Annotated in this window: 66 protein-coding genes (1 of these 66 only partly in view); 29 read left to right on the forward strand and 37 right to left on the reverse strand. The window is 38.4% G+C overall.

The genetic code is table 11. From position 1 onward, the window contains the following. Window positions 1–445: 445 nt before the first annotated feature. Window positions 446–1243, forward strand: coding sequence for a COP23 domain-containing protein (locus VB715_RS19880; RefSeq protein WP_323302939.1), 798 nt, complete (start codon window positions 446–448; stop codon window positions 1241–1243). Between the two features lie 96 nt (window positions 1244–1339). Here VB715_RS19880 and VB715_RS19885 read toward each other — a convergent pair whose 3' ends face one another. The 3 genes from VB715_RS19885 to VB715_RS19895 form a co-directional block, all read right to left on the reverse strand. Continuing rightward, window positions 1340–2032 carry a PHP domain-containing protein gene (locus tag VB715_RS19885; RefSeq protein WP_323302940.1) on the reverse strand — a complete coding sequence of 231 codons (693 nt, stop codon included), beginning with the start codon at window positions 2030–2032 and terminating at the stop codon, window positions 1340–1342. 286 nt (window positions 2033–2318) lie between these two features. Next, window positions 2319–3476 carry a ferrochelatase gene (locus VB715_RS19890; protein ID WP_323302999.1) on the reverse strand — a complete coding sequence of 386 codons (1158 nt, stop codon included), beginning with the start codon at window positions 3474–3476 and terminating at the stop codon, window positions 2319–2321. A gap of 149 nt (window positions 3477–3625) precedes the next feature. Beyond that, window positions 3626–4903 (reverse strand): NAD(P)/FAD-dependent oxidoreductase, encoded by a 1278-nt coding sequence (locus tag VB715_RS19895; RefSeq protein WP_323302941.1) that lies wholly within the window; start codon window positions 4901–4903, stop codon window positions 3626–3628. Window positions 4904–5130: 227 nt separating this feature from the next. On the opposite strand from VB715_RS19895, the gene VB715_RS19900 reads away from it, so the two are divergent. Both VB715_RS19900 and VB715_RS19905 read left to right on the forward strand, forming a co-directional pair. Then, window positions 5131–5886, forward strand: a complete 756-nt coding sequence (locus VB715_RS19900; RefSeq protein ID WP_323302942.1) for a DUF364 domain-containing protein — start codon at window positions 5131–5133, stop codon at window positions 5884–5886. A 343-nt stretch (window positions 5887–6229) separates the two neighbouring features. Then, entirely contained in the window at window positions 6230–7006 is a 777-nt protein-coding gene (locus VB715_RS19905; RefSeq protein WP_323302943.1) for an RNA polymerase sigma factor SigF, read from the forward strand. A gap of 123 nt (window positions 7007–7129) precedes the next feature. On the opposite strand, the gene aroA is transcribed toward VB715_RS19905, so the two are convergent. The 4 genes from aroA to VB715_RS19925 form a co-directional block, all read right to left on the reverse strand. Beyond that, on the reverse strand, window positions 7130–8482 hold the full coding sequence (gene aroA, locus VB715_RS19910) for a 3-phosphoshikimate 1-carboxyvinyltransferase (protein WP_323302944.1): 1353 nt from the start codon (window positions 8480–8482) through the stop codon (window positions 7130–7132). A gap of 136 nt (window positions 8483–8618) precedes the next feature. Continuing rightward, on the reverse strand, window positions 8619–8867 hold the full coding sequence (locus VB715_RS19915; RefSeq protein ID WP_323289434.1) for a hypothetical protein: 249 nt from the start codon (window positions 8865–8867) through the stop codon (window positions 8619–8621). A gap of 28 nt (window positions 8868–8895) precedes the next feature. Beyond that, window positions 8896–9153 (reverse strand): hypothetical protein, encoded by a 258-nt coding sequence (locus tag VB715_RS19920; RefSeq protein WP_323302945.1) that lies wholly within the window; start codon window positions 9151–9153, stop codon window positions 8896–8898. A gap of 28 nt (window positions 9154–9181) precedes the next feature. After that, window positions 9182–9460: a hypothetical protein gene (locus VB715_RS19925; RefSeq protein ID WP_323302946.1), complete on the reverse strand. Its 279-nt coding sequence runs from the start codon at window positions 9458–9460 to the stop codon at window positions 9182–9184. A gap of 174 nt (window positions 9461–9634) precedes the next feature. Here VB715_RS19925 and VB715_RS21995 point away from each other — a divergent pair, with 174 nt between their 5' ends. Beyond that, window positions 9635–9700, forward strand: coding sequence for an LPXTG cell wall anchor domain-containing protein (locus VB715_RS21995; protein WP_416336963.1), 66 nt, complete (start codon window positions 9635–9637; stop codon window positions 9698–9700). 94 nt (window positions 9701–9794) lie between these two features. On the opposite strand, the gene recQ is transcribed toward VB715_RS21995, so the two are convergent. Beyond that, window positions 9795–11924 carry a DNA helicase RecQ gene (gene recQ, locus VB715_RS19930; protein WP_323302947.1) on the reverse strand — a complete coding sequence of 710 codons (2130 nt, stop codon included), beginning with the start codon at window positions 11922–11924 and terminating at the stop codon, window positions 9795–9797. Window positions 11925–12151: 227 nt separating this feature from the next. On the opposite strand from recQ, the gene gpmI reads away from it, so the two are divergent. Continuing rightward, window positions 12152–13750: a 2,3-bisphosphoglycerate-independent phosphoglycerate mutase gene (gpmI, locus tag VB715_RS19935; protein WP_323302948.1), complete on the forward strand. Its 1599-nt coding sequence runs from the start codon at window positions 12152–12154 to the stop codon at window positions 13748–13750. A gap of 25 nt (window positions 13751–13775) precedes the next feature. Next, complete coding sequence (gene secG, locus VB715_RS19940; RefSeq protein ID WP_323302949.1) at window positions 13776–14015, forward strand: preprotein translocase subunit SecG; 240 nt, start codon at window positions 13776–13778, stop codon at window positions 14013–14015. 98 nt (window positions 14016–14113) lie between these two features. Here secG and minE read toward each other — a convergent pair whose 3' ends face one another. The 3 genes from minE to minC are packed head-to-tail and all read right to left on the reverse strand — an operon-like array spanning window position 14114 to window position 16097. Next, a complete protein-coding gene (minE, locus tag VB715_RS19945; RefSeq protein WP_323302950.1) occupies window positions 14114–14416 on the reverse strand; it encodes a cell division topological specificity factor MinE in 303 nt (100 codons plus the stop codon). 26 nt (window positions 14417–14442) lie between these two features. Beyond that, complete coding sequence (minD, locus tag VB715_RS19950; protein WP_323302951.1) at window positions 14443–15243, reverse strand: septum site-determining protein MinD; 801 nt, start codon at window positions 15241–15243, stop codon at window positions 14443–14445. A gap of 35 nt (window positions 15244–15278) precedes the next feature. Beyond that, window positions 15279–16097: a septum site-determining protein MinC gene (gene minC, locus VB715_RS19955; protein ID WP_323302952.1), complete on the reverse strand. Its 819-nt coding sequence runs from the start codon at window positions 16095–16097 to the stop codon at window positions 15279–15281. Window positions 16098–16201: 104 nt separating this feature from the next. Here minC and VB715_RS19960 point away from each other — a divergent pair, with 104 nt between their 5' ends. After that, window positions 16202–16882, forward strand: coding sequence for an SAM-dependent methyltransferase (locus VB715_RS19960; protein ID WP_323302953.1), 681 nt, complete (start codon window positions 16202–16204; stop codon window positions 16880–16882). A gap of 25 nt (window positions 16883–16907) precedes the next feature. Here the strand turns inward: VB715_RS19960 and VB715_RS19965 are convergent, their stop codons facing one another. The 3 genes from VB715_RS19965 to VB715_RS19975 all read right to left on the reverse strand — a co-directional run bounded on the left by VB715_RS19965 (window position 16908) and on the right by VB715_RS19975 (window position 18582). Further along, complete coding sequence (locus tag VB715_RS19965; RefSeq protein WP_323302954.1) at window positions 16908–17129, reverse strand: hypothetical protein; 222 nt, start codon at window positions 17127–17129, stop codon at window positions 16908–16910. After that, window positions 17116–17409: a BrnT family toxin gene (locus tag VB715_RS19970; protein WP_323302955.1), complete on the reverse strand. Its 294-nt coding sequence runs from the start codon at window positions 17407–17409 to the stop codon at window positions 17116–17118. The genes VB715_RS19965 and VB715_RS19970 overlap by 14 nt, the downstream gene beginning before the upstream one ends. 66 nt (window positions 17410–17475) lie before the next feature. Beyond that, complete coding sequence (locus VB715_RS19975) at window positions 17476–18582, reverse strand: SpoIID/LytB domain-containing protein (protein WP_323302956.1); 1107 nt, start codon at window positions 18580–18582, stop codon at window positions 17476–17478. A 180-nt stretch (window positions 18583–18762) separates the two neighbouring features. Between VB715_RS19975 and VB715_RS19980 the strand changes: the two genes are divergently transcribed. Then, window positions 18763–19740 carry a DNA sulfur modification protein DndB gene (locus VB715_RS19980; protein WP_323302957.1) on the forward strand — a complete coding sequence of 326 codons (978 nt, stop codon included), beginning with the start codon at window positions 18763–18765 and terminating at the stop codon, window positions 19738–19740. A gap of 98 nt (window positions 19741–19838) precedes the next feature. On the opposite strand, the gene VB715_RS19985 is transcribed toward VB715_RS19980, so the two are convergent. Continuing rightward, window positions 19839–21041, reverse strand: coding sequence for a DNA sulfur modification protein DndB (locus VB715_RS19985; RefSeq protein ID WP_323302958.1), 1203 nt, complete (start codon window positions 21039–21041; stop codon window positions 19839–19841). Window positions 21042–21150: 109 nt separating this feature from the next. On the opposite strand from VB715_RS19985, the gene dndC reads away from it, so the two are divergent. The 5 genes from dndC to VB715_RS20010 all read left to right on the forward strand — a co-directional run bounded on the left by dndC (window position 21151) and on the right by VB715_RS20010 (window position 26672). Continuing rightward, a complete protein-coding gene (gene dndC / locus VB715_RS19990; RefSeq protein ID WP_323302959.1) occupies window positions 21151–22740 on the forward strand; it encodes a DNA phosphorothioation system sulfurtransferase DndC in 1590 nt (529 codons plus the stop codon). Between the two features lie 13 nt (window positions 22741–22753). Next, window positions 22754–23341, forward strand: a complete 588-nt coding sequence (locus VB715_RS19995) for a Uma2 family endonuclease (protein ID WP_323302960.1) — start codon at window positions 22754–22756, stop codon at window positions 23339–23341. Further along, window positions 23341–25326 (forward strand): DNA sulfur modification protein DndD, encoded by a 1986-nt coding sequence (gene dndD, locus VB715_RS20000; protein WP_323302961.1) that lies wholly within the window; start codon window positions 23341–23343, stop codon window positions 25324–25326. The genes VB715_RS19995 and dndD overlap by 1 nt, the downstream gene beginning before the upstream one ends. Window positions 25327–25441: 115 nt before the next feature. After that, window positions 25442–25828 (forward strand): VOC family protein, encoded by a 387-nt coding sequence (locus VB715_RS20005; RefSeq protein ID WP_323302962.1) that lies wholly within the window; start codon window positions 25442–25444, stop codon window positions 25826–25828. A 25-nt stretch (window positions 25829–25853) separates the two neighbouring features. Beyond that, entirely contained in the window at window positions 25854–26672 is an 819-nt protein-coding gene (locus VB715_RS20010) for a tetratricopeptide repeat protein (protein WP_323303000.1), read from the forward strand. Between the two features lie 37 nt (window positions 26673–26709). Here VB715_RS20010 and VB715_RS20015 read toward each other — a convergent pair whose 3' ends face one another. From VB715_RS20015 to VB715_RS20040, 6 genes are all read right to left on the reverse strand, one after another. Further along, window positions 26710–27594, reverse strand: coding sequence for a 4-hydroxybenzoate solanesyltransferase (locus VB715_RS20015; protein WP_323302963.1), 885 nt, complete (start codon window positions 27592–27594; stop codon window positions 26710–26712). 56 nt (window positions 27595–27650) lie between these two features. After that, window positions 27651–28823 (reverse strand): ABC transporter permease subunit, encoded by a 1173-nt coding sequence (locus tag VB715_RS20020; RefSeq protein ID WP_323303001.1) that lies wholly within the window; start codon window positions 28821–28823, stop codon window positions 27651–27653. Between the two features lie 97 nt (window positions 28824–28920). Further along, entirely contained in the window at window positions 28921–30006 is a 1086-nt protein-coding gene (locus tag VB715_RS20025; RefSeq protein WP_323302964.1) for an amino acid ABC transporter substrate-binding protein, read from the reverse strand. A gap of 135 nt (window positions 30007–30141) precedes the next feature. Further along, window positions 30142–31650 carry a site-2 protease family protein gene (locus VB715_RS20030; protein ID WP_323302965.1) on the reverse strand — a complete coding sequence of 503 codons (1509 nt, stop codon included), beginning with the start codon at window positions 31648–31650 and terminating at the stop codon, window positions 30142–30144. 24 nt (window positions 31651–31674) lie between these two features. Further along, the gene (gene murQ, locus VB715_RS20035; protein ID WP_323302966.1) at window positions 31675–32598 is read right to left on the reverse strand and encodes an N-acetylmuramic acid 6-phosphate etherase; all 924 of its coding nucleotides are present in this window, start codon (window positions 32596–32598) and stop codon (window positions 31675–31677) included. Between the two features lie 6 nt (window positions 32599–32604). Next, complete coding sequence (locus VB715_RS20040) at window positions 32605–32994, reverse strand: DUF3110 domain-containing protein (protein ID WP_323302967.1); 390 nt, start codon at window positions 32992–32994, stop codon at window positions 32605–32607. A 321-nt stretch (window positions 32995–33315) separates the two neighbouring features. Here VB715_RS20040 and VB715_RS20045 point away from each other — a divergent pair, with 321 nt between their 5' ends. Continuing rightward, window positions 33316–34482 (forward strand): FtsW/RodA/SpoVE family cell cycle protein, encoded by a 1167-nt coding sequence (locus tag VB715_RS20045; protein WP_323302968.1) that lies wholly within the window; start codon window positions 33316–33318, stop codon window positions 34480–34482. 13 nt (window positions 34483–34495) lie between these two features. Here the strand turns inward: VB715_RS20045 and VB715_RS20050 are convergent, their stop codons facing one another. The 3 genes from VB715_RS20050 to VB715_RS20060 form a co-directional block, all read right to left on the reverse strand. After that, window positions 34496–34777 (reverse strand): nucleotidyltransferase domain-containing protein, encoded by a 282-nt coding sequence (locus tag VB715_RS20050; protein ID WP_323302969.1) that lies wholly within the window; start codon window positions 34775–34777, stop codon window positions 34496–34498. Window positions 34778–35098: 321 nt separating this feature from the next. Beyond that, window positions 35099–36634, reverse strand: a complete 1536-nt coding sequence (malQ, locus tag VB715_RS20055) for a 4-alpha-glucanotransferase (protein ID WP_323302970.1) — start codon at window positions 36632–36634, stop codon at window positions 35099–35101. A 142-nt stretch (window positions 36635–36776) separates the two neighbouring features. Next, on the reverse strand, window positions 36777–36944 hold the full coding sequence (locus VB715_RS20060; RefSeq protein WP_323302971.1) for a hypothetical protein: 168 nt from the start codon (window positions 36942–36944) through the stop codon (window positions 36777–36779). Window positions 36945–36958: 14 nt separating this feature from the next. Between VB715_RS20060 and VB715_RS20065 the strand changes: the two genes are divergently transcribed. The 3 genes from VB715_RS20065 (at window position 36959) to VB715_RS20075 (ending at window position 39492) form a co-directional block, all read left to right on the forward strand. After that, window positions 36959–37522, forward strand: coding sequence for a DUF721 domain-containing protein (locus VB715_RS20065; protein ID WP_323302972.1), 564 nt, complete (start codon window positions 36959–36961; stop codon window positions 37520–37522). Window positions 37523–37896: 374 nt separating this feature from the next. Beyond that, entirely contained in the window at window positions 37897–38142 is a 246-nt protein-coding gene (locus VB715_RS20070; RefSeq protein ID WP_323302973.1) for a hypothetical protein, read from the forward strand. 396 nt (window positions 38143–38538) lie between these two features. Continuing rightward, window positions 38539–39492: a PRC-barrel domain-containing protein gene (locus tag VB715_RS20075; protein ID WP_323302974.1), complete on the forward strand. Its 954-nt coding sequence runs from the start codon at window positions 38539–38541 to the stop codon at window positions 39490–39492. Between the two features lie 38 nt (window positions 39493–39530). On the opposite strand, the gene VB715_RS20080 is transcribed toward VB715_RS20075, so the two are convergent. Further along, on the reverse strand, window positions 39531–40157 hold the full coding sequence (locus VB715_RS20080; protein WP_323302975.1) for a phosphoribosylanthranilate isomerase: 627 nt from the start codon (window positions 40155–40157) through the stop codon (window positions 39531–39533). A gap of 111 nt (window positions 40158–40268) precedes the next feature. Here VB715_RS20080 and psaK point away from each other — a divergent pair, with 111 nt between their 5' ends. Both psaK and VB715_RS20090 read left to right on the forward strand, forming a co-directional pair. Next, on the forward strand, window positions 40269–40544 hold the full coding sequence (gene psaK, locus VB715_RS20085) for a photosystem I reaction center subunit PsaK (RefSeq protein WP_323302976.1): 276 nt from the start codon (window positions 40269–40271) through the stop codon (window positions 40542–40544). A gap of 226 nt (window positions 40545–40770) precedes the next feature. Next, window positions 40771–41193 carry an FHA domain-containing protein gene (locus tag VB715_RS20090; RefSeq protein WP_323302977.1) on the forward strand — a complete coding sequence of 141 codons (423 nt, stop codon included), beginning with the start codon at window positions 40771–40773 and terminating at the stop codon, window positions 41191–41193. A 66-nt stretch (window positions 41194–41259) separates the two neighbouring features. On the opposite strand, the gene VB715_RS20095 is transcribed toward VB715_RS20090, so the two are convergent. Continuing rightward, window positions 41260–42579 carry a hypothetical protein gene (locus VB715_RS20095; RefSeq protein ID WP_323302978.1) on the reverse strand — a complete coding sequence of 440 codons (1320 nt, stop codon included), beginning with the start codon at window positions 42577–42579 and terminating at the stop codon, window positions 41260–41262. A gap of 387 nt (window positions 42580–42966) precedes the next feature. Here VB715_RS20095 and VB715_RS20100 point away from each other — a divergent pair, with 387 nt between their 5' ends. Both VB715_RS20100 and VB715_RS20105 read left to right on the forward strand, forming a co-directional pair. After that, window positions 42967–45336, forward strand: a complete 2370-nt coding sequence (locus VB715_RS20100) for an ATP-dependent Clp protease ATP-binding subunit (RefSeq protein WP_323302979.1) — start codon at window positions 42967–42969, stop codon at window positions 45334–45336. Between the two features lie 122 nt (window positions 45337–45458). After that, on the forward strand, window positions 45459–45797 hold the full coding sequence (locus VB715_RS20105; RefSeq protein WP_323302980.1) for a cupin domain-containing protein: 339 nt from the start codon (window positions 45459–45461) through the stop codon (window positions 45795–45797). A gap of 48 nt (window positions 45798–45845) precedes the next feature. Here VB715_RS20105 and VB715_RS20110 read toward each other — a convergent pair whose 3' ends face one another. From VB715_RS20110 to VB715_RS20120, 3 genes are read right to left on the reverse strand one after another with little or no spacing between them, the layout of a single operon-like run. Further along, window positions 45846–46226, reverse strand: a complete 381-nt coding sequence (locus VB715_RS20110) for a hypothetical protein (RefSeq protein ID WP_323302981.1) — start codon at window positions 46224–46226, stop codon at window positions 45846–45848. A gap of 9 nt (window positions 46227–46235) precedes the next feature. After that, complete coding sequence (locus tag VB715_RS20115) at window positions 46236–46646, reverse strand: DsrE family protein (RefSeq protein WP_323302982.1); 411 nt, start codon at window positions 46644–46646, stop codon at window positions 46236–46238. Window positions 46647–46665: 19 nt separating this feature from the next. After that, window positions 46666–46986, reverse strand: a complete 321-nt coding sequence (locus VB715_RS20120; RefSeq protein ID WP_323302983.1) for a DsrE family protein — start codon at window positions 46984–46986, stop codon at window positions 46666–46668. Window positions 46987–47134: 148 nt separating this feature from the next. Here VB715_RS20120 and VB715_RS22000 point away from each other — a divergent pair, with 148 nt between their 5' ends. Continuing rightward, window positions 47135–47275: a DUF6888 family protein gene (locus VB715_RS22000; RefSeq protein WP_416336964.1), complete on the forward strand. Its 141-nt coding sequence runs from the start codon at window positions 47135–47137 to the stop codon at window positions 47273–47275. Beyond that, the gene (locus VB715_RS20125; RefSeq protein WP_323302984.1) at window positions 47275–47490 is read left to right on the forward strand and encodes a DUF6887 family protein; all 216 of its coding nucleotides are present in this window, start codon (window positions 47275–47277) and stop codon (window positions 47488–47490) included. Before VB715_RS22000 ends, VB715_RS20125 begins: the two co-directional genes overlap by 1 nt. Before the next feature lie 134 nt (window positions 47491–47624). Here the strand turns inward: VB715_RS20125 and vapC are convergent, their stop codons facing one another. The 5 genes from vapC to VB715_RS20150 form a co-directional block, all read right to left on the reverse strand. Continuing rightward, window positions 47625–48014 (reverse strand): type II toxin-antitoxin system tRNA(fMet)-specific endonuclease VapC, encoded by a 390-nt coding sequence (vapC, locus tag VB715_RS20130; RefSeq protein WP_323302985.1) that lies wholly within the window; start codon window positions 48012–48014, stop codon window positions 47625–47627. A gap of 6 nt (window positions 48015–48020) precedes the next feature. Then, on the reverse strand, window positions 48021–48257 hold the full coding sequence (vapB, locus tag VB715_RS20135) for a type II toxin-antitoxin system antitoxin VapB (RefSeq protein WP_323292076.1): 237 nt from the start codon (window positions 48255–48257) through the stop codon (window positions 48021–48023). 171 nt (window positions 48258–48428) lie between these two features. Then, entirely contained in the window at window positions 48429–48725 is a 297-nt protein-coding gene (locus VB715_RS20140; protein ID WP_323302986.1) for a type II toxin-antitoxin system RelE/ParE family toxin, read from the reverse strand. Next, a complete protein-coding gene (locus VB715_RS20145; RefSeq protein WP_124970559.1) occupies window positions 48710–48895 on the reverse strand; it encodes a hypothetical protein in 186 nt (61 codons plus the stop codon). The genes VB715_RS20140 and VB715_RS20145 overlap by 16 nt, the downstream gene beginning before the upstream one ends. 6 nt (window positions 48896–48901) lie before the next feature. Then, window positions 48902–49054 carry a hypothetical protein gene (locus VB715_RS20150; RefSeq protein WP_323302987.1) on the reverse strand — a complete coding sequence of 51 codons (153 nt, stop codon included), beginning with the start codon at window positions 49052–49054 and terminating at the stop codon, window positions 48902–48904. A 207-nt stretch (window positions 49055–49261) separates the two neighbouring features. Here VB715_RS20150 and VB715_RS22005 point away from each other — a divergent pair, with 207 nt between their 5' ends. The 4 genes from VB715_RS22005 (at window position 49262) to VB715_RS20165 (ending at window position 51416) form a co-directional block, all read left to right on the forward strand. Next, window positions 49262–49426, forward strand: a complete 165-nt coding sequence (locus VB715_RS22005) for a DUF6888 family protein (RefSeq protein ID WP_416336965.1) — start codon at window positions 49262–49264, stop codon at window positions 49424–49426. Further along, a complete protein-coding gene (locus tag VB715_RS20155) occupies window positions 49392–49631 on the forward strand; it encodes a DUF6887 family protein (RefSeq protein ID WP_416336962.1) in 240 nt (79 codons plus the stop codon). The genes VB715_RS22005 and VB715_RS20155 overlap by 35 nt, the downstream gene beginning before the upstream one ends. A gap of 100 nt (window positions 49632–49731) precedes the next feature. Continuing rightward, window positions 49732–50520 carry a phage Gp37/Gp68 family protein gene (locus tag VB715_RS20160; protein WP_323302988.1) on the forward strand — a complete coding sequence of 263 codons (789 nt, stop codon included), beginning with the start codon at window positions 49732–49734 and terminating at the stop codon, window positions 50518–50520. 17 nt (window positions 50521–50537) lie between these two features. Then, a complete protein-coding gene (locus VB715_RS20165; protein WP_323302989.1) occupies window positions 50538–51416 on the forward strand; it encodes a three-Cys-motif partner protein TcmP in 879 nt (292 codons plus the stop codon). Window positions 51417–51558: 142 nt separating this feature from the next. On the opposite strand, the gene VB715_RS20170 is transcribed toward VB715_RS20165, so the two are convergent. Beyond that, window positions 51559–52830 (reverse strand): site-specific DNA-methyltransferase, encoded by a 1272-nt coding sequence (locus tag VB715_RS20170; RefSeq protein WP_323302990.1) that lies wholly within the window; start codon window positions 52828–52830, stop codon window positions 51559–51561. 99 nt (window positions 52831–52929) lie between these two features. Here VB715_RS20170 and VB715_RS20175 point away from each other — a divergent pair, with 99 nt between their 5' ends. Both VB715_RS20175 and VB715_RS20180 read left to right on the forward strand, forming a co-directional pair. Beyond that, window positions 52930–53166: a helix-turn-helix transcriptional regulator gene (locus VB715_RS20175; protein WP_323302991.1), complete on the forward strand. Its 237-nt coding sequence runs from the start codon at window positions 52930–52932 to the stop codon at window positions 53164–53166. Then, a complete protein-coding gene (locus VB715_RS20180) occupies window positions 53147–53743 on the forward strand; it encodes a restriction endonuclease (protein WP_323302992.1) in 597 nt (198 codons plus the stop codon). Before VB715_RS20175 ends, VB715_RS20180 begins: the two co-directional genes overlap by 20 nt. Window positions 53744–53809: 66 nt before the next feature. On the opposite strand, the gene VB715_RS20185 is transcribed toward VB715_RS20180, so the two are convergent. Together VB715_RS20185 and nifJ are read right to left on the reverse strand one after the other, a co-directional pair. Further along, complete coding sequence (locus VB715_RS20185) at window positions 53810–54370, reverse strand: hypothetical protein (protein WP_323302993.1); 561 nt, start codon at window positions 54368–54370, stop codon at window positions 53810–53812. 154 nt (window positions 54371–54524) lie between these two features. After that, window positions 54525–56547 carry the 3' portion of a pyruvate:ferredoxin (flavodoxin) oxidoreductase gene (gene nifJ, locus VB715_RS20190; protein WP_323302994.1) on the reverse strand. 1616 nt of this gene lie beyond the right edge of the window, so the window shows 2023 of its 3639 coding nt (coding positions 1617–3639); the start codon falls outside the window, past its right edge — the gene reads right to left on this strand; it ends in the stop codon at window positions 54525–54527.

A 56547-nucleotide genomic window follows, 5' to 3' on the forward strand; every position in this document is an offset into this window, starting at 1 on the left:
TCTAGAAGTTTTCTTGTTTCTGTATTTAATTCTCTAATAAATCGCATAAACTTTCTGATTTTAAACTACAGTTTATAGTTTATATTATTTTGTTTGATCTGTGTAATTAATTTTGTGTGTCTACTTATGGTATCTTTCTGAAAATAAATGTGATGATAGACGAGCTTAACCAGTATTATCAAGCTCTAGGACTTCGATAATTCTATTCGAGTTTTTCGGATGAATAATTAGATTAATAATCTCAGACCCTTGCTCAGCAAAGGGAACTATAATCATCATATATAAGTCTACATAAGTAGAAAAAAGTAGAAATTTAGATAAATAAATTGTTCACTGAAGAAACTGTCACTTTTGAGCATCAACCTATTCAAAATAACCGTTAAAGTGATGAGAGTTGATAGCTAAGGCTTTGATAGCAAACATTGATTTTGGGGAAAGAAACACCATGAAAACCACAACAACAGCAATTAAATCTTTAATAAAAGCAACAGGGTTGACTTTAGGTTTAGGGATGCTTACATACCAGTCAGGGGCAAATGCTAACCCTCTTTACCAACTATTTCAAAATTATAATGTCGCTCAACAATCCCCTAATGATATTATTATCGATACCAACTCTCAAAGTTCACCCCCCCCACCCGTCAATACCAGTTCAGCAGACACTCGTTTTGAATGTCAAATGAACGGGGGAAGATATAAAGTGATGTACCGTCCCCAAAGTCAAGAAAGTCAACCCTATCCTTGGGCAATTCCGAGTAATCTAGGAGATGGTTGGACAGCAGAAAGGCGTTGTTATGAAATTAGTCGCCGTTTGGAGATGTATCGCCCAGACGGTTTATTAGAATTGAGGACAGGACGAGAAAATAATTACGATACCATCTGCGTTACTACCCAAACAGATCCCCGTTGTCGTATTGTTTTAACTGTTCCCCCTGGAAAGAATCCAGAAATTACTCGTGACCAAATTTTCCAAACCTTAGTCTCTGCTGAAGATGGACAATATAGTCAAGGAGTGAATGCTTTTACCGGAGGTAGTTCTATCAACAACCCTTTAGGTCAATTATTCAATGGTAAAATCCCTCAAATTGGCAAACCTTCCCAACCTAGAGCTAATGGTATCAATTTACGTCCTTTCTTAGATGCGGCAGATGGGGGAACTGGGGCAAAATTAGAGAAAACCCCTACTAATTCTAACTCTCGTCCGTCTAATTCTCGGACATTAAACCCTAATTTATTTCGTTAATTGTCGGGTGGGCAATACCCACCTTACCGAAAATTTGGGTTTAAAGCCCCGTCCTTTAATTTTGTTTAGGTACTTAAACTTTAGTTGATTAAGCAATTAGATACGCTGTAATAAACTAACCCCGTGACTATCAGTTCCGCAGGTTCGATAGAGTCCATAAAGGTTACTTAAACTTGAAACAGTTTCCGTTTGTTTTGGACTGGTTTTCCAGGGTTTAGAGTTGCCATAAGCATAAAATGTTTCCACTCCATCAATTCCTAGAGTTGCTGCTAGGGGAATCAGTTCTTTAGCAGAACGAGAATAACGTTCAGGATGGGCCAATACTGCCATTCCTCCAGCTTTTTGAATAGCATTAATGACAACACTCCCTAATGCTAGGGTTCCTGTGGGAGAGTCTCCTTGTTGATAGGGTTCCATCAGGGGATGTTCAGGGGTAAACCCATACCCTAAGATGTGAACTTCTACATCGAGCAAACGGGATGTAATTTCAATTCCTGTCCAGAGATGAGGAAAGAGTTGATGAGGTTGTTGTTGTGACGTTTCCTTAATCCAATTTTGCGCGATTTGATAACCTTTCGTAGAATGGTGATCGGTAATGGCCATCCCCTTTAGTCCAATATCTGTTGCCTGTTTTATCAGTTCTTCTGGGGTAAGTTTTCCATCAGAATAAATAGTGTGCATATGAAAATTGTACTCATAAGGACAACTCTCAGCATGGAGGGTTGACCAAACCGTTTTTAGGGTTTGAGTATCTTGAGAGGATGGCTTAGTTGATATTGAGACAACCATGGGCAGTGCCGTAATAGGACGAAGATTGCAATATATTACATTCTTATAACATTTCTTATTATAAGAGTTTTGGGAAACAATGGGTGTAATTTATATTTCAAAAATAGCAATTTTTGGGGGCTATGTATCAAAGAATACTTATTTGGAGTAATATCTTAAGATTTATTAGATTTTTCTGATGTTAATGATTAAAAATGTTGAATGGTGAGAAATACTTAGGGATTAAAATAATCTACACTCATAATTAGTAATCAGGTGAGCATTGCCCACCTGATTATTTTAGGGTTTAATGAGGGTGATGATGTCCATGATCGTGATCATGATGATGATGATTAACATCTAAATTCCCCACTGCTAAAGCAGGATTTACTGTTAAAGCTTCTGCCGATAATAATTCAGCAATGTGGGAATCTGCCCATTCTGCTACCATTTGACAAAATTCAGGATTATCGTTAACGCAGGGCATTTGCACATAGGTAACATCGGAATACTTATAATGCAAATTATGGGCAATGTGTTCGACATCTAGGAGAGTTTCATGGTTTTCTGTGGCAAACCCAATGGGCATAAAAATAATGGCTTTTGCCCCTAATTCTATGAGGTTTCTAGCGGCTAATTCTGCATTGGGTTGTGTCCACTTAATTAAGGGGGTTTGATGGTTTAACCAACCCACAGAAATTAAGGGATAACGATTAATTAATCGTTCTCTGACTAATTCATATAGAATCTGACTTTCGTCAATTCCAGAGGTGAAACCCTTTGCCTCATGGGGACAACCATGATTTAATAAAACAATACCAATTTGAGAAGGAAGGTATTTTTCCCCTAAATCTTGAGCGATTTTTGCTTCTACTAATTTGCCGATTAAATCGAGGTAAGCCGGTTCATTATAAAAGGAAGGAATATAACGTAATCCTTTTAACCAATGTTCTGAACCTTCGCTTAATGATTCTAAAGCTTTATTTACTTGTTCAACAGCAATACCACTGGTAAAAATTGAATCAACAACCAACAACGGATAGATTAATAATTTATCAAATCCTTGGGCCTTAATTTCCGTTAAAACTTGATCGGGTAAGAAGGGTTTACAAAAGTTAAATGCTTTAAAAACTTGAATGCGATCACCCCATTTCTCTTTTAATTTTTCTTCAACAGAGGCTCTTTGATGTTCAAAAATATGGTTATGAGGAGAGATAAAATGATCGTGTTGATGTTGCCATTCATGAAGGTCAAAAACCGCCAATAATTTAGCCAATGGGGGATAAACCCAGGTGGGGACGGGGGCAAATTTTGCCGTTAATAAATTTAATGCTTGTTCATTATAATTAGCAAAATCTTCATAACTTTCTACCTCGCCATATCCCATTAATAATACCGCAACGCGATCGCTGGCATTCTTTCCTTCTAGGGGGTGTTGGTGTTGTTTTTCGGGAGTCGCAACCACTATTTTAACCTCAACAATATCTTGATCTGATTGGTGATCGTGTTCTGTCCCTGGGCGGGTATCTGGAAAAAACACTCTCACTCTTAGTATAAGATACCTTCCCCTAGGGGGGGATAATCTAAAGATTTTCTGTCTTTCTCGATTTCACACTATTGAAACTGTTTCACTTTCTTAATCCATCCCTGATGACGCTGTAAAATGTCAGCATAAGATAAGTTTGTTTCTGCGACTAATTCAAAGATGGGAGGAGAAAACTTATCAGGGAACCATTGACGTAAGAGACGAGAAAGTCTTAAACGTAAAAAATATTCAAATAATAGAGATTTTTTACTAGGAAAGGTAAAGTTAGAAAGTTCTTGTAAAGCATCAGCATCAGGCACTCTTTGTATAGTAAATTCTGCCATAACTTTGCCCCAATTATCTTGATATTTATCTAATAATTGATCGATAATCATGGCATCTTCTAAAGCTGAATTACATCCCTGTCCCAAGGAAGGAGAAACCGCATGGGCTGCATCTCCTAATATTAGAATACTATCCCCTTGATGAAATTGATTACATTGAATTGTTACAACTTGAGAAATAGGACGTTTCATTAAAGATTCTACTTCTTCTATATCTATTAATTGACCGATTATCCCAGCATTTTCCTGCAAAAACTTGAGGATATCTGACGGTTTTTTTGAGTTTTTAAAAGGATTAGATTCTTGCTTAAAAATAACCACACCATTGAGATTATTCTCTCCTTGAGGTACTAGCAACATCCGCATATTTTCCGTTAAACGAATACTATGAAATTTATCCTTATCTAAAAATAATGATTTTTCTGGAAGATTTAAAGGTAGATAGATTGATTTATAAACATCAGAAACATAATTTTTTTGACAGTTAAAAGATGAGTTTTCCAGAAAACAGTCTCTAACTAGGGAATTTGCTCCATCTGCTCCAATAAGAATATTATAATTTACCTTGATTTCTTCATGATTATTTGTTTGAAAAAAAAGGGTTTTTTCTTGAGATTTGATTTGTGTACATCGATGATCAAAATGAATCTTTAATCTTGTTTGATTATCAGCTTTAACTAAGTTTTCTAATAAGACCAGAGAAAGTACAGAGCGATCAATCGTTAAAATAGAATTGCTACGGGGTATCAAGCGACTTTTACCCTTCTTCTGATGGACCAATGTCCCCTGACAAAAAGTGCCTTTTTGACAGATTTTTTCTTCTAAATTATCAATTTTTGATAAAGCTTTTCTGCCCCGTGCCTGGATTGCTAAGGGGAAAGTTCTTTGATCATCATGAGTCGATAAACGGGGATCTGGCCGACTTTCATAAATCTCAATTTGATAATGACCCCGACGTAAAAGATAATGGGCCAGTAATAATCCCGCCGGGCCTGCTCCAATGATTGTAATGGGAGTGTTCATAAAAATTAGAATAAATTGCACTCATCAATTGGTATTTGTTTACACCAATATTAATTAATATAACAGTTTTTGGGTTGAGACTATCCATCAATCGTCAATGTTAATGATGTAATATAGTTATCAGTAAGCCTAGGTCTTCCTCTTGGTGGGTTAAGGTGGTTAATCAATTAACACCTTGGTTGCCTAAGATATCATGACTAAACCCACCCTACACAAGAAATTAAACAATGATCAACCCCAAAGAAATTTACGACTTATTAATCGACTATGGCCAAACAAATACCCCTATTGAAGAAATTATCATCGGGTTAACCTGGACACTTTGTAAAGCGCAAGGCATGGGTTTATGTATGAGTCCCGCTATTCCTACCCGTACCCTATCTTGGTCAGGAACCTTAGTCAATAAACCTGTTCAAGAATTAGCATTATGGTTGCGATCATGGGATAGTTATCAAGCAACTATCGCTATGGCCGCGATCAATTCCATAATTAATACTAACTCTCCCTTACCTCCACAAGCGATCGCCCTTCCTCCGGCAACATCAGCTAATTTATCGGTTTTTGAGTATTTTCTCCCCCAACTTCAAGGAAAACGAGTCTCAGTCATTGGCCGCTATCCAGGGTTAACTAAGTACGAACAAGCCATGACTATTCATGTTATTGAACTCAACCCCGCCCCTGGAGACTTTCCGTCCCCTGCTTCCGAATATTTACTACCAGACTCTGACTGGGTATTTTTAACCGCCACATCCATTCCTAACAAAACTTTTCCCCGCTTGGTAGAATTATCTAGAAATGCTACCTTAGTCTTGATGGGGCCGACGGTTCCCTGGTTAGAGGAATTAGCTGATTTTGGCATTAATTATTTAGCCGGTGTCACCATTACTGATCCCACCGCTTTACGGCAAACTGTCGCGGAAGGGGGTGGCGTGAGAATCTTTGACACAGGGGTTCAATATCACCTGCTCGAATTAGATCCCTAAGTCATTGAAAAATAACTTTACAATTGAACCATCAAGATAAGTTGAGGGTTGGGAACCCCTCAAACCCCATCCCCTTCACAAATTGACTTATTACTTAAGATCTGTTTAAGTATTTACCCCTTTCTCTCCGTACAACTCAGTAGACTCCAGTGAAAGGAATCCTTAAATTATCGTAAATATTCCGTTGTTGACAACCCATGCTTCATCTTACTCTAAGGATAGTCAAGCGTAGTTTTCTACTATTGTTAATTGGTCTTTAAACCTACCCCGATGATTTTAGAAATGCGCTTTGTACTTCCCCAAAGATTCGTTGCAGACAACAGTAATACGGTGCATATTTGCTATGTATACCCCAGCCAAAGAAAACGTAAAACTTGAAACCCTCGGTTTATTTCGTGAGTATCAAAAAACTGGAAAAACCAACCTACGTAATCAAATTTTAGAACTCAATTTTGGACTGGTTCGCAAAGAAGCACATCACTGGGTTAACCAATGTCCAGAAAGTTATGAAGATTTGCTTCAAGTCGGGTGTTTAGGGCTAATTCGTGCTATTGAAAGGTTTAGTATTGAAAAAGGTCATGCCTTTAGTTCCTTTGCTATTCCTTATATTCGCGGCGAAATTCAACACTATTTAAGAGACAAAAAATATACAGTTCGTATTCCCAGACGTTGGTTAGAATTGGGAAGACAATCAATGAATGTTCGGCAGGAATTTCGGGAACGTTTTAATCGTCAACCCACAGATTCAGAAATTGCTCAAGTATTAGAAATATCTTTAAAAGAATGGCAAGAAATTAAACTGGCCTTTCAAAATAGGGAACCCGTTAGTTTAGATGTCAAAGTCGGTAATGAAGGAGAAGGACAAACCAGTTTAGGAGATATGGTTCCTGATACAAATTATCGTAGTTTTCAACTGTCTCAAGAAGATCAATTACGTCTGCAACAAGCATTAGAACAATTAGAAGAAAAAACCAGAAATATTCTTGAATTTGTTTTCCTAAAAGATCTTACCCAGAGAGAAACAGCAGAACAATTAGGAATTAGTGTAGTAACGGTATCTCGTCGGGTCAAAAAAGGATTAGAAACTCTTAAAAAAACTATGGCAAAAGAAATTTGTTGATCAATATTTTTCAATTATATATCTTTGGTAAGTCAGCCTCAATTCAGTGAAATCTTGCTCATGAGAAAGTCTAGGGGATCAGTTAAAAAAGGACTGATCCCTTTTTTTATTAGTAAGTAATTCTTACAAAGAACCACGAAATTGCTGCAAAGTTTCGACAAATTCAGGGTAAGAAATAGCAGCCGCTTCTGCCCGATGAATGGTGGTTTTTCCTTGGGCATTTAAGCTGGCGATCGCTAAACTCATCGCAATACGATGATCGGTATAGCTATCAACTTCAGCCCCTTTTAAACCCGTTCCTCCGGTAATTTCTAAGCCATCAGGTAACTCGGTAATTTTGGCTCCCATTTTGTTTAATTCTGAGGCAATAACTGCCAGGCGATCGCTTTCTTTTACCCGCAATTCTGCTGCATCTTTAATGATAGTTGTTCCTTCGGCAAAAATCGCCGCAACCGCTAAAATAGGAACCTCATCAATGAGACGGGGAATAATATCTCCTTCAAGGGTACAACCTTTTAATTGACAAGATTTGACCCGTAAATCAGCCACAGGTTCCCCTGTAACTAGCCGTTTATTTTCTAAGGCAATATCTGCCCCCATCATTTCTAAGGCTTCTAAAACCCCGATTCTTGTTGGGTTGATGCCGACATTTTCTATTAATAATTCCGACCCAGGAACAATAGAAGCCGCCACTAACCAGAAAGCAGCCGAACTAATATCCCCAGGAACAATTACGGTTTGGCCTGTTAGGGTTGAGCCACCAATAATTGTTACACTATTGGTTTTAGAATCAATTTCTAAGGTAGCCCCAAATGCCTGTAACATCCGTTCGCTGTGGTCACGGGATAAGGCAGGTTCGGTAACAGTGGTTTTGCCTTCTGTCATCAGTCCTGCTAATAAGATACAGGATTTTACCTGGGCCGAGGCAATGGGAGACTGATAATGAATGGGTTTAAGGGGTTGTCCTTGGATAGCTAAAGGGGCTAAACTGTTGTTATTGCGCCCCCATATTTGCGCCCCCATTTGTTGTAATGGTTTGATGACACGGGACATGGGACGCGATCGCAAAGACGCATCACCCGTGACAGAGAAAAAGCGATCTCGGTGGGATGCTAACAAGCCTAACATTAGCCTGATGGTGGTGCCAGAATTGCCCGCATTTAGCACGTCTAGGGGTTCTTGTAGCTTACCTAAGCCAATTCCTTGTACGGTGACTTTTTGGCTGTTTAAGGGGGATATTTCTGCCCCCATAGCGCGAAAACATTCGGCGGTACTGCGGGGATCTTCCCCTAATAATAATCCTTCGATGGTGGTTTGTCCCTGTGCGATCGCCCCTAACATTAAAGCACGATGAGAGATTGACTTATCCCCAGGTATTTTTAGGGTTCCTTGTAAGGATAGTCCTGTTTTTGGGGGTTTAATAGTTAAGATTTGCTGGTTTTCGGCGGTTTGGAGATTAATAATAGAATTAGACATAAGTTAGGGGGAAGTTACCGAGTCATCTTTTAATGATAATTACAGTCAAGGATATTTGTCTAGGCATTTTTGAGCTTATTCTTTCATGGGTTAAACTCCTAATTAGGGACAGAAAAAGTTTATCATGGCTATTTTATTAAGGATTTCCTATAAATCCCAACATTTTAGCTAATCCTCCTAATAAAGCCACGATTAAGCCAATCAAAACACCACGATTAATAAACTCTTGATTATCTAATCGTTTCCCTAAACCATCGACTTTTTCCTCTAATCTAGCTTGTCCTATTTTTAAATCCGTTACGTCTTCTTGGAGGGTGTCTAGCTTACCCTCAATGCGCTTTAGAACTTCCTCTAAGGAGTAGGTGACTGTAACAGGGTCGTTCATGGGTTAAACTCCTAATTAGTTATAATAGTTAATGGGGTAGGTTAGGGAAGTTGGGGAAAAATAACTTAATCACACCACTGGTTAAAGCAACAATAACCCCGATAGCAATGGAACGATTAATAAACTCTTGAGAATCTAACCGTTTATTAATTCCTTTTAGTTCTGTCTTAACTTCTGTTACTTCTATCTCAATCTTATTCAAACTTCCATCCATCTTGTCTAGTTTGTCCTCTATACGCTTAAGGACTTCTTCTAGTGAGTAGGTGACTGTTACAGGGTCGCTCATGGATTAAGCTCCTAATTAGTTATAATAGTTAATGGGGTAGGTTAAGGAAGTTGGGGAAAAATAACTTAATTACCCCACTGGTTAAAGCGATAATAACCCCAATAGCAACGGAACGATTGATAAACTCTTGAGAATCTAACCGTTTATTCATTCCTTTTAGTTCTGTCTTAACTTCCGTTACTTCTATCTCAATCTTATTCAAGCGTTCATCTATCTTATCAAAACGTTCATTCATTTTATCTAGTTTGTCGTCCATACGCTTAAGGACTTCTTCTAGTGAGTAGGTGACTGTTACAGGGTCGCTCATGGGTTAAACTCCTAATTAGTTATATTTTTCGAGATGTCCCTTTTAGTTGCAGTCAGGGGACTGTTTTTATGTTATCTTTCAAACCTGAGCGCGGTTAGTAATCAACCCAATAAGCGAGATCGCTTTTCCCAAAGTAAAATTTCTCTATAACGAACGTTCAGTACAATTTTGTGGATGACTGTCTTAGGGTTATTAGCAGTAGGTTCATTAGGTGTATTAACCCGTAAGCGCAAGGGATAAATGAAACATTAATTATCAAGTTAATGTTCGGTGTGAGGAAGGTTTAAACCCTTCCTTTCTTATTTTCCTGTATCAATCATATAATTAGATTATTTTATTTATTTTGTCGTCGATACCAACCTCTCACTAACTTAATTTCATTATAACTATAATCATCTCCTAAATGATTTTTTATTGGAGTTAATGCACCATCTCCAATAGTTTCTATACATTTAATAATCATAGCTTTTTTCGCTTCTGAAATAAACTGATCAATATCAATAGGTTGCTGCATTTCTATTAATTCAGAAATATGGGTATAGATGGTTGATTCTTTTAAGTTTCTACTTTTAGCAATTTCTGGAATAGTTAACCCTTGTTGATACAATTGTAAGGTAATCATATTACTCTGATTTGGTAAGGGTGTGGGTAAACTTTGTTGTTGACAAAATTCCCTAATTTCCGAGACAAAACTATCCCCATATTGTTGTGCTTTATATGCAGTTACTCCAGAAATCTTTTTAAATGATTCTAATGTTTGGGGTTTAATTTGTGTCATTAAACGTAAACTAGAATCAGCGAAAATAACATAAGGAGGAATTTTATGCACATCTGCTAAATGTTTTCTCAACTGTCTTAATTTATCCAACAATAAATCACTTTCAGCTTGTCTAGGATTATATTCATCAAGGGTTTTAGTGGTTAATGATTCTGTGACAGCTATGTTAACTTTTCGTTCATTTCTAAAGATTTCCCAACTATACTTATTTAATTTTAAAACAGGAAAGCCATCTGTAGTTTCAGTGACTAAACCTTGATGAATTAAAGAACGTCCTAACATCTTCCATTCTGCCACACTTCTGTCTTTTCCAATGCCATAAGTTGATAATAAATGATGGCCATATTGTTCAATTTTTTTCTTTTTAGATCCCATTAAAACATCAATAATATGAGTCATCCCAAATCTTTCTTGACAACGGGCCACACAAGAGAGAAATTTTTGCGCTTCAATTGTCCAATCTTCTACAGGTTTAGGGTTTTTACAATTATCACAATTATCACAATTTCCACTAAATTTCTGACCAAAATATCTTAAAACAATGCTTCTTCTACACTCAGTGCCTTCTGCATAATCTACGACTTGACGTAACTGTTGACGAGCAACTTTTTGTTCTTGTGGTTCTGATTTTTGATCAATTATAAATTCAATCTTTTTGAGATCGCCAAAACTCAAAAATAAAACACAATTTGCCGGTTCTCCATCCCTTCCTGCTCGACCAGATTCTTGATAATAACCTTCTAAATTACGGGGTAAATCATAATGAACCACAAAGCGAACATCGGGTTTATTAATACCCATTCCAAAGGCAATAGTTGCTACAATAATTCTGACATCATCCCGAATAAATCTGGTTTGATTAATTGACCTTTCATCATCATACATTCCTGCATGATAAGGTAAGGCATCAATACCATCTTGTTGTAAGCGTGAGGCAATCATATCAACATTTTTACGGCTTAAACAATAAATAATTCCAGAGCCTTTTTGAGTGCGAATATAACTCAATAATTGTTGATAACTTCTTTTGGATTTTGGTTGAACTTCATAATATAAATTAGGACGATCAAAACTAGCCAGATGTACCGTCGGATTTTTGAGTTCTAACTGTTTAATAATATCCTCTCTTACCCGTTTAGTTGCCGTAGCAGTTAAGGCCAACATGGGAACTTGAGGATAACGGTTTCTTAGCTGCTTTAATTGTCGATATTCAGGACGAAAATCATGACCCCATTCTGATACACAGTGGGCCTCGTCAATAGCAAAAGCAGAAATCCCAATTTTAGTAGCCAAAAAATCTAGAAAGGGGATAAATTTTTCATTTAATAATCGTTCTGGTGCCACATAAAGTAACTTAATTTTTCCACTGACAATGGCTTTTTCTCTTGATTGTAATTCTTCCCAATTTAAGGTACTATTCAAGAAAGTGGCACCGATACCATTATCTAATAAAGCATCAACTTGATCTTGCATCAAGGCAATTAACGGGGAAACCACCACAGTTAACCCAGGTTTCAATAAAGCGGGAAGCTGAAAACATAAAGACTTGCCCCCTCCCGTGGGCATAATTACTAATAAATCTCGATTTTCAATGGCTTCCGTAATGATTTTAGACTGACCAGGACGAAACTTATCGTAACCAAAAAAATACTTAAGGGCTTGTTCAAGGGATGTAAACTGGGGCATTGTCATCCGAGAATTCTTTAATAATTATAATCAGAAATTGTGAATATAAAAAGATAATTAAGATGATTTGTTCTCAATACTGATTATTTCAGTAAGCAGTTGTTATTGATAAGATAAGTATATTTACAAAAAAAGAATGTTGTCAAGAAAACATGAGAATTGGATACTTGAGAGCAGATAATGTTATTATTCATACAGATGTAAACTGAATTAATAGGTGAACAATCATGGCACAAGCACCTGTCTCTCCCGTGGTGCTAGTAATTCTAGATGGCTGGGGTTATCGTCAATCAACCGAAGATAACGCCATTGCGATGGCCCAGACTCCGGTGATGGACTGCCTTTGGACGACCTATCCCCGAACCTTAATTCGGACAGCGGGCAAAGATGTGGGGCTTCCCCAAGGTCAAATGGGCAACTCAGAAGTTGGACACCTCAACCTAGGTTCTGGTCGTATTGTCCCCCAAGAATTAGTCAGAATTTCCGATGCCGTTGAAGATGGGTCAATTTACGAAAATCCCAAGTTAGTGGAAATTTGTGAAGAAGTGCGTTCTAGCAAAGGAAAACTCCATCTCATTGGCTTATGTTCAGAAGGGGGCGTGCATTCTCATATCGATCACCTATTAGGACTCCTCAATTTAGCTAAACAACAAAATATCACAGATGTTTGTGTTCATGCTATTACCGATGGCCGAGATACCAACACCACCGATGGGGTAAAGGCGATCGCCAAAATTGCTGAGCATATTAAAAAAATCGGGATTGGACGCATTGCCACCGTCAGTGGCCGTTATTATGCAATGGATCGGGATAATCGTTGGGATCGGGTACAAAAAGCCTATGATCTGATCACTGAAAACGGCGTTGGTGATGGACGTTCTGCCATTGAAGTTATACAAGATTTTTATACTCAAGATAAAACCGACGAATTTATTCCCCCCACCCGTATTGCACCAGGGGCGATAGAAGCGGGAGATGGGGTCATTTTCTTTAATTTTCGACCTGATCGGGCCAGAGAAATCTGTTCAGCCCTTACCATGCCCAGTTTTGAAGGATTTCCGCGAGAATTAATCCAACCTTTAGATTTTGTCACCTTTACCCAATACGATCCTCGTCTACCCGTTAAGGTTGCCTTTGAACCCCAAAACCTCGACAATATTTTAGGAGAAGTTGTCTCTCGTCATGGGTTGAAACAATTTCGCACCGCCGAAACCGAAAAATATCCCCATGTGACCTATTTCTTCAATGGGGGTTTAGAAAAACCCCTTGAAGGAGAAGATCGAGAACTGATTCAAAGTCCCATGGTAGCGACTTATGATCAGGCTCCAGCAATGTCCGCAGAAGCAGTGACAGATGTCGCTTGTAAAGCCATCGAAAAAGGTGTTTATTCCCTGATCGTCATGAATTATGCCAACCCTGATATGGTAGGTCATACAGGCAACACAGAAGCGGCAGTGCAAGCCATTGAAACCGTCGATAATTGTTTAGGGCGATTATTGTCTAGTATTAGTAAAATGGGGGGAACTGCCCTTATTACTGCTGATCATGGCAATGCAGAAACCATGAGAGATGAAGAGGGGAACATCTGGACAGCCCATACCACTAATCCTGTCCCCTTTATTTTAGTCGAGGGAGAAGGGCGCAAAATTCCTGGTCATGGCGGTATGGTTGAATTAAGGGACGATGGAAAATTAGCTGATGTTGCCCCAACCATCCTCCAGATTTTACAATTACCACAGCCAGTAGAAATGACAGGGCGATCGCTGATTCAACCTGCCCAGGTGGAAATCAAAACGAATCGTACCCCTGTTCGCATTTCTCGTTAACCAATCATAAGCCTTTAAGAAACTAATGACCTTACCGCAACTTATTCAGATTATTTGGACAGTCTCCGCCGCTTTGTTAGTCATTCTCATCCTCTTACATAGTCCCAAAGGGGACGGGTTGGGGGGTATTGGGGGACAAGCGCAATTATTTACGTCAGCTAAGAGTGCTGAAAAGACCTTAAACCAAGTCACTTGGACTCTCAGCACGGTTTTTATTGCTTTGACTATCGTTTTAAGTGCTGGATGGTTAAATTCCCAAGGATAAGTTCATCAGGACTTACTCACAGACTCCATCTGTCGGAGTAATTGATGAATTACTCCGACGAACTATCGATAACATAGTCTTCTAGGCTGTCATCCAAATTACTCCGTACTCAAAGACTTAGGAGGCGTGACTTTTTCTGGTTTAACCCGACGAATGGGTAAATTAGCAATTAAAGCAGTCATTCGTTGATCGCTTTCTAAAGAAAATTCCATCTCATCAGGATCAATATCCACATAACGACTGACGACTGTTAGAATATCTTGACGCATCGCTTCGACCATTTCCGGATCAAGTCCCACCCGATCATGAGCAATGATAAACTTAAGACGGCGTTTTGCATCTTCCCCACTTTTTGGGGAACTTTTCCAGGGGAATAATTTTTCAAGTAATTCAAGAATCATTAGGTTAACTCAATGAAAAAAAGGGGTTAATTACCGAAAAAACGGCGGCGAAAACGATTGAATAAGTTATCATCAGCGGCCATTAAATCTAAGAAAGGAATTTTTTTGCCATCTAATCGTTGGGCAATATTATTAAAAGCGATCGCTGGCAGAGAAGGAGTTTCTTCTAACACTAAAGGTTCCCCTCGGTTGGTAGAAACAATAATCCGTTCATCATCAGGAACAATGCCAATTAAAGGCACTACCAATAAATCTAAAATATCTTCCACACTAATCATCTGATTTAGCTGAATCATTTTAGGTTTGATGCGGTTAACAATTAAGTGAATTTGTTTAATATCTTCGCTTTCTAATAACCCCACAATTCGATCCGCATCCCGTACAGCCGCCATTTCAGGAGTCGTCACAATAATCGCTTCTTGGGCCGGCGCAATGGCATTACGGAAACCCATTTCAATCCCCGCAGGACTATCAATAAAGATAAAATCAAACTGTTTATCTAATTGGGACACCAATTGCTTCATTTCTTCGGGACTAATAGCTTCTTTAGTACGATTTTGGGCCGCAGGTAACAGCACTAAATTGGGTTGCCGTTTATCTTTAACCAAGGCCTTTTCAATGGTACATTCCCCGGACAAAACATCAATAGCCGTATAAACAACCCGTTGTTCTAGTCCCAGGAGTAAATCTAAATTTCTTAGGCCAAAGTCAGCATCAATCAGAGCAATCTTGAAGCCTAAACGGGCGATTGCCGACCCTAAATTTGCTGTAATAGTAGTTTTGCCAACCCCTCCTTTACCGGAGGTAATAACAATAACACGACTCATAATTTAAAACTCAATTATCAAACTAGAATTTAATGTTAACCAGGATTTGCTGCTAATTTTTCTGTCCATCCTTTTTCCCTTGGGGTAAAAATATGGGTTTTACTAAAATTCAGGGCAGACTTTAAGCGAATTCCTTCAGACGTAATATAAGCCACTTCTGGCCCAATCATGTCTGGGTTTTCTGACGGGGGCCGGGCCACCGCATCGGCAATGCGTAATTGGGTGGGTTGCATTCGGAGAGCCATAATACAACATTCTGGGTTGCCTTTAGCCCCGGCATGAGCAATTCCCCGTAAACATCCCCAAATTATAATATCCCCATCGGCGATAATTTCACCTCCTGGGTTGACATCTCCTTGAATAATAATAGTTCCTGGATGACGAATAGCTACCCCAGAACGGACGGTGGTTTTGAGGTGTAAGGGTTCGGTTAAGTTGGTTGGGGTGGGTTGTTCTGTAAATAAAAGCTCTCGTTTGGGGGCTTCTTGTTCGACAGAATAGCCGGCCGTTGCTGCGGTGATGGCAGTTTGACGACGACTGGTAAAGACACGGGTTAATTTTAGTTCAGCAGACTCTAACGCTTCTCCAATATGGTGAAATTGTCGGCTATCGAGTAAGCGGTTTTCTACTAAGAGATGAACGGCTGTGCCTGGAGTCCAGGTTCCTTTATGATGGTTTAAGCAGTATTTTAAGTCCTGTAGCAGTTCTACCCAGTCTTTATTGACATCTTTGGGTTCTGTGTCGGGCAAGATTAACAGGAGTTTCTTTCCGGCCCGTTTTATGTGGACTTGGGAGTAGGGTTTTGGTGGTGATGGGTTGGGGTTAGGTGGGGAAGTCGTTGACTCAGGATTCATACGCTCAAATATTTCGAGAATCTTAAGCTTAAGCTTAGCATTTTAACGGGATAAGGGAGTGATGGGGGAACAGAGTTTGATTAATTTTGGTTGAAGGTAATGTTATGGTGATGCAATTAGAAAATGTGGTTCCGTTTGGTCGGTCGTTTGATGAATATATCAAAATGTTTAATCTGTCTGCTGCTGATCTAAAAAAAACAATTTTAGGGGTGGCTGATGGGCCAGCTAGTTTTAATGCAGAAGGCACAAAACAATGGGTTTCTATTACTTCTATTGATCCCATTTATCAGTTTACAGGAGAGGAAATTGAACAGCGATTTAATACTGTTATCGATAATATTATTGAACAGGTAAAAGCAACCCCCAATGATTGGGTTTGGTCTTATCATCACTCTCCTGATAATTTACGGAAAAATCGGCTTAAGGTACTTCAGGAATTTTTAGCTGATTATGATTTAGGTAAAAAAAGTCAAAGATATTGTTTAGATATCTTGCCAAATCTGTCATTTAATGATAATAATTTTGACTTAGCGTTATGTTCTCATTTTCTATTTTTGTATTCAGATCATTATGATTTGAAGTTTCATCTTGAATCAATTCAAGAAATGCTTCGGGTGAGTTCAGAGGTGAGAATTTTTCCTTTATTAACTTTGATGTTAGAGATTTCTCCCCATCTTGATCCGATTATTCATGAGTTTCAACAAATGGAATATGATGTATCTATTATTAAAGTTGAATATGAGTTACAAAAAGGAGGCAATCAGATGTTAGTGATTAGGAGATAATCACACAATTAAACAGAATTTAACTTCAATAATGATAAACGTTTGTTTCTGCATCAGAGGATAATTTTGCTAAGTCTTGACGTAACCCTTTTCCAATGTAAAATTTTAATAGAGCTTCTAAAGACATATCCTGATTATCTGCTATCTTTTTAAGGGATTCTAAAGTATCTTTCGGAATGGCAATCGATACACTTTCTGAGGGACGGGATTTAATATTAAGAATAGTTTCTTCATTAGTCTTGTTCATATTGTTTTTTCTCCCTAGGAGTGGCTGGACGAGCAGAAATAATGCGCGTTCGTTGATTTCTTTCTACATAAACGATAAATAAAATACGATAAGCTAGAGAATAACCGAGAATAAATTCTCTTATTTCACCACTGACTGTAGCGTCTCCTGTTTGATAAAATGGATCGAAAAATGCCTCGGCTGCTTCTTCAAATGTTACGCCATGTTTCTCCAGATTAACTTGAGCTTTTTTGGCATCCCATTCAAATTCAATTCCTTGTAAGGGATAGACGACTTCCATATTATAGATCTTATCGTTATTATTATTTTACTAACGATATTGTTTTGTAAAAAAAGACTAAACCTATCAATTCTGTAACACCAATCTCGCTAACCCTACTCCTGGATAATAATTCTCTAAAATTTGTTGATAATCATACCCTTGTTTAGCCAATTCATAGGCCCCTGTTTGACTCATTCCCCTTCCCCCATGGGCCCGGGCTACAATATCATCTGTTGACGCATAAAGGGACTCGACAACTCCCCCTTTATAACTCAAAATTTGTCCCATAGTTTCCTGTACCGCCTGATGACCCGTATTATATTCACTATTTAAACCCTTATACACCTGCCAACGTTGGGTATTGCCTAAATCGTACCAAGAACTAGCGGGGCGGATCATATGAACTAAGGCATAGGAACGGGCAGCGATCGCTTGGGCCTTTAATGCTTCTGTGGGTGCATTGGCGTGCATTTCACTGCCTACTACACTGTATAAATAATGCTCTAAGTCCACATAATTGACCACTAAGAGGCTATTTCCTTGAGATACCAGCAAAATTTTCCCCCGATACCAGCGATCGCCTACATAGATTAAACTGCCTTGGGTTGGTTGTACCCACACCACCCCAGGTACAGAATTTCCCCCAACTGATAACGCGGCCCCGTCGGGTTGTACGTTCCATCCTTGACTACCAGCAAGGGTTTTGACTTGTCTCCCATCTCTATCGGTAATAATAGCCTGGCCAGAAGTCCCAAGGGTGGTCATGGGTTCATCCCGTAAAATTGCCACCCTGATCTCTAAGGGTGGGGGTTGATAGTCAGCGGGGGCCGGGGCCAGGGGTTGGGGTGGAGATGGGGGTTTAGTCGCCGCTTTGGGTTTGGGGGACGGGGGTTTAGGAGAGGCTTTAGGCTGGGGTGAGGGGGGTTTTGGGGAGGTTTGAGGTTGAGGAGACTGAAGCTTAGGATGGGGCTGTTTTAGGGTCAATGAGGGGTCATTGACGGGGGGTTTGGGGACGGGAGGGGGTTGCAGTTGGCTTAAGGGAGGTAATGGGGGGGCCTTGGTTTCTAGATCTGCGGTAGTGTCTGAGGGTTGCCAATGGATAAGGGCCATGGGAACTGCGATCGCAGAAATTAGGGGAACTCCCCACATTCCAAAACGGTTAACTAACGGGCCCATAGGTAACTTTTTCATACATTTAGCAACTTCTCAGAATTAGCTTAGTTTACACTCATCACTCATGGCATTTTATCAAACTTTTTTCTGTAGGTTGGGTTGAAGGACGAAACCAGGTTATGTAGGGGTAAACGGCCGTTTACCCCTACAGGGTTGAAAATCCGAAACTCAAACCTTGTATAAGTTTTTAAAAACTACATGGCAGTTTTAAATTACAATATAACTGTCTTAGATCTGCATTTTGTGATGGTCGGTTTTGAGTATGTTTTGCCCGTTATTCGCGGTATTCAGGGGAAACGGGAGTATTATGTATCGATGTGTCCCTTGGGTATTTTGCCTAAGCTGTTTCCCTTAGCTGAGAATAGTTTAACCCTTCCTACCCTCAGTCAGCGACGAATAAATAAGGGACGAATTAAGAAAATTGCCCGTTATATCCTGGAAAATCCCCAAGATTATGTGTTTTCTGCCATTACTGCCAGTATTGATGCTGATACGACTTTTGAAGCATTGGGAGAGGTGGCAGAGTTTCGCAAAATAGGACGGTTACGCATTCCGATGGAGGGACGGTTAACCATTCATGACGGGTTACATCGACGGGTTGCCTTAGAGGTGGCCATGGGGGAAAGTCCAGGGTTGCGTTATGAAACCATTCCCCTGATTTTGTATATTGATACTGGGTTAAGGCGATCGCAACAAATGTTTATTGATCTCAATCGTTGGGGAATACAGTTACCTGCTACCTTAACCCTTCTTTACGATAGTCGAGATCCCATTGCTTTGATGGTTCAAACAGTCGTTAAAGATGTGGCTTTTTTTAACAGTTATACCTATTTGGAAGGGGATAGAATTCCTAAAACTTCTGATAAGTTGTTTACTTTATATCATTTATATCAGGCAACGGTTGAATTATTAAGGGATATTCCTATTACAAATAAAGAAGAAAAATTAGTTTTTGCTTTGTCTTATTGGCAGCAAGTTGGTCAATATTTAGCGGTTGGGGAATACGATAAACCAATGGATAAGCTATTATTCGCTTTGGGTGAAATCGGACGCTTTTTATTAACACATTATCCTCATAATTGGCAAGATAAGTTACAAGAATTAAATTTATCTGATATTACAGAGGATGGGATAGAGGGTTTATTGAGGGAGTGGGAGACAGTAATTACTCAATAGTTCATAATTTTTTGTTTAATTAAGATGGATTTAACAGCCTTCCCTGTTGTTCACTAAAATAGAAAACTTGGCAATGGGGTGAAAGTTCTTGCTGTAACTTAGGAATAAAATTGATATTGATGAGGATGAGGCTGTATCCATCCTAAATGAATTTTAACTTGCTCAACTGCACTGTTGACACTTCCCATAGTTGCAGAAATTTTATTTGGTTTTGAAGGATTTTTCGGATTAGGATCAACTCTAATAATATTATTTTCCCAAACTTTACTACTCACTGACCAATCTAATTGTGCTAATTGAGACACTTTAGAACTATCGAAATAACCATTTTCTTTGTCATAAGTAAAGTAGAGTAAACGCCCTAATACTTCTAAACCTACACTACGTCCTAAAACACAATCTTCTTTGAAATTTGCGACTTTTTCAATAGTTAATTCTGCTACTTCAGTTTCAAAAATATATCTAGTCTGTTCGCATTCCGAGAAAAATTGATTTAAGCAACTAATTAAAGCATTAGATGATGCTTCTACATCCCAGTCTTCTAGTTCTGAGTTTGAGTTATTTACAAAAGCGCAACTAACCATTTTTGCGATATAATTTCTAGTATAAATTAGTTTATCTTTCGTAGAAGGAGATTTTTTTATTGCTTCGGTTTTATCTCGAAACATTGATACTTTTTCCTGTACGGTTTTCATAATACCAATAAGTCCCTCAAATTCTCCAAAAGACAATAATAATGACTTATCTAATACCCTACTTTGGGCCATGTCTCGAAAATCCATTTGACACTGATTAAAATCTTTTTCTAAGACTAAGGTAATGGGAAAGTCATTATCTCCAATTAATTCGCCGTCGGCACTTTCAATCAGTTCATGAATTGCCCGTTTTCGATGTTGTCCATCAGTAATATCTAATTTTACCCCGCGCTGAATGACTACTAAACAAAGTCCTCTCGCTAAGTCTATCAATTGAATTTTATCGGGATGGGGATCAATATTGGCTGTAAGTGTTCCTAAAATCCAGGGTTTATTCTGTTTAACGCGCTTTAAAATATATTGCTTAACTTCTTCTGCATGGCCCTGAACTTCTGGGCGATTTTTGCCAGAATCAGGATCATTATTTTCAGAATGTTTTGTTTGTAGTAAAATAGGTAAGTCGTGGGCAGGTACATTAATTTGAATCATAGTTCGTTTGCCCTGACTAAACCTTAACCCAAGATAACATTTTTCACGGTAAAACTTAGAGAGGTAAGATTCTAAGGCCTGATTGAGATGTTGGCTAATTTCGTTATGGTGAGGCATTGAGTCAAACATATATGATAGTAGACTAGATTATTGGGAAAATACTTACCCTTCTATCATAATCACACGCTAAACTCTTAGGAATCCAGGAAACTACTGACTTTTGGGTATGACAGATATACAGACAACCCTCTTTCCCCCTCGTACTGTTACGGAATTAGTTGAAGATATACAGAAGTTAACAGCAGAAATTCAAGAGTTATATTGTGCTGATGACATTCCGTTTGTGATTGGATATTCGGGAGGTAAAGATAGTACAGCAGTTTTACAACTAATTTGGAATGCGATCGCAGCATTACCCACCGAAAAGCGTCATAAAACCATTCATGTAATCACAACTGATACTTTAGTAGAAAACCCAATTGTTTCAGCATGGGTTCGTAAATGCTCAACACAACTTAAAGAAGCGGCACAATCACAAAAAATGCCTATTAGGCCCCATTTACTACATCCTTTGTCTGAAGCTACTTTTTGGGTGTGTTTAATGGGTAAAGGCTATCCTGCGCCTCGCCCTGGATTTCGCTGGTGTACGGATCGCATGAAAATCCAACCTGTTAACTATTTCATCCGTAACATGATTAGAGCGCATGGTGAAACAATCGTTATTTTAGGGACTCGTAAAGCGGAAAGTATTAAACGAGCAGAAACAATGAAAAAGCATGAAGCCGGAAGGTTAAGAGAGCGTCTTAGCCCAAATGCTCATTTACCTAATTCTCTTGTTTATAGCCCCATTGAAGACTGGAAAACAGATGAAGTTTGGTTGTATTTAATGCAATGGGAAAATCCTTGGGGGGGAGATAATAAAGATTTATTTACTTTGTATCGGGGTGCAACTGCTGATAATGAATGCCCTTTAGTTGTTGACACATCTACTCCTAGTTGTGGAGATTCCCGTTTGGGTTGTTGGGTTTGCACAATGGTAAATAAAGATAAATCAATGGAAGCAATGATCCAAAATGATGAAGAAAAAGAATGGTTACAACCATTATTAGATATTCGTAATGAATTGGATATTAAAAATGATCGAGATAAAAGAGACTTTAGACGAATCTATGGAAAAGTAGAATTATTTGGCACGGACAAAATTGAACCTGTGCCTGGCCCCTATACTAAATATTGGCGAGAACATTGGTTAAGACGAGTATTAGAAGCACAAGTACAAGTACGTCAAAATGCACCAGATGACATGAAAGACATCACCCTTATTACCCAAGAAGAATTAAGTGAAATTCGACGGATATGGTTAGAAGAAAAACACGAATTTGATGATAGTTTACCCCGCATTTATGAAGAAGTCACCGGAGAACCTTTTACTGATAGTCGTCCCGGAGTCGGACACAGTTTATTAGGAAGTGATGAATGGGACATTTTATCTGAGTTGTGTGGGGAAGATGCTATGCACTTAGAATTAATGGCCAGACTTCTTGATACTGAGAGACAATTTTACACTAAATCTCGTCGTATTGGTATCTATGGCGACCTGGAAAAATGCTTTGATACGAGTTCCCGTTCCCAGGATGATGCGATTAAAAATGCACACCTAAAACGTAACTTAAAAAATGCCATTGCACAAGAAGAAATTGACATCTCCCAGGTAAAAGAAGAACTCAAAAAGACCTTAAACCCCGAAGAAACATCCCCAAATAAACAACTCTCCTGGGGAAAGATTAAATTTGGTCAGCAACCTGATAATTCATAAGTAAGATATATCTATGATCAATTATTCCCTAAATCTTGATGCAGTCGGACAACTTACAGACGAAACCTTCTATCAACTTTGTCGTCGTAACCCCGATCTAAAATTTGAACGCAATAGACAAGGAGAAATCATCATTATGTCTCCCACAGGAGGAGAAACCGGAAATGTTAATGCAGAACTTCTCATTGAATTTGGTTTCTGGAACCGACAATACAAATTAGGCAAATTGTTTGATTCTTCTACCTGCTTTAAACTTCCCAATGGGGCCAACCGTTCCCCAGATATTGCTTGGATAAGACAAGAAAGATGGGATAATTTAACCCCAAACCAAAAAGAAAAATTTCCTCCCATTTCTCCTGACTTTGTATTAGAGTTACTCTCTCCCAGTGACGCCCTCAAAGAGACTCAAATAAAAATGCAAGAATATCAAGAAAATGGGGTTAAACTGGGTTGGTTAATTAACCTAAAAACATATCAAGTCGAAATTTATCGTCAAACTCAACCTAAAGAAATGTTAACCTCACCTCAAACCCTTTCTGGTGAGAATATTCTCCCTAACTTTACCCTCAACTACAAATTATTTGGTAACGTCATCCCCTAATGTTATTCACTGAATTAGTTCTCATAAACTTTGGCCCCTACGCGGGTAAAAATGTTATTAACCTTCGCACCAAAACTGACGGTACTTCCCGTCCGATTATCCTTATTGGGGGAATGAACGGAGGAGGTAAAACAACCCTCATGGATGCTATTCGTCTCGCATTATATGGACAACGGGCCCAATGTTCTACTCGTAATAGTTTAAGTTATACTGATTTTTTGATTCAAGCAATTAATAACCAAACCCCCCTAGGAGAAAAAACTCGCATCGAATTAGCATTTGAGCATTTTATTGATGATGAATGGAAGGAATTAAGAATTGTTCGTTCTTGGGATAAACAACCCAAAGATGGTAAAGATATCTTAGGAATTCTTGATACAGATTGGCCAGATAAAGCATTAGCAGATACCTGGGATGAATATATTGAAACTTTACTCCCTTTGGGTATTTCTAACTTATTTTTATTTGATGGAGAACAGGTCAAAGAATTAGCAGAACAGGAAACCCCACCTCCTTCTGTTATTGAGGCAATTCAATCTTTGTTAGGATTAGAATTAGTGGAAAGATTAGCAGTAGATTTAGAAGTTTTAGTCGGTCGTAAACGCAAAAACTTAGCCAGTCAATCTCAACTAAAAACCATTGAAGAAATTGAAAATAAATTAAATCACTATCAGCAAGAATTAGAAGATGCTAAACAAGAACACTCATCTGTGGATAATCAATTAAAACGCGCACAAACTAAGTTTAAAGAAGCATCAGAAAGATTTCGGATTGAAGGGGGAAAAATAGCATCGGAAAGTAGTTCTTTAAAAACAACCATTGATGAGTTAAAAGAGAAAATACAACAGCAACGCGATGAGATGGTAAGTTTAGCAACAACGAATTTACCCTTAGCATTAATTTCCCCTTTACTAAACCAAGCAAAAGATCAAGGTTCTGCGGAAATCAAACAACAACAAGCAACCATCGCTAAAACGGTTTTACAACAGCGCGATCAAAAACTGCTTTCTTATTTAGAAACTCTAAAACTCAGCCAAGATAAATTAGAGAAAATACAAACATTTTTAGACCAAGAATATGAAACCCTTAATCAAGCATCTCAAGTCGATATATCTTTGATATTGGGAATTACTGAAGACGAATTGACTCAACTTAACACCCTATTAGACCATCAATTACCCCTACAATTAGATAATGCTCAAAAATACCTGAAAAATCTCCAAAACTTAGAAATTAATTTAGATAATAATGAACGCAAATTACAGGTTGCTGCTTCCCCAGAAGATTATCAAAAACTCAGTGATGCACTCACCGCAACACAAAAAGAAGTGGGTAAAATTCAATCAGATTATAATACCGCAGAAAGACGAGTTAGAGAAGCAGATAAAGCAATTTCAATGACGAGAAAAGAACTGAAAAGTTATACTGATGAAGCGATAGATAAACAAAATAATGAACATATTATTCAATCTGCTGCTAAGGTGCAAAATACCCTACAATTGTTTAAGGAACGATTAACCCTGAAAAAGCTTAATAAACTAGAAGGGGAAGTCACTGAATGTTTCCGTTATTTATTACATAAGTCTGATTTGGTTCATCGGGTTGCAATCGACACCCATAATTTTGGTCTTTCTCTTTATGATCCTAACGGAAATACTGTACCCAAACATCGCTTATCTGCAGGAGAGAAACAACTCTTATCTATTGCTTTTTTGTGGGGTTTAGCGAGGGTGTCAGGACGGAATTTACCCATTGCGATTGATACTCCTTTAGGTAGACTAGATTCATCTCATCGTAATAATTTAGTTGAACGTTATTTCCCCACTGCTTCTGAACAAGTTATTCTCTTATCCACAGATACGGAAATTAGGGAAAAGGAGTTAAAACAACTCCAAGAACAAGATGCGATCGCTCACCAATATCTATTAGAATATAATGCTAATAACCGTCAGACGACTATTCATCCTGATCGCTATTTCTGGTAAGTTTCCGGTTGGAGTGGTATGATGGAAAAATGTCAGCTATCGGAGACTGTTTTTAAAATAAATATTATTGATAAATAGTCTCTCAAAAGCCAAAAACGATTATACTAACAACAGTATGAATGTTCAAGGATTTCATCACGTTGCCATTATTTGTTCTAATTACGAACAATCCAAACAATTCTATCTAGAAATTTTGGGATGTTCTCTCATTCGAGAAACCTTTAGAACAGAGAGAAACTCTTATAAACTTGATTTAAGATTAGGAGAAAATGATTATATTGAATTATTTTATTTTCTTAATCCACCTGCTAGAATGAGTTATCCTGAAGCTTGTGGCTTAAGACATTTAGCGTTAAGGGTAAACGAGTTAGATAAAATGGTAGACGAATTGACCAGTAAGGGAATAGTCGTTGAACCTATTAGACGGGATGAATTGACAGAAAAAAGATTTACATTTTTTCAAGATCCTGATGGATTACCGATTGAATTGTACGAAGATTAATTAGCAAAAATAAGGAGAATAAATGATGGGATATTCTATCGTTGTTGATAGTAAAAACTTTGAAACAGAAGTGATTGAAAAGTCTTATGAAAGCCTAGTCTTGATTGACTTTTTTGCCACTTGGTGCGGCCCCTGTAAATTATTAAAACCGATTTTAGAAAAGCTTTTAGAAGAGTATGATTTCATTTTAGCAACCATTGATATTGATCTGCATCCAGACTTAGCGCAACGGTTTGGTGTTGAAGGGGTTCCTGATGTAAAAATTGCCTTTCAAGGGGAAATTATGCAGGGATTTGTTGGGGTTTTACCTGAAGCAGATATCCGCGATTTATTAGCACAATTTAATCTTAAATCGGACTTGGATTCTAAACTCGAAGCAATGCACCAAGCAATGGCGGATAAAAATGTCCCTAAAGCCAAGGAATTATTAGATGAATTGTTTGCAAAATATCCTAATCATCCCCAATTAATTCTAGAAGCATCTAAATTTTTAATCCGTTTGAATCGTTTAGAAGATGCCTCAAAAATGCTCAATACAATTGGGGTTCTTCAAAAAGAGTATTATGCCAAAGCTCAAGGAATGCAAACCTTAATTGAGTTGAAGAAAAGTCTAGAAAATCCTGGAGAAAGTGAATTAGATCAATTATTTGCTCAAGCCACTAGATTAACTCTTATTGAAGACTATGAGGCCGCGTTAAAACTCTTTTTACAAATTGTCCAATCAAGCCGTAAATATCGAGAAGATGGGGCAAGAAAAGCGATGGTAGCTATTTTTAATTTATTAGGCTCTGATCATCCCTTAACTAAAGAATATCAACAAGAATTAATCTTAGTATTATATTAAGTAAAAACCTATTTTGATCAGGCTCAGGCAGAACGAGCTAGAACAAACTATTCATGATAATTCCGGCTAATAAAAGAAAGCCTAAATTTACGTTTTGACTAAAAACTTTACCATAGGTTTCTTGAGGAATTTCCGGGGAACTTAAACGGATATACTGTATCATCCAACCCCCTAAAGTAATAGCCCATGCTACCCAAAACCCTAAATTTAGGTGCATAATTACCCCTAAATAAGCCCAAAGTCCTGCTGTTGCTGCAAAAAAGATTCCCACCGCTTCCCCGGCATATTTTCCGAAGAATAAAGCACTGGAATTAATGCCTATTTTCCGGTCATCTTCTCGATCAGACATCGCATAAACCGTATCAAATCCTAATGTCCAAAATACAGTTATTCCCCACAATACCCAAGTGTAATTTTCTAATTTTCCGGTTACGGCTGTCCAGCTAATTAATACTGCAAATCCCCAAGCGATGGATAACACTAATTGAGGAATCGGAAAGACCCGTTTTGCTAAAGGATAACAAATAATAACAGGAACCGCCGCAACACAAAGCCAAAAACTGAGGGGATTAAGATAAAATGCTAAAATAGCGGCACAAATCAGTGCAATAAAGGCGATCACAATGCCAACCTTGATGGATAAAGCACGAGACGCTAAAGGACGTTTACGAGTCCTTTCTACTTGGGGATCAATATCTTTATCCCAAAGATCATTGATAACACATCCTGCGGCACTGGTAGCCAAAGTTCCGAGAATAATCACCCCAATTAAGGGTAAGGGAGGAATACCCCGCGCTGCCAAAAAAATCGCCCAAAGTGCAGGAATCATTAAAATGAGTCGTCCTGCGGGTTTATCCCATCTAAGTAAACGAACAATTGTTAACCAAGTAGGTTCGGTTGTGGGTTGAGATTGAGTTACCATTGTTTGTCTGAAAGAATTTTTAATCTCTATTGTATAAAGAAATAATAAAAAATTGTCTAATTTTCTTTAATTTGTACCAAACGATTTAACCAATTCATCCCTGTAGAAATAATCAGATTAATAGTTAAATAGGTGATCATGACAATGAGCAACATTTCCAGGGATTTTCCGGTTTGATTAGAAATGGTACTCGCAACGGCATAAATATCTCGATAAGCAACAGCACTCCCTAGACTAGAATTCTTAGCTAAATTGAGAAATTCGCTCGTTAAAGGCGGAATAATTACCCGTAATGCTTGGGGAAAAATTACAAAGCGCATAATTAATCCTGAGCTTAATCCTAAGGATTTCGCTGCTTCCCATTGTCCTTGAGAAACAGATTGAATTCCTGCCCTAATAACTTCAGCAATAAAGGCAGCAGTATAAACAGTTAAACCCACTAATAGGGTAGCAAATTCAGGGGAGAGAGTCAAACCACCTTGAATCGTTTTAAGTTGACGCTCATATTGGGGAATTTGCCAATCTAATCCCCAGATTATCAGGAAAATAACCAAAATTATTAGGATAATTAAGAGAATTAGATAGAGTTTATTGTTAATGCCTTGTTGAATTATGTTTTGATCATTCTTTTTCCAGATTATCACGCCAAAAATGGGAATAATGATCAAAAACAAAGCCGCTAAAAACGTTTGTAAATTTCCCATTGGCCAAGGTAAGTAAAGCCCTTGATTGGATAAAAAAACTGAATCAAAAAAAATTAAAGGTTTGTCAATTTTGGGCAGTTTAAGAAAAACAACAGAGTACCAAAAGAACAATTGTAAAAGTAAAGGCGTATTGCGGATAATTTCTACATAAAAAGTCGATATTTTACGAATTAACCAATTATTAGATAATCTTCCTAAGCCAATAATTACTCCTAAAATAAAGGCTAAAATAATGCCACTAATCATCACTCTTAGAGAATTGAGTAATCCCACTAAAAGGGCGCGACTATAGGGATCAGTCGCTTGATAAGGAATGGGAGAATCCCCAATATCAAAACGGGAATTTAGATCAGGATCAAGAATAAAGTTAAAGCCAAAAGTTAACCCTAGTTGTTGAAAATTATTGCTTAAATTATTGGTTAATATAGCTAATAATAGGACAAGAAAAATAATTAGAATTCCTTGCAGAAAAATGTTGATAAATTTTGCATTGCGCCACAAGGGTATTTTTTCTGGATTCATAATTTAAAAAACGCTATAATTTCCTAAGTTTGCCAAATAGACTCAGGAAATATAGACTAAAAATTAAGCTTAAACAAACAATTTTTGAGATTTATTTGACTTATCTAAATGGGGGAGAATATAACAATCCCCCGTCAGTCCAAAGTTTATTGGGCCCCCGTTCTAATCCTAACGGTTTACCAATATTTCGGTCATAAATTTCACCGTAATTGCCCACTTGTTTAATAATGCTGGTGGCAAAATTATTCGGTAATCCCATCCCTTCTCCTAACTTATCATCTAGTCCTAAAAAGCGTCTAACATTAGGATCTTCACTGGTTTCAAACTTGTCTACATTTTGAGAAGTAATTCCCAATTCTTCCCCTTCAAAAAGAGCAAAAGTAATCCATTTTACCGCATCAAACCAAGCAGAATCACCATTTTTTACCGCAGGGCCTAAGGGTTCTTTCGACAATACCACATCTAAGATCACATGATCATCCGGTTTCGGCAAAATGGAACGACGGGCCACCAATTGAGAACGATCCGCCGTTACCCCTTCACATCGTCCCTCTTGATAAGCTGCATAAAGAGTATCAACATCATCGGAAACTACGGGATTATAGTTCTTTACACCTCGTTTACGCATCTGATCCGCCAGATTTTGTTCCGTCGTGGTTCCTGCTAAGACACAAATCGATTTACCAGCTAATCCTTCAATATTGCTCACACCACTAGCTTTCGTCACCATCAGTCCCTGACCATCATAAAAGACAGTGGGGGCAAATTCCATGCCATTTGCTGTATCTCGACTGAGAGTCCAAGTCGTGTTACGACTGAGAACATCCACTTCTCCTGATTGAACCGCAGAAAATCGTTCTTGTGCGCTGAGTTTACGATATTCAACCTTAGTCGCGTCCCCAAATAAAGCTGCCGCGATCGCTCGACAAACATCCACATCCAACCCAGAATATTGACCTTTTTCGTCCACAAAACTAAATCCAGGTACTTCCCCATTAACCCCACAGATCAGGTTTCCCCTTTGTTTAACGATTTCCAGACGACTGTTGGTTGTTTGACTATTTTCTCCTGTGGTGTTTCCATTGGTAGTTTTTCCCCCATTACAAGCCGTTAAAGGTAGGATTAAAAGAGAAGTTGTCAAGATTAAAGATGGTAATTTTGTCGTTAATTTGCTCAGATTAAACATGAGTTATCACACAGAAATTCTTCTGAATATTAATCGCCTTTAAAAGTATACTCGTTTCCCTCTCGTTAAGAAAGGCCAAAAGAGGCCGATAACATTTCATTGGGAAGATTATGTCCCAGTTTTTGGTCGTAATAATTATCCACCAATGCCTAATTTTCCAGCCAATCCTGGACTTAAGGGAATCAAGGTTGCTAACATTAAAAAGAGAGCTAATAATCCCCAAGCAGCGCGGGTATCATCGGGTTCTGTTAATTCATTGAGACTAGGCCGTTCTAAGTCTCGTTGTAAGAATAAAATGACAATAGCCCAATATAAAGGAATAGGATTAGCCGGGCTAAATAAGGTCACAAGTCCTAAGACAATTAAGGTAATAATGGTTGTCCGTCTAGCGGTTTTTCTGCCATAAATTGCTTGGACAATTCGGCCTCCATCTAATTGACCAGCCGGCATTAAATTCAGGGCCGTGATTACTAAACCTAACCATCCCACAATGGTTAAAGGATGAACAGCAACAATCGAGTTTTGCAATTGTTCCCCTAGGACAACTTTGGCTAAACTGCCGACTAAAATTGAGCCTTGGAAAAACTGCGTTGGCACTTGAAAAAGACTTCCTTCATGGGACAAAATCAAGCCAATAATTAATAAAACAAAGGAAATAATTCCCCCTAATGCTGGCCCCGCTAAGGCGACATCAAATAAAGCAGTACGGCTAGGAATTAAGGATTCAAAACGAGTAATTGCTCCAAAAGATCCAATTTGCCAAGTAGGAAGAAAGAAAGGCAAACTAAGCCTTAAATTGTATCGTTTTGCTAAAATACGATGGCCAATTTCATGAGAAATTAAGACAGCCCAAATTCCTAAACTCAAGGGAATAGCTTCTTGATAGCGACCCCAATTATTAAATAAATCAAAGCCCAAAAGAATGCCAGATGCTTCTAAAGTGGTGACAATTGTTGCCACTAATAACACTAAGGCTAAATTTTTTTGAACGAGGGTTGCTGGTTGAGGATCGTCCGTACTAGGAAGAACAATCATGACTGGTCGTCCTTCTGTTCCTTCCACTAAAAAGAGACGATATTTTTCTCCAAAATTAGTTTTAAGTTTTGCAGAGAGACGGTCATAAACTTGATCGGGTTCTCCTCTTAAATTGCCTTTAAAAATTGCTCCTTCTTGATAAGAAATTGTTTCCGTTGCAAAGAAAGTGTCAATGCCAAAAATCCCCTTAATTAATTGTAAGTCTTCTTCAGGAATGGGTAGAACATCAGGTACAATTTTCTGGTCTGATTCTGTCCGAAAAGATTCGGAAGTTTCAATAGGATTTGAGGCTTCTTGTTCTTGTAACCGTTGCGCGGCTTTTTCTCGCAACATCACATCTTGACCTTCGGCTCTCAGACGTTTTCCTAAATAGATATAAAAAGCAACAGAAGCTATCAATAAGAGTAAAATTCCCACTAAATTGAGATAAATTCCTACCGCAAATAAGCCAAAGAAAATTAACCAAGGAGACATCAAAACCACTGACTGTAACCAAGCCAAAATCCCCAATTTTCCATAGGCTTTGGCCCGATTATAACCCCAGGCAAGAAGACCAAAGGCAACTAAAAGAATGATGAAAACGGTCGTTGTCTCAGAGACATTCAACATAAGCTTAATTAACAATAATTTTAATTAATTAGACGATTGAGTGTGACTTTCCAGGGCAGCCCGCAAGTTTCCTTGATGGGTTTTCAGAAGTTCTTGACAATCTTGAACATCCAGTGCTGTCCAGTGCATCAATAAAGCTAGTTTAACCCGTCTGCCACTGCGCTCTAACAAAAATCCCGCCCCTTCTCGATTGAGATCGGTTAATTCTTGTAAGATTCGTAAAGCGCGGTCATGGAGCTTGCGGTTAGTCACAGACACATCAATCATGCGATTTCCGTACACTTTTCCCAGTTTGACCATTACCCCCGTCGAGAGGATATTTAAAGCCATTTTCGTCACGGTTCCCGCCTTAAGACGGGTGGAACCCGCTAAAATTTCCGGCCCCGTTAACAAACGAATATCAATATCAACAATCATCGGGACTTGTTGGGCCGGAACACAACTCATGGCAATGGTGCGGGCCCCTCGCTGTTTAGCCGCTTCTAAGGCCCCGTGAACAAAGGGGGTCGTACCACCCGCACTAATACCCACCACCACATCTTTGTTGGTGATTTGTCGTTGAGCGATCGCGGAGGCCCCATCTTCGGGACGATCTTCTAAATCTTCAGAACTTCTTACCAAAGCCGCCGCCCCTCCCGCAATAATGCCCTGTACCATGTCAGGATGGGTACAGAAGGTGGGGGGACATTCCGCCGCATCTAATACCCCTAAACGTCCGCTAGTACCTGCTCCAACGTAAAATAAGCGACCCCCTTGGCTGAGGGCTTGACTGGTGACTTCAATCGCTTGAGCCAATTCTAAGCGGGCTTGGGCGATCGCCTTCAGAGTTTGGGTATCTTCTTGATTGAATAGATCAACCAACTCCAAACAAGTTAATTGATCCAAATTGTGACTATTGGTGTTGACTTGTTCCGTTAACAGATGGCCCCGTTCTTCTAAGTTTTCCATAGCTGGTTACAGTAGGCCCTCTAATTTACGGCGAATTTTGTCTAATTCCTCAGAAGATAAGTCTGAGGGGCTGTCTGGTTCCCCAGTCTTTTGACTTTTTCCGTCCCCTTCCCAATCAAGATCATCCACATTTTGCTCTGGGGGAATGGCTAACTGTCCATCAGGAACTAATTCCCAATCATAATCAGCGTCTTGGCAAAAGGCTTCAATTTCCTCGGAATCAAAGGGTTCCACTGTTGGGGCTGGAAAATCCTGGGCTTCGAGTAATAAGGCGTAACGGGTGGCATCGTCTTCTGACTCAAACATCAGGATCTTATTGCGATCGCCCATTTGCACTGTATGAATGCCTTCATTTTCAGTTCGGGCGTTAAATAGTAAGACATATACTTTAGCCATAAACGTGCTATCTCCTCCATCGGTGTGACAAAATTTGACCACCAATACACTCAGATCATTGTTACTTAGAATATCTGATTCTCGGTTTTTTCACCAAGTAAAGCAAGGTCATTTCTCCCACCATTTTTAATGACAACTGTACTTATCTTCATCTTCCCACACTCCCCACACCTCCCACACTCCCCACACTCCCCACACTTCCCTCTCTCATGAGAGTAATAAAGATACCGTGAAAAGTGAGCATCAGGACAGGGAACACTGATTAAATCACCGAGTCTGCTATTCTATGGATTAATTCTTACCCAGGGTCAGAGAATTACTGTGCTACGAAAACTCATTCTGATTATCTTTCCCATTGTCAATCCCGATTTACAGCATTGGTCAAACGAAGCCCGCTTTTTGCGCTGGTTAACGTTGCTTTGGTTGTCTCTGGGTTTAATCGCTTTGTTTTCCGCTTCCTATCCCGTTGCCCTCGCTGAAACGGGAAATGGTTGGTATTATGTATTTCGTCAAGCCATCTGGATCTGGGCGGGGTTGCATGGGTTTAATTTAATCACGCGATCGCCCCTACAATACATCATCAAGTTGGCTCCTTGGTCTATTTTACTGTTATTAGGATTAATTCTTTCTACCTTAGTTCCAGGTTTAGGCCATGAGGTTTATGGGGCAACCCGTTGGATTAAATTGGGCCCAATTTTGATTCAACCTTCGGAGTTAATGAAACCTTTTTTAGTGTTGCAAAGTGCCTATATTTTTGGTCAATGGCATCGACATTCTTGGCGCGTCAGACTGCAATGGATTGGTGTATTTGGCTTAGTTTTAGCGGGAATTTTATTACAACCGAATTTAAGTACCACGGCTTTATGTGGCATGAGTTTATGGTTAATTGCTTTAGCATCGGGCATTCCATCTATGTATTTAACCACAACCGCTTTAGGGGGTATTTTAACTGCTTTTGTTAGTATTAGTTTTCGAGAATATCAACGGAAACGGATTACAGCATTTCTTGATCCTTGGGCTGATCCTTTAGGGAATGGCTATCAATTAGTACAAAGTTTGATGGCTGTGGGATCGGGGGGAACTTTTGGCGTAGGCTATGGAATGTCTCAACAAAAATTGTTTTATTTACCGATTCAATATACTGATTTTATTTTCTCGGTTTATGCAGAAGAATTTGGCTTTGTCGGTAGCATTGTTTTACTGATATTATTATTAACTTACGCGACGTTTGCTTTACGAGTGGCCGTAAATTGTAGTCATCGTGTTAAACGGCTAGTGGCGATCGGCGTTATGGTGATGATGGTGGGACAAGCATTATTAAATATTGGTGTGGCAACAGGGGCTTTACCCACCACGGGTTTACCCTTTCCCCTATGGAGTTATGGGGGTAGTTCTACTTTAGCTAGTTTAACCTTAGCGGCTTTATTAATCCGCGTAGCGAGAGAAAGTAATGAGGCAGAGGTAGTAATGTTACCGCAAAAAGCTTAAACAAGTTAAAAAATTATTGGGCGATAACCTCTAATGCACGAAAAGTATCTTGAGGGGAAAGTCCCCAAGCAGCAAGATCAATATCTGACCAAAGGGTAAAACAATCTTCTCGAATAAGTGAGCCAAAAACAACAACTTTTGTAACTTGAAATTGTTCTTTTAATAAGGTTGCTGCTTGTTTTGCTAATGTCCAAGCTTTTTCTTGTCTTGCTTGTCTTTGGACTTGAGTTTTTTGCCAATTTTGTTGTGCGGTTTGACGGTATCTAATAATGTTTTCTAGTCTAACTTTATTCATAATTTTTCAAAACATGGTAGCATAATAAACAATAATTTTTTAATTACTTTGGCTCTACCGAACCTAGGATGTAAAACGATTAAAAATTACAGGCTTAAACCCGATCGGGTTAAGCTATCGGAACTAAGCCTGGCTACTCAGGCTTAAAATTAGGCTGTGTAGACAGCCTTTGTGCTTATAGAATAAGGCTTTAGCCTGTATTCATTTATTAATTTTACATGGCAAGTTCGGTAGAACCATTACTTTTAAAGGGGCAATTCATGAATTGCCCCTACCTTTTCAGGATAGATATTAGCCCAAAAATAAGCTAAAAATCTCCTATTATCCCTCTTCAGGGGGCTGATATTCAGGATAAACAATCCGTCCGTACAATTCTGTTAAAAACCGCAAATGTTTCCCTAACTCTGGGGTTAACATTTCAGGACGATATCGCCATCCCCAGTTACCATCTGCGAGGCCAGGAGTATTCATCCGCGCTGTCTCTGTTAACCCTAACAAATCTTGCAAAGGAAACACCGCTTGATTAGCAACAGAACCCATCGCTAAACGAATCAAACTCCAATGAATACCTTGAGAACAGATCGACCCTAAATAGTCCCCCACCCTCGCTTTTTCTTCAAAATTACGCTCAGCAAACCATCCCACTGTTGTATTATTATCGTGGGTTCCGGTATAAACCACACAATTGCGCTTAACGTAGTTATAGGGTAAGAAAGGATTAGCCCGATCTGAATCAAAAGCAAAATGTAAGATCTTCATCCCAGGAAACTCAAATTTATCCCGTAAAGCTTCCACTTCTGGGGTAATTACCCCTAAATCTTCAGCTACAATCGGTAGATCCCCTAATTCTTCCTTGAGACGCTCAAAAAATGCCTCTCCTGGGGCTTCTAGCCATTCCCCATTCATGGCAGTGGTTTCCCCTTTCGGAACTCCCCAATAGGCTTGGAAACCCCGAAAATGGTCAATCCGCACAATATCAAAATACTCTAAGGTTGTTTTAAACCGTTGAATCCACCACTTAAAGTTATTTTCTTGGACTTTTTCCCAATTATAAACGGGATTTCCCCATAACTGCCCTGTGGCACTAAAATAATCCGGGGGAACACCGGCCATTAGCTCAATTTCATGGGTTTCGGGGTCAATACAAAAAATATCAGAATGGGCCCACACATCAGCCCCATCATAGGCGACATAAATGGGAATATCCCCAAAAATCTGAATATTGCGCTCGTTGGCATATTTTTTCACCCCTTGCCATTGACGGAAGAATTCAAATTGGAGAAACTTATGATAGAAAATGGCATCTCCTAAGCGTTCTTTGCAAGCTTGAAGGGCTTGGGGTTCCCGTTTGGCCAAATCAGGTTCCCATTGGTGCCATCCTTTCCCTGGGTGGGCCTCATGGAGAGACATAAACAGGGCATAATCTTCTAACCAGTAAGCATGGCGATCGCAGAATTGATGAAATTCTTGCCATAATTCCTCATGACCCTGATTTTTAAAGGTTTCACTGGCTTTTTTGAGCAGGGGAAACTTGGTTTGAATTACCAGGTCATAATCTACATAATCAGCCGGAAATTCGGGAAAACTGTCCAAATCTTCCTGGGTAACTAATCCATCGCCGTAAAGGATATCAGGACTGATCAAGAGAGGGTTTCCGGCTAGGGCAGAATAGGATAAATAGGGAGAATTGCCATAACCTGTTGGCCCCAAGGGCAACACTTGCCAGATAGTTTGTCCACTGGCGACTAAAAAATCAATGAAGCGATAAGGGCCTTCCCCTAAGTCTCCAATTCCGAAGCGACTGGGTAGGGAGGTTGGGTGTAGTAAAATACCACTAGATCTGTTAAAAAATGTCATGAATGGCTGCGCCTTGTCTGCCTTGAATGATGCTATGTGGCCCGTATTATAAAACAATCCGGCCTCTCAATTTTGTCATCCATAAACAAAGCCTGCGTCAGCAGGCTTGAGAACACGATCCCTAGAGAATTTTAAGATAAACTTAAGAACTATAGCGAAGATATTTGGAGAAATTGTAATGAAATTGTTCAGCTTTCCCATCCCATTTATAAGCTACTTGATGGGCTGCGTTTTGGAAGAAGGGATAAGTATAAATGACTGTAGCCGCACCGATGAAGGCGCATAAGGTCAAATTGGTGATTTTTTTCATTTTTATTCCTTAAAATGGCATCTGAACAAACGAATAACTTTTTTCATTGTAGCGATAATTCCATGACCTTGAACTCTCTCAATCAACTACTAACTAACCTCATCGCTCAACCTCATTTGGCAGCCTATCAAAGATATCAAACGGTTTGTCAGGCCTGGGATAAGGTAGTTAATGAGCGAGTTGCTGCTCAGACACGCCCCCGATATATCAACCGCAATATTCTCTGGGTAGCTACTGCCAGTGCTGTTTGGGCCCAACAACTCTCTTTAACGCGCTATTCTTTGCTAAAACAACTCAATACTCACTTATCTGCTGAACCCTTAGAGGACATTCGCTTTTCTTCTGCCCAGTGGTATCAGCCTCAAGCCTTGACTCCAAATGCCATCTCCAGGGTTTCAGCCAGCCTATCCCCTGAAGTTACCACAACCCCCCAAGCAGCCTTTGAACAATGGGTAAAAGTCCTCCAAGATCGAGATCAAACTCTGCTGTTATGTCCTCAATGTCACTGTCCCACACCCCTTGCAGAACTTAATCGTTGGAACAAATGTTCGCTTTGCATGGTACAACATTGGCAATAAAAATCTCAGTCAACTTCCGATTAATTCTTTATTTTATAAGTTTTACCCCTAAATCTCTCTCAGTAAATTTTCGGTTTTTTCTTTGATGTTTCCTGTATGAGACAGTTTTTACCCTTGATCCCTAGTGTTTTCCCTAAGAAATGTCTAAAAATGTCTGCTATTATTTTATTAAGTTTCTTGGATTACTAGGAAATAATGTTTATTTTTGTAAAAGAAATATTAAAAAAGCCTAAAGGGTCAGAACTCAGGGGAAACAATCAAATCGAGGCCGTGGCGCAATTAGGGTCAAGGAACAATCAATTAGGTCATGTTAGATAATAGATTGTATAAGATAAATTCAATTTTTCAAAATTACTCCTTGCCGTAAAACTCCCATGAAAACCGCTAATTGCTTAACATCATCTTGCCGCTACTGTCGTCATTATCAAACAGAAGGCCGTCGAGGAGGAATGTGCCAGCAGTTGGGTGTTCCCGTTCGAGCCGAATGGAAAGCCTGTAGTCTAGCTGTCTCACCTTTCACCGAAACCTGGGAAAGTTTAGAAAATGTTGTTAAGCTAGAAAAGTCTCTCGTGCTGGAATGCCCAGTTGAGCGCGCAACAATTGAAACAACCTTAGTTTAATCGATTTTTTCAATAATTTGTCTTTTTTTTCATAAAATTCCCTCAGATCACTAAAAAGAAAGCATCTTTGTCAATCAAAGGTGTTCTTTTTGTGGCTGGCTAGTTCAGGAAAATGGCAAGGGATTGGTTAAAATATAAGACAGGGCCTTCTTATAGATACTTGAGGGCCGAAGTTAACCTTAAGGAATTGTGTCCGCTAAGACACAGATTCTTAACCCTAGCAACTTATAGATTATGAAAACCCATGCTGAATCCTAATTACTGACCAACCGTGATTAAGGATAAAAGTTAGCTCTTAAGGTATTATCGATTAACTAAGACCGATATCGTCAAACCTAGAAACCTGCTATTTGATTTTTCTATCGCTAGAAAGCCAGTCATCAAACCTAAGACAAAATGACCACAGATAACATCCGATTACGCAACGAATTTATTAATACACAAGTGATCACCCGTGAAGGGGGGAAAAAATTAGGGGTCGTCAAAGAAATTTTAGTCGATATAGACCAAAGGGAAGTTGTTGCCCTAGGACTAAGGGATAATGCACTTTCTTTGTCTGGTATGCCCCAATATATGTATATAGCTAGTATCCGTCAAATCGGTGATGTCATCCTCGTTGACAATGAAGATGCCATCGAACCCCTTGATATTGATGCTTATACCCCCGTAATTAATAGTGAGGTGATTACAGAAGCTGGGGAACCTTTAGGGCGAGTCCGAGACTTTCAGTTTGATTTAGCAACGGGTAAAGTGTCCTCAATTATTATCGCCTCTTTAGGATACCCCCAAATTCCTGATCAAGTCTTAAGTACCTATGAAATTGGGATAGAAGAAGTGGTCAGTAGCGGCCCCAACCGTCTAATTGTTTTTGAAGGGTCAGAGGAACGGTTAACCCAATTAACTGTCGGGGTTTTAGAGCGTTTAGGCATCGGTAGACCCCCTTGGGAAAAAGAAGACGAAGACTATATCTATTCCCCCCCAACTGCCCGCCCCGAAAACCAATTGGGAACAGGTATTCCCATCCGAACCCCTGTAGAAGTGCGAAAACCAGTGATGGAGGAACGTTGGGATGAAGATACCTGGGAACAACCCATCACAGCCCCTCCCCCACGGCGACAAGCGGAGTCAATTCGCTATGACGAATATGAAGAGGATAACTGGGGAGATGTGCGACGAGAAGAACCCCTCTCCTATGAACCCCCTCGCCAAGAAAAAGAGTACGATTATGACTATGATGAGGTGAGAGGAGATGTCTGGGATGATGATGTAGAACCTGAACCTTACAACCCCCCTCGCGTCAATATCCCTCAAAAACAAAAACAAGCGGAATATTACGAAGAAGAAGCATAACCGTTCATGGCCCCATCCTTGTTGACAAGCAGATGGGGTTAGTTTTGCAATACTTGAAATAATTGAACGACTTTACTCAAATCTTTGTCCCCTGGCGATCGCTCAACCCCACTGGATAAATCAATGCCATCGGGATGTAATAATTGGAGAGCTTGGGTAATATTATCGGGTGTTAATCCTCCGGCGAGCAACCAAGGACGAGAGGGCTGAAATTGCGCCAAGGTTTCCCAATCTAAGGTTTGGCCAGTCCCGCCTAATTGTCGAGGATGATAAGCATCTAAGAGCAAGGTATCAACCCAAGGAACATAATCTAGGGTTTGGGACAAACACTGAGGGGTTTGAATTCTCAAGGCTTTAATCACTTCAATCTGGGGAAATTGTTGTTTCACTTGACCACAAAATTCTGACGACTCCGCACCATGAAGTTGTATCCCTGTTAATTCGGTGGTTTCTAATACCTGTTGAATGTCTGTTAAAGTGGCATTCGCAAACACGCCAATGCGCTCAACCGTTGAGGGCATTTCTTGAACCAATGCTTGAAGTTGTTGCCTATTGACATAACGAGGAGACTGAGGCACACAAATAAATCCCAAGGCCGTCGCTCCTAAGTCAGCGATCGCTTGTCCTTGTTGTGGTTGAGTGATTCCGCAAATTTTCACCCGCATCCCAATCATGCTCCTGACGCTAAGTGTTAAGTATAGTAAATATTCAACACAAGTGTAGTCAAATATATTAAGAAGGGATATGTGTTGATTATCTAAGGAGTCAGAAACTCAATGCTCTCAACTTTCATGATACTTGCTCAAGCCAATCCTGTCGTCACGGCCCAATGGAATTTGTCTGTGGGGATTATTATGATCTTCGCTAACTTGTTTGCCTTTATTGTTGGCTATTTTGCCATTCAAAATACTGGGGCCGGCCCTGACTTACCTTTACCTCAACTGGCTTCTCGGAAAAAATTTGGACTACCAGAATTATTAGCAACGGCAAGTTTCGGCCATATTCTCGGAGCCGGCATTATTTTAGGGTTATCGAATTCTGGCCTTCTGTAACATTTTACCTACGGCATAATCTTGGATTGGCCGTAGGCTTTGCCACCACTTGATCTGTTTGCAATCTTCTACAGAGAGGGTGATAAGCAATTATTATAGAGAAATAAGCGTCTAACTCTATTCCAGCTTTATTGCTTTATCAAAGTCGGGAGCGGTTCAGACTCTTCCTTTTTAGGAGCCAGATGAACTGCCATAAAAGAAACATCCTCTATCTGCTTGAACTTCGGTGATTACTCTGACTTTACTTCATCCCGGAAAAACTGTACCCGTGCAAAATTGGACTTTTGACACGACCGCAACCATTCGCATTGGACGCTCTATGGACAATGAGGTGGTTCTCTATAGTGCGGTTGTCTCTCGCCATCATCTGGAAATTCGACGGGAAGGAAATAATTGGGAGGTGGTCAATATTGGCACGAATGGAACCTATGTTGATGGCCAACTGATTAGCAAAACCCTAGCGACCGATGGCATGATCATTCGTTTAGCCAGTTCTGGTCCAAAAATTCAGATTCATATTCCCCCAGAAGAGTCTCCTATTCAACGCCAACTCGCTCAGTTGACACGCTCTTTGTCCTCTTCCTCTGCTGACCTCAAAAGTTCTTCTGCTAAAGATACTGTAACGAATGAACCCGCTAACCCGACTTAATCTATAAAAGTTTTTTTAGAAAAATAATCCCTAACTCTGAGAAGTTAGGGATTATTATAGCCACTTTTAGGCGGCTTTTAGAACATCGCTAGGGATTTTGATACCGGAAAGGTCTAATCCGTCAAACTGAAGGGCTGTTGCTATGTGAAAATGTTCTAGGAAATGGATTAACCATTGCATTTCACTTTCATCAAAGTCTTCGTAATTTTTAAATAAGATAGCTAATCGTTTTTCTAGGGCTAATAACATTCTTTGTTTTTTGTCTCTTTTGTCATGACTATTGGGATCGATGGGATAACAATGAATTAGTTGTAAAAGAATATTTAAGGTTTTTTTTGTGCCTATATTACTCACCATATCAATAAAGAAAAAGTGATTTTTATCATCGTCAATAATGAGGAGTTTAAAACAATAATCAATGGCAATTTTAATTAAAGCTAAATCAGCTTTTGCACTATTGTAGCTGAATTCTTCTCCCTGAAGATTGGCTAAAAGTTTTTGGGTAACAAAGGCTTTTTGATATTGGGGCGGAAATAGGGTGATAATAGCTTTATGGATAATCATTTTGCATTCTAATAAAGAAGCTTTGTCATAATAGCTAGTAACAAATAAAGATCTCTCTTTGAATTTTTCTTCTGTTTTTTTGTAATAATAAATTGATTTATATAGGGATTCTTTGGCTAATTGAGTAGGATTTTCCCAATCTTGACCGACAGTTCGAGAGGATAATAATCCTTCTAGATCTCTATTATTATCTTTCGTGGTTTCTTGACGAAGATAACGATGTAAATTGACAGTATAATTACTAATGTATTGATCTTGTCTGACTTGGGTTGTTTGTCCAAAACTGGTATTTTCTGACGCGCCTAAATAACAGCCATAAAGATGAGGATAACGAATTAATCGCTTTCCTAGTCTTTGTTTGCGCTTCCAGTTCGGTTCGACATCGTCGTCTTCTAATCTTTTATATTTATCAACGGTGATTTTTAGTCTTTCAAAAGCTGTGGGGGTTTCTGGCTCTCCTATAAGCTGACTTTTTCTAACAAAAAATGGCTCAAGAGAGGGGGCAATGATTGGTTTCTCGGCTGCATTTTCTAAAATATTAATCAGTCGGCTGAGAGATTCATACAAATCATCTCTAAATCTCCGATCTAAGCCAAGATTGTTGATAAAGTAGCAGCAGATACGATTAAGAAAATAGCTGACATTTTCAGGGATATTACGACAAATTTGAACGAGCTTGTTGTGATCTTCTAAGAGGAGTTCTTCTAGCTTATCCAAGTAAGTTTGAGGCTTATTTTTCCAATGCTTGAAGTAATCCTCAAATAAGCTTTCTTCTCTAGCTAAATTTTCAAAGTCTTGTTGTAATTGAGTAGCCAGTAACATTTTTTTTCTCCTTTTTACTTGTTATCATCCCCCAATTTTCCGTGCAGTTTACGGACAGTAATAAATAACTAGATAGGCACAAACTATCAAGACAGCAGGTTCCTTATCTAGACTACAGCACAAAGCAATTAGCTGTTTTGTGATAGTTGCGACACTTTATATGTGATCAGTATAACAAAGGCGTACCCAAAAACCTGTGATCTTGATCATTAGTTGAAAGTGATCAAGATCACTTTGAGTAATTTTGACTAATTGAAAGCCTCAAAATACCAAGGAGAGGTAAAAATTAGGATAAATTACGGCTATCCCCACTGCGATCGCCCTTTAAAAGACGATAGAGTATGATTACAAGATTAAGAAATGTAACTAACCTCAACCAACGGACTCATGTTTGAAAACTTTACGGACAAAGCCATTAAAACCATTATGCTTGCTCAAGAGGAAGCTCACCGTGCGGGGCAGAATCTGGTGGGAACGGAACATATTTTATTAGGCTTGATAGGATCAGGTAATTCAGTCGCGTCTAGAGTCTTACAAGAGTTTGGACTGAAGCTGACACAAACGCGACAAACGATCCAAACACTGAGAGGAACAGGAGTCGGTTTTGCATCAGAGACGATCCCTTTTACGCCGACGGTTAAGCAAATTCTCGAAAAAGCCTGGCAAATTGCCCGTAAAGACCATCATTATGTCACTCCAGAACATATTCTGCTGGTGTTACTCTCCGATCCGAATACGGTTGGGGTTAAAGTTTTGATCTATGAGGGTATTGATATTACAGCACTACGCACCACTTTAATTAAAAATTTAGGAGAACAGCAACCCGTTGCGGCGACCCCTAGGAAAAATCCCTCCCCATTTGACAATTTTTCGGGCAGTAAACCGACTTTAGAGCAGTTTGGGACAAATTTAAGCCAAAAAGCCAGAGAAGGGAAACTTGACCCCGTTGTGGGACGAACAAAAGAAATTGAAAGAGTGACGCAAATTTTAGGTCGTCGCACAAAGAGTAACCCGGTATTAGTGGGAGAGCCAGGGGTGGGCAAAACGGCGATCGCTGAGGGACTGGCCCAAAGAATCATTGAAGGGGACATTCCTGAAATTTTACAGGACAAGGAAGTGATTGCCCTAGATATGGGTTTATTAGTGGCAGGAACTCGCTTTCGAGGAGAATTTGAGGAAAGACTCAAATCCATTGTTAATCAAGTTAAGGAAGCGGGCAATATTATCCTGGTGATTGATGAATTACACACCTTAGTCGGTGCGGGAAACATGGGTGGGGCCATGGACGCATCTAACCTACTAAAACCTGCATTAGCGAGGGGAGAATTACAATGTTTAGGTGCAACAACCTTAGATGAATATCGTCAGTATATTGAAAAAGATGCTGCCCTAGAAAGACGGTTTCAACCTGTGATGGTGGGAGAACCTTCTGTTGAGGAAACTATCGAAATTCTTCAAGGTTTAAAGAAGGAATATGAAGCCCATCATCATGTTAAATTCTCTCACAAAGCATTAGAAGCAGCAGCCTATTTAGGGGATCGTTATATTAGCGATCGCTTTTTACCTGATAAGGCCATTGATCTGATGGATGAAGCGGGATCTCGTATTCATTTACGTCATTCTTTACAAAACAAAGTTCAATCTTCTGTTGAAGGGGAACAGGAAACCCCAATGATTAATCCTGATTCTTTAGTTCCGGTGGTGGATGAAGAAGATATCGCTCAAATTGTGGCATCTTGGACAGGTATTCCCGTTAATAAATTGAGCGAAACTGATTCAGAGTCTTTAATGTATTTAGAGGATAATTTACATCAGCGAATTGTCGGGCAAGATGAGGGAGTAAAAGCGGTTTCTCGTGCCATTCGTCGGGCCAGAATTGGCTTAAAAAATCCTAAACGTCCCATTGCGAGTTTTATTTTTGCGGGGCCAACTGGGGTAGGAAAAACGGAATTAACCAAAGCGTTAGCTCAGTTTTTATTTGGAACTAATGATGCTCTGATTCGTTTAGATATGTCTGAATACATGGAACCTCATACGGTATCTAAATTAATTGGCTCTGCTCCTGGTTTTATTGGGTATGAGGAAGGGGGACAATTAACGGAAGCAGTGCGTCGTAAACCCTACAGTGTGGTGTTATTTGATGAGATTGAAAAAGCCCATCCTGATGTGTTTAATTTGCTGCTGCAATTGCTGGAAGATGGACGTTTAACAGATAGTAAAGGACGCAAGGTAGACTTCAGAAATACCCTAATTATCATGACTTCTAATGTGGGATCAAAAATGATTGAGAAAGGGGGTTATAATTTAGGTTTTGAAACGGAAAGCAATGATGATAACCTTCATTATAAGCGAATTCGTGAGGCGGTTAATGAAGAATTAAAACAATATTTTCGTCCTGAGTTTCTCAACCGTTTAGATGAAATTATTGTCTTCCGTCAACTTACTAAATCTGAAGTAACACAAATTGCCGATATTTTGTTAGCAAAAGTGGCTCAACAATTGCAGGAACAACGTCAAATTAGCTTACAAGTAACAGAGGGATTTAAGCAACTTATTGTCAATGAAGGTTATGATCCTAGTTATGGTGCAAGGCCATTACGTCGTGCCATTATGAGACGGTTAGAAGATAGTTTAGCTGAGTCAATTTTAGGGGGACAAGTGAAGGATGGTGATCAGATTATAGTTGATGTTGATGAACAAAATAAGATTATTGTTCAATCAGTTTTACAACCTGCTTTAGTCTCTGTTATGGGCTAATTGTTAATTAAATAAAATCCGGTATTAAAGGTAAAACTTTGGTATCGGATTTTTTTATTGTATTCCGAGAAATGTTATTATATTAATGCTGTACAATCAAGGTTTATCTAGTAGAATGAACTATGAAATTAACGATATTTTCTCAACTTCCTATTGAGTTTAGTAATCATAATCACTCTATTCAAAAAAAGGTGATGTTAAAACCTGGTGACATTCCTACTTTAACTAACTTTTCTCAAGCCACATTCACCCCTGGGCAGAAAACAATTCCTCATCTTCATGAAACCATGTATGAAGTCTTTTTTGTTGAATCTGGAGAAGGAATAATTCGGATCAATGAGGTAGACTATCCCCTACTAAAAGGCAATTGTATTACAGTTGAACCAGGAGAAGTTCATGAATTAATGAATAGGGGATCAACGGACTTGATTTTAACTTATTTTGGAATCGTTTCTGAATAGTTGATACCATTATTGATTCTAAGGTGGGCAATGCCCACCCTACTTGATTTACCAGTGCCAAACTTGTTCGTATTTTTCAAACAAATTAGGTAATTCCTGACGAGATAATTTTTCAATTCCCCCTAATAATTTGCTTTCAGGAATGCCTCTTTGTGTAATATCTTCAGCTAAGGCATAAACTTTAATCCCATTATCGAGTGCTTGCTGTAAATCTTGATCAACTTTTGCTGGATAGGTTTGTTGCCATTCTCCAAAAGAAAGCCCCTCTACTACTTGTCCCGTGACAGCATAATTAACAGCATTTCCTCTTAATAAAATATCCACATCACCGCCGATACTTTTTAAGACTTGGATAAACCAAATGACGGGATCATCTTGTTCTTCAATGGTACAACGATAAGCAGATTGGACAATTTGCAATGTTTTCATTTTTCTCCCTTATTTTGTTCCAATTACTAAAGTTCCATTGGCTTCTTTTGACCATTTCCAGAAATCTTTGGGCGCACCTCTAAGACAGCCTTCAACCGCATCATTTACCCCTCTTTCATCCACACAAAGACCACAGTTAACCCATTCTAATTGACAGCCTTTGGCTTTAGCTTTAGCAAAAAGTGCTGCGATCCAATCTTTGGTCAAAGGGTGATTTTCTTCTTCAAAAGTGCGACCATGAACACTATTTGCATGGGGTTTTTGATGGGCAAATGCTAAGGAAACTCCCCCTTCATAGGCAAACACTTTAACATCATTCCCTTGGTCTAATGCTGCCTCAATAATACGAAATGCAGTGGTTGTTCTTGCTTGTTCAAAGGGGCCATCCATTAATAAAAAACTTAAGGTTGCTTTATTCATTTTTTCTGTCTCCTAATAATTATAACCACATCATTTTTTGACCTTGACTCATAGCATTAACGATAGATGTAACGCTAGAAACTTCAATGTTAGATGCCAATTCTGATGAATCGATTCCTCTTTCATCTAGAGAAAATTTATCAGCTAACAGTGTTACTTTATTAAGATTTGTTAAACCCTGAGCAGCAACAAAAGAACGGGCAGCTAATACACCGTTTTCTATGAGAAGCAAGGTAACTTCATTACCAGATGCAGCCAAATCAGCGGCCAGTTGATAATTATTATTGACCTCGGTCGACTCGAAAGGACTTTGTGATTCAATTAAGAAATATTTAGCCATTGACTCCTACTTAACGACTATCGTCTTTGACTATAGTTGAGAATAGCGTTAAGATCAGGGAAATTAAAGCTTTCTTTATAAGTAATCAATAATTTAACTGGGTGCGTTACTTTATCATTAACTCACCCTACAAGAAAGCGCGATCGCTATCTATTATTATTTAACTTATCGTGTGTTTCAAGCCATTCATCTTATTTGTATTGATCAAAGAACAAAAAATTTGTTCATTTTAGGAGGAGATCAAGAAGATATTGAAATAGAAGTTACACCCATTGGGGAGGTTATTTAATGAGTGAAATTAATTATGCTACGATGTCTGATGAAGCGTTAAGAGAATATTTTCTCAAGCATCGGGATGATGAGTCAGCGTTTCAAGCTTATTTAGAAAGACGCAGAAGTAAACCTAGACAGGTAATTACAAAAGTAGGTGATCCTGATTTTGATCTTAAGATAGAAAGGGCAATTGAGCAAAAATTACAAGCTCGTAAAAATTCTAATTCATAAACGCTCTTGTCGGTTGGGTTAAAGGTCGTGCAACCCAACAAATAGATGTAAAAGACCAGAAGGGTTATGTTGGGTTTCGTCCCTCAACCCAACCGACAAGAGCGGCGATCGCAGTACACTCGTCAGGGATCGCACTACATCCAGTTTTCTACTTTTAAATCAGGAATTCTTTCAAACTCACGAATATTATTAGTAATTAATATGTAATTTTCAGTTTGACAATGTGCTGCAATCAACATATCCATATTACCAATAGGAGTACCTTTTGCTTCTAAATAATTACGAATTTTGCTGTAGTATTGTACGGCTGTTTCTTCCCATGGTAAAACTTGCAAGCGTGAGATAAAATCATCTAAAATCTCTTGATTCTTATTTTTAGCATTAGATTTTTCTACACCATATTGTAATTCAGCTACAGTCATTACAGAAATATACAAATCTTCAGAAGAAATAGTTTGAAAACGAGTCAATACTGTGGATGGACGCTTTTTAATAATATAAATACAAATATTAGTATCTAACATATACATTTAGAATAATTCCTCTCTATTTTGAGGAGGTAAATCAATTCTTTCTTCCATAAAATCTTCTGAGGGTAAAGGGGTTTTGTCAAAAAAGTCTTGCCAAGAACTAGACTTAGGATAAAGGATGACTCTGTTTCCTTCTCTTTGAATATAGACTTCTTTGCCTTCAAAGCGGAATTCTTGAGGAAGTCTTACAGCTTGACTACGACCATTCATAAAGAGTTTAGCAGTTTTTCGTTTCATTGTAATTATTATGATCTATATTCTCAGTATATATCACTTTGTCGGTTGGGTTAAAGGTCGTGCAACCCAACCAATAGATGTAAAAGACAAGAAGGGTTATGTTGGGTTTCGTCCCTCAACCCAACCTACAAGATCAGCGTTGCCGAAGGCACTGCGAAGCAGACCGCATTATCATAATTCTAAACTTTCTCTTGATGAGTGCCAAAATCTAGCTATGCTAATCTGTTTTTTAGATTGTTCAACTCGGTAAATAATGCGATAAGGTTTAAGAATTAATTGACGTAGGTTAGGATCATTAAATTCAGGTACTATTTGACCTCTTAATGGAAATTGGCTTAATTCTTTAGCTTTACTGAGTAATTGCTTACCTATTTTTTTTGCTGCTTCAGGATTATTGATAGCAATATACCTAACAATTTTTTCTAAATCATTAACTGCTTTGGGGGAAAAAATTACTTGGTAGTCCATGAATCTATCATTTTTTCAACGTCTTCTAGGGGAATACCTTTTCCTTGGTCAATTTGATCAAGTCCTTCTTGAACTGATGCGATAAATTCGATTTCTTGAGCAATTTCTCGTAAGGATACATCTGAGGGTAAGCGTTTTACCAGTTCAATGACAGCTTCTTTGTTACTCATCGTTTATTACACATTAGGTAACAGTATATTATTGATTGTAGCATTAGCTTCAGAAAAAGGGGAATTAAGACGTACAATGTTAATTGAGTCTTCCCTTTCATCTTGGGATAAAGTATCAATTAGGTCTAATATTTGATTGAACGTGGCTTGTTGAGTCATTTTGGTTAAATTAGTAAGAGAATAGCTTTATTTTATCGTACTTCATCTCATCTCCTAAAATACCCTAAATGGTTGGCAAATTACTAAAATTTAGGTATTATATCGAAAAATATGTAATTTTTACCCACCAGACAAGATCGGTGATCAAGTATAATTAAGAATGTTATCATTGAGGATAAGTCAATTTCTTTAACCGTAGCACAAGCAATTAAATCGGTTGAACTTTGTCAAAGTTTCTCTGATCTTCATCAAGATATTGTTTTATTTCGTTTTGATGATGTTAAAGGGGAGATTTGTATTTTGGCAGGACAAGATATCGAAGTTATTATTTATCCTAATGGAAGTTGGGAGTTTTTACCAAATGAAACCTAATTTTGACACAATGAATAAAGCACAATTGAGAGCATATGTGTTACAAAATAAAGAAGATAAGGAAGCTTTACGCGCTTTAATGAGTCGTCGTGATCCTAATTCAATTAAGTATAATTTCCCTAATACAGAAGAAGGAAGGGAACAAATAAAATCAGTAATTAAGCAGAAAATTGAGGGTAATCTAGAAAATTTTAGTAATCAATAAGTTAGTTAGGTGCCGTACTTTCAGTTAACGCACCCTACAAGATCAGCGATCGCACTAAATATTGATTGAAAATTAATCCAGTAAGATATATACTGGTTCTATGTCAAGTAGCAACACTGGTATCGAATGGACTGATAAAACCTGGAATCCCTCAACTGGATGCAGTAAGGTGAGTCCTGGTTGTCTTTACTGTTACGCTGAAGCATTAACTGAGCGTTTTCCTAACAGTTTTTCAGAAGGCTTTAAATTAACGCTTCACCCAGAAAGACTTGAACAACCGAAGCATTGGCGTACTCCTAGTCGAATTTTTGTTAACTCTATGAGTGATCTTTTTCATGAAGAAGTACCTCTAAGTTATCTTCAAGATGTTTTTGCGGTAATGAAAGAAACTCCTTGGCATATTTATCAAATTTTGACTAAGCGTGATCAGCGTCTTTTAGAATTAGCTCCTAAGTTAGATTGGTCTGATAATATTTGGATGGGTGTATCTGTAGAGAGTCAAAAATATACAAATAGAATTGATGCTTTACGACAAGTACCAGCTAAAGTGCGTTTTCTGTCTTGCGAACCCCTTTTAGGACCACTACAATTAAATTTAACGGATATTCACTGGGTTATTGTTGGGGGTGAATCTGGTTTTAAACATCGCCCAATGGAAGCAGAATGGGTTGAGTCTATTTTAGAGCAAACACAAGAAGCAGAGGTTGCTTTCTTTTTTAAACAATGGGGAGGAAGGTATTCTAAAGCTGGTGGAAGAATTTTTAATGACAAAACTTGGGATCAAATGCCTATTACTTGGAATGAACATTTAATGCGGTGGAAACACAAATTTTCTAATCAGGGTAAATTCATGAAATTGAAAGAAAAGTTTTCACTTTCTACGCATTAATTAAAGGTGGATTCATTATGAGTCGGTTTGGTAGTGACGGGGAAGATATTATCGGAAAATGGTCGGAAGATAAACTTGATTTATTAGCAAAATATCTTCAGTCTTATTCTTGGATAATGAATAGAGAAAAAGAAAAATGGCTTAAAGGTTACTATTATATTGATGCGTTTGCTGGTTCTGTTAGACCAAGAGCAAAAGGTGAAGATGATGAACAAAGATATATTGAAGGTTCTCCTTTGCGTGCTTTACGAACAGAACCTAAGTTTGGTGGATATTGGTTTATTGACGTTTCATCCAAGCGGATAGAACGCATACAGAGACTTAAAGAAGACTTCCCAGATTGTAATATTGAAGTCTATCAAGGAAACTGTAATGAAATTTTAGGTGATCAATTAATACCTAAATTTAATTCTAGTTCAAAAAGAGCGTTTATTTTTTTAGATCCTTATGGATTATCAATTGATTGGGAAACAATAAAAAAGTTAGCTAATACAAAAAAATGTGACATTTTTGTTAATTTTTCTATAATGGGTGTAACAAGAATACTCCCTAAAGATAAAAAACCTAACCCAGAACACATTGAACTTTTAAATAGAATAATGGGTAATACTGATTGGATTGAAGAAGTTTATAAACCACAGTCTTCTATTCAGTTAAACTTATTTTATGATCAAAATGAGGAAACATCTTCTCTAAAACGTGGACCAATTAACGCTGAATGGCTGGCTAATTTATATACTGAACAACTAAGAGCAATTTTTGAATATGTTAGTCAACCAGTTCTTATCAAAAATTCGACTAATTCTGTCCTCTATGCGTTATGTTTAGCTAGTCATAATAAAACAGCAGTTAAGATTACTAATCAAATATTTAAACGTTACGAGAAATTAAAATAATATGAATAAATCAGAAGATAAAAGGGTGAGTCCTAAAAACCCATCCTAAACATATCACTTAACTACGTGCGTTATATTATCATTAACGCACCCTACTACACTCGTCAGCGATCGCACTGATGATATGTAGATTATTTATCGTTTATATATTATCAACTTTTAAAGAAAAATCTAACTCAGCTTGGACAACCAAACTATTTTTATTTCCATTATTGACTTGATTATTTTGTTTTCTAACTGAGTCAGGAGTCCACAATCCTTGATTGATTCTTGACTGCAAATTTTTGTGATTAAATAGACAATTATAATTATCTCGAATTTTTTGCAAATATTCTTTTTCTTGATCAATTCTTTCAAAGCGATTTAGAATATCATCAATGGGCCCAATTTCAATCCCTAACCATTTCCTATGTTTCATTTCTGCAACTATATAAGTGGTTCCTGCACCACCAAAAGGATCAAAAATCGTATCTCCTTCATCAGAAGCCATCTCAATAATCCTATCAAGGAGTTTTATAGAAAGCTCATTTGCGCCTTGTCTGTTTTTATATTTGTGATGTCTTACAGGTGGAATATCATACCAAACATCAGTTAAATTGATTCCTTGGGGATTTAATTTATGTTTATAACCACCATAATCTCGCAATTCTTGATAACAATTAGAACAAAGTTCTAAGGGGAGTCTATCTGCATGAAATGTTTTAGGTTTATCTCCCTTACAATAATAGAGTAGAGAATAATGAGAAGGATATAGTCTTCCTGCAATGGGAAAAGAATATTTTATATCAACTGTTATCCAGTGACGAAAAGTTAGATATTGATTAAGAAAGTATGATAAGTGAGTATTCCACTTAGGTAAATTCCAAACAAATAAACTCCCTCCTGGTTTAAGAATACGAATACAGTCTTTTAGCCAAGTTTCACACCAACTCAAATAATCTTTATCTATTAGTTGATCATTGATTTTTGAAGGATAAATTTTACTCAAGTTGAACGGAGGATCGGCAAAGATTAAATCAACGCTATCTGATTGTGTGTGAAACATTAAATCTAGACAATCTCCTTGATAAAGATTACCATAATCCGTTGTTAATCTTAATTGAGGTTTGATGTCACGAATCTTTGTAACTTCTATCTGATCTTTAATTAGATTATAAATTTGAGCAGCATTATTTTGAATACCTATAATAGTTTCTTGATCAATGATTCCCATGAATAACTTTAAGTAAAGGGGATTAATTTCTTTGATTTTACAAATTTTTTCTAGATTATGTCCTGATGGCACGATATTATTTTCGTCATAATATTTGAGTTCATTAACAGAAATTCCTGTTTGAGATGATAATTTTTTAATTTCTTTTATCTCCTTGGGATTAATCCCAAGTGCTGTAAAAAATAGATGGGATAAAGTCATAAATTATTTTTCCTCATAATCGATATCTTTATTGTAGCCTATAGGCTACAGCTTTTTACTGTTAACTTAGGATAATCTCTAACAGGAGGATATTAAGTAATGGCAGACCACGCATTCGGTAAAGTTCTTCAACGTCTTAGAAAGTCTAAAGGACTATCACAAGAGGAGCTTTCCTTGCTTAGTGGACTCGATAGAACTTTCATTTCTCGTCTTGAAGGAGGACAAAGACAACCAACTATCTCAACCGTTATTAAATTAGCAGAAGCTTTAAATGTCTCTGCTGCATCTATTGTTGCTGAAGTAGAAGACCTCATTAATGAAAATAAATCGGACTGAATTTCTTATTAGAAAAGGTAAGTTTGTTGATTCCAATGAATTTAATCAGGTTTTACAAGAGGTTTATCAAGCTATTAATGCAGTTTGTTGGCCACCAGGGAATGACCAGTTTATTCTTTATCCAGAAAAAAAAGGTAATGGTGTCAAACCGATAAAAGAGGGTTTTATCAACGCACTATATAATTATAATTGGCAAATAGAAGAACGGATGAGTATTGTTGCAAATACTCGACCAGGGCCGGTTGATGCACTTAAAATTTTATCTAATCATAAACCTTTTGTTGTTGAGTGGGAAACAGGAAATATATCTTCGAGTCATCGTGCATTAAATAAAATTGCTACTGTATTAATTGATGAGGTAATTATTGGGGGAATCCTCATTATTCCTTCTCGTAAACTATACAATTGGTTAACAGATCGTATTGGGAACTTTCCAGAAATTGAGCCATACTTTCCATTATGGCGTAGTATTACTGTAAAACAGGGAGTTCTGGCTGTTATCGAAGTAGAACATGATGGAACTTCAGAAAGTGTCCCTCGTATTCTTAAAGGTACAGATGGAAGGGCGTTACGTTAACGTAATAAATTTATCAGTTTAAGATAACTTAATTGAACTGTGTAATTATCAAGTTTTATTGTTATTCTATTTTATAGTTCGGATCTTATCTATTTCTTTTTTGATTTTCTCTGCCGAAGTCAGTGGAAAAGTCTGTTGCAAAGAATAAATCGCTAAACAAAACAATAATATAGTATCAAGTAATATACCTAATTTATTTTTAATATCATCGTTAGGTATAAATACAAAAATAATCAAACAGCCAAAAAATATACTCCAGAATAGAAATGAAGCAGCTTGATGAACAAACTTTTCTATCTTATCACCTTTTGTGATTTTACGAATTTCTAAATTACCATTATCATCAATAATTAAAAATAGACGAGCATTGCGAAAATTAGTATAAGTTAATCTACCATTAGCTAATTCATGAAGCTCAATAATTTTTTCTCTTAAGTATTTTTCTGCATTGATTTTTGTTACATATTTAAAAATTCTTGAATTAATAGATTCTTCCACAATATTTTTAGTTTGATCGGTTACAATATCCTCGTTTATTAAGTTTTTTAAAAAAGTTAATTCTCTCTTGGAAAATTTGTCAAAAAAATCATAAACATTATTTAGATTAAAGATAAAAGCTAATATCAAACTAGGAATAATAATTTCAAGACTTTTACCCTATTTAAAAAGATTAATAAATATTTCAAACATAGATGTAACCTCAAACAAGATAGCTTATCAGACTTGATATTTAATCGAACTATAGGGTGAGTCCTAAAAACCCACCCTAAACCATCAGAAACTAAACCTCACTAACTGAACTTTCAGCCTGAATATTGCCCTGATCATGTCCATTCCCGTTAGTTGGTTCTACCTGCCTTGCAGCTAAATATTGATACATTTTCCAACGGGTATTAACATCTTCTTGGGCTTGTTTTAGCAGTTGTTTAGCCACCTCTGGTTTACTTCTTGCTAACATTTTGAAACGGTTTTCTTGATACATTATCCGTTCAATAGGAAGCTTAGGAGTACGCATATCTAACTGCAAGGGGTTCTTTCCTTCTTCTACTAAGTCGGGATGATAGCGATACAATAACAACCGTCCCGTATCTACTAAGTCCTTCTGATGAGTCATAGCAGTGGTCATATCAATGCCGTGGGCGATACAATGGGAATAGGCAATAATCACAGATACCCCTTCATAAGCTTCTGCTTCCATGAAAGCTTTGATGGTCTGTTCATTCTTTGCACCCATGGCCACACTGGCAACATAAACGTTACCGTAGGTCATAGCCATTAACCCTAAGTCTTTCTTGGCTGAACGTTTACCCCCTGACGCATATTTGGCTACGGCAGCGCGTGGAGTCGATTTAGAAGCTTGTCCTCCCGTGTTAGAATAGACTTCCGTATCCAAGATCAAAATGTTGACGTTGCGACCACTGGCGAATACATGGTCTAACCCACCATACCCAATATCATAGGCCCAACCGTCACCCCCAATGATCCACACACTCTTGTACACTAAATAGTCAACTAGCGATCGCAGCATAGTTACTTTTGCTTGCAAACTCTCCTCTAAGTTGCCATTGCTTAACTCTGCTAACCGTTGTTTAAGGATAGCGACTCGTTCCCGTTGTTCAAAGATGTCTGCTTCATCTTTTTGGGTTGCGTTTAAGATATCGGTTGCTAAACTTTCCCCGACTTCATTAGCCAAAGTTTTCAGTAACTCTGCGGCAAACTCTGCTTGTTTATCAATGGAAACGCGAAACCCTAGCCCAAATTCTGCGTTATCTTCAAATAAGGAATTAGACCATGCTGGCCCCCGTCCTTCCTGGTTATATGACCAAGGAGTGGTAGGTAAGTTTCCCCCATAGATGGAAGAACATCCCGTTGCATTGGCTACTACCATGCGATCGCCGAATAGTTGAGTCGCTAACTTAACATAGGGGGTTTCGCCACATCCTGCACAGGCCCCAGAGAACTCAAACAATGGTTCTTGCATCTGTTGATGACTAATTTTATTGAGTTTTAAAGTGTTACGATCTGGGTTAGGAATAGATAGGAAATAGTCCCAGTTGTCTCGTTCTTGTTCGCGTATAGGCAACTGTGGGGCCATATTGATGGCTTTAAATTTTGGTTCAGATTTATTTTTTGCGGGACAAACATCTACACAAATACCGCAACCTGTACAGTCTTCAGCAGCAACTTGAATAGTGAATTTTAGGTCGGTTTTCTTCCAGTCTAAGTCTTTAGCAGCAGCACTTTTGAAGGTTTCGGGAGCATTGGTTAACGCTGCTTCTTCATACACTTTAGACCGGATGACAGCATGAGGACAAACCAAAACGCATTTACCACATTGTACGCATACATCCGTATCCCAAACGGGTATTTCTTGGGTAACGTTGCGCTTCTCCCATTTTGCCGTACCACTGGGATAGGTTCCATCACAGGGTAATGCACTAACGGGGATGTCGTCTCCTTGACGGGACAGCATTTTCCCTAGTACATCTCGAATGAATGCGGGGGCCCGATCAGGAATAGCGGGTTGAATGTCGCTTGCGTTGTTATCTACCGCAGTCGGTATAGTTATTTGATGAAGATGGTCTAAGGAAGCGTCAACGGCTTTCATGTTCATTTGAACGATATCTTCGCCTTTTTTGCCATAAGTCTTACGGATCGCTTTTTTAATCTGTTCTATGGCTTCTTCTCTTGGCAATACTCCCGATAAGGCAAAGAAACAAACTTGCATCACTGTATTTATTCGCCCTCCCATTCCTGCATCTTGGGCAACCTGGACAGCGTTGATGGCATAAACTTTGAGGTGT

Source organism: Crocosphaera sp. UHCC 0190, from assembly GCF_034932065.1.
In the GTDB taxonomy this organism is placed as follows: domain Bacteria; phylum Cyanobacteriota; class Cyanobacteriia; order Cyanobacteriales; family Microcystaceae; genus UHCC-0190.

Bases quoted from the DNA above. Each gene is read 5' to 3' on its own strand.
- VB715_RS20075 (WP_323302974.1), top strand. From the start codon at position 38,539: ATGACCACAGATAACATCCGATTACGCAACGAATTTATTAATACACAA.
- VB715_RS20105 (WP_323302980.1), top strand. From the start codon at position 45,459: ATGAAATTAACGATATTTTCTCAACTTCCTATTGAGTTTAGTAATCAT.
- minC (WP_323302952.1), bottom strand. From the start codon at position 16,097: ATGAATCCTGAGTCAACGACTTCCCCACCTAACCCCAACCCATCACCA.
- vapB (WP_323292076.1), bottom strand. From the start codon at position 48,257: ATGAAACGAAAAACTGCTAAACTCTTTATGAATGGTCGTAGTCAAGCT.
- recQ (WP_323302947.1), bottom strand. From the start codon at position 11,924: ATGCCCCAGTTTACATCCCTTGAACAAGCCCTTAAGTATTTTTTTGGT.
- VB715_RS19960 (WP_323302953.1), top strand. From the start codon at position 16,202: ATGGTGATGCAATTAGAAAATGTGGTTCCGTTTGGTCGGTCGTTTGAT.
- aroA (WP_323302944.1), bottom strand. From the start codon at position 8,482: ATGTCTAATTCTATTATTAATCTCCAAACCGCCGAAAACCAGCAAATC.
- VB715_RS19995 (WP_323302960.1), top strand. From the start codon at position 22,754: ATGATCAATTATTCCCTAAATCTTGATGCAGTCGGACAACTTACAGAC.
- VB715_RS19900 (WP_323302942.1), top strand. From the start codon at position 5,131: ATGATCAACCCCAAAGAAATTTACGACTTATTAATCGACTATGGCCAA.
- VB715_RS19880 (WP_323302939.1), top strand. From the start codon at position 446: ATGAAAACCACAACAACAGCAATTAAATCTTTAATAAAAGCAACAGGG.
- VB715_RS20120 (WP_323302983.1), bottom strand. From the start codon at position 46,986: ATGGCTAAATATTTCTTAATTGAATCACAAAGTCCTTTCGAGTCGACC.
- VB715_RS20065 (WP_323302972.1), top strand. From the start codon at position 36,959: ATGGCATCTGAACAAACGAATAACTTTTTTCATTGTAGCGATAATTCC.
- VB715_RS20145 (WP_124970559.1), bottom strand. From the start codon at position 48,895: ATGAGTAACAAAGAAGCTGTCATTGAACTGGTAAAACGCTTACCCTCA.
- VB715_RS20110 (WP_323302981.1), bottom strand. From the start codon at position 46,226: ATGAAAACATTGCAAATTGTCCAATCTGCTTATCGTTGTACCATTGAA.
- VB715_RS20155 (WP_416336962.1), top strand. From the start codon at position 49,392: ATGGAAGTTGGGAGTTTTTACCAAATGAAACCTAATTTTGACACAATG.
- VB715_RS20060 (WP_323302971.1), bottom strand. From the start codon at position 36,944: ATGAAAAAAATCACCAATTTGACCTTATGCGCCTTCATCGGTGCGGCT.
- VB715_RS20175 (WP_323302991.1), top strand. From the start codon at position 52,930: ATGGCAGACCACGCATTCGGTAAAGTTCTTCAACGTCTTAGAAAGTCT.
- VB715_RS20165 (WP_323302989.1), top strand. From the start codon at position 50,538: ATGAGTCGGTTTGGTAGTGACGGGGAAGATATTATCGGAAAATGGTCG.
- VB715_RS20150 (WP_323302987.1), bottom strand. From the start codon at position 49,054: ATGACTCAACAAGCCACGTTCAATCAAATATTAGACCTAATTGATACT.
- minD (WP_323302951.1), bottom strand. From the start codon at position 15,243: ATGAGTCGTGTTATTGTTATTACCTCCGGTAAAGGAGGGGTTGGCAAA.
- dndC (WP_323302959.1), top strand. From the start codon at position 21,151: ATGACAGATATACAGACAACCCTCTTTCCCCCTCGTACTGTTACGGAA.
- psaK (WP_323302976.1), top strand. From the start codon at position 40,269: ATGCTCTCAACTTTCATGATACTTGCTCAAGCCAATCCTGTCGTCACG.
- VB715_RS20080 (WP_323302975.1), bottom strand. From the start codon at position 40,157: ATGCGGGTGAAAATTTGCGGAATCACTCAACCACAACAAGGACAAGCG.
- VB715_RS19920 (WP_323302945.1), bottom strand. From the start codon at position 9,153: ATGAGCGACCCTGTAACAGTCACCTACTCACTAGAAGAAGTCCTTAAG.
- VB715_RS20015 (WP_323302963.1), bottom strand. From the start codon at position 27,594: ATGGTAACTCAATCTCAACCCACAACCGAACCTACTTGGTTAACAATT.
- VB715_RS19915 (WP_323289434.1), bottom strand. From the start codon at position 8,867: ATGAACGACCCTGTTACAGTCACCTACTCCTTAGAGGAAGTTCTAAAG.
- VB715_RS20115 (WP_323302982.1), bottom strand. From the start codon at position 46,646: ATGAATAAAGCAACCTTAAGTTTTTTATTAATGGATGGCCCCTTTGAA.
- VB715_RS20100 (WP_323302979.1), top strand. From the start codon at position 42,967: ATGTTTGAAAACTTTACGGACAAAGCCATTAAAACCATTATGCTTGCT.
- VB715_RS20125 (WP_323302984.1), top strand. From the start codon at position 47,275: ATGAGTGAAATTAATTATGCTACGATGTCTGATGAAGCGTTAAGAGAA.
- malQ (WP_323302970.1), bottom strand. From the start codon at position 36,634: ATGACATTTTTTAACAGATCTAGTGGTATTTTACTACACCCAACCTCC.
- VB715_RS20040 (WP_323302967.1), bottom strand. From the start codon at position 32,994: ATGGCTAAAGTATATGTCTTACTATTTAACGCCCGAACTGAAAATGAA.
- minE (WP_323302950.1), bottom strand. From the start codon at position 14,416: ATGATTCTTGAATTACTTGAAAAATTATTCCCCTGGAAAAGTTCCCCA.
- VB715_RS20005 (WP_323302962.1), top strand. From the start codon at position 25,442: ATGAATGTTCAAGGATTTCATCACGTTGCCATTATTTGTTCTAATTAC.
- VB715_RS19975 (WP_323302956.1), bottom strand. From the start codon at position 18,582: ATGAAAAAGTTACCTATGGGCCCGTTAGTTAACCGTTTTGGAATGTGG.
- VB715_RS19980 (WP_323302957.1), top strand. From the start codon at position 18,763: ATGGCAGTTTTAAATTACAATATAACTGTCTTAGATCTGCATTTTGTG.
- VB715_RS20095 (WP_323302978.1), bottom strand. From the start codon at position 42,579: ATGTTACTGGCTACTCAATTACAACAAGACTTTGAAAATTTAGCTAGA.
- VB715_RS20050 (WP_323302969.1), bottom strand. From the start codon at position 34,777: ATGAATAAAGTTAGACTAGAAAACATTATTAGATACCGTCAAACCGCA.
- VB715_RS20160 (WP_323302988.1), top strand. From the start codon at position 49,732: ATGTCAAGTAGCAACACTGGTATCGAATGGACTGATAAAACCTGGAAT.
- gpmI (WP_323302948.1), top strand. From the start codon at position 12,152: ATGGCACAAGCACCTGTCTCTCCCGTGGTGCTAGTAATTCTAGATGGC.
- VB715_RS20030 (WP_323302965.1), bottom strand. From the start codon at position 31,650: ATGTTGAATGTCTCTGAGACAACGACCGTTTTCATCATTCTTTTAGTT.
- VB715_RS20170 (WP_323302990.1), bottom strand. From the start codon at position 52,830: ATGACTTTATCCCATCTATTTTTTACAGCACTTGGGATTAATCCCAAG.
- VB715_RS20180 (WP_323302992.1), top strand. From the start codon at position 53,147: ATGAAAATAAATCGGACTGAATTTCTTATTAGAAAAGGTAAGTTTGTT.
- VB715_RS19895 (WP_323302941.1), bottom strand. From the start codon at position 4,903: ATGAACACTCCCATTACAATCATTGGAGCAGGCCCGGCGGGATTATTA.
- VB715_RS20010 (WP_323303000.1), top strand. From the start codon at position 25,854: ATGGGATATTCTATCGTTGTTGATAGTAAAAACTTTGAAACAGAAGTG.
- VB715_RS19925 (WP_323302946.1), bottom strand. From the start codon at position 9,460: ATGAGCGACCCTGTAACAGTCACCTACTCACTAGAAGAAGTCCTTAAG.
- VB715_RS19970 (WP_323302955.1), bottom strand. From the start codon at position 17,409: ATGGAAGTCGTCTATCCCTTACAAGGAATTGAATTTGAATGGGATGCC.
- VB715_RS20070 (WP_323302973.1), top strand. From the start codon at position 37,897: ATGAAAACCGCTAATTGCTTAACATCATCTTGCCGCTACTGTCGTCAT.
- VB715_RS20025 (WP_323302964.1), bottom strand. From the start codon at position 30,006: ATGTTTAATCTGAGCAAATTAACGACAAAATTACCATCTTTAATCTTG.
- VB715_RS19905 (WP_323302943.1), top strand. From the start codon at position 6,230: ATGTATACCCCAGCCAAAGAAAACGTAAAACTTGAAACCCTCGGTTTA.
- dndD (WP_323302961.1), top strand. From the start codon at position 23,341: ATGTTATTCACTGAATTAGTTCTCATAAACTTTGGCCCCTACGCGGGT.
- VB715_RS20140 (WP_323302986.1), bottom strand. From the start codon at position 48,725: ATGGACTACCAAGTAATTTTTTCCCCCAAAGCAGTTAATGATTTAGAA.
- VB715_RS19985 (WP_323302958.1), bottom strand. From the start codon at position 21,041: ATGCCTCACCATAACGAAATTAGCCAACATCTCAATCAGGCCTTAGAA.
- VB715_RS19885 (WP_323302940.1), bottom strand. From the start codon at position 2,032: ATGGTTGTCTCAATATCAACTAAGCCATCCTCTCAAGATACTCAAACC.
- murQ (WP_323302966.1), bottom strand. From the start codon at position 32,598: ATGGAAAACTTAGAAGAACGGGGCCATCTGTTAACGGAACAAGTCAAC.
- VB715_RS19965 (WP_323302954.1), bottom strand. From the start codon at position 17,129: ATGAACAAGACTAATGAAGAAACTATTCTTAATATTAAATCCCGTCCC.
- vapC (WP_323302985.1), bottom strand. From the start codon at position 48,014: ATGTTAGATACTAATATTTGTATTTATATTATTAAAAAGCGTCCATCC.
- secG (WP_323302949.1), top strand. From the start codon at position 13,776: ATGACCTTACCGCAACTTATTCAGATTATTTGGACAGTCTCCGCCGCT.